Annotated in this window: 46 protein-coding genes; 17 read left to right on the plus strand and 29 right to left on the minus strand. The window is 74.0% G+C overall.

Translation table 11 applies throughout. From position 1 onward, the window contains the following. From ACSMHG_RS14805 to zwf, 3 genes are all read left to right on the plus strand, one after another. On the plus strand, window positions 1-633 hold a 633-nt coding region (locus ACSMHG_RS14805; protein WP_435746446.1), incomplete at its 5' end, for an anthranilate synthase component II. Continuing rightward, window positions 633-2,030 carry an anthranilate synthase component I family protein gene (locus tag ACSMHG_RS14810; protein ID WP_435746448.1) on the plus strand — a complete coding sequence of 466 codons (1,398 nt, stop codon included), beginning with the start codon at window positions 633-635 and terminating at the stop codon, window positions 2,028-2,030. The genes ACSMHG_RS14805 and ACSMHG_RS14810, both read left to right, overlap by 1 nt. Window positions 2,031-2,044: 14 nt before the next feature. Then, window positions 2,045-3,496 carry a glucose-6-phosphate dehydrogenase gene (zwf, locus tag ACSMHG_RS14815; RefSeq protein WP_435746536.1) on the plus strand — a complete coding sequence of 484 codons (1,452 nt, stop codon included), beginning with the start codon at window positions 2,045-2,047 and terminating at the stop codon, window positions 3,494-3,496. Between the two features lie 20 nt (window positions 3,497-3,516). On the opposite strand, the gene ACSMHG_RS14820 is transcribed toward zwf, so the two are convergent. Next, the gene (locus ACSMHG_RS14820; protein ID WP_435746450.1) at window positions 3,517-4,359 is read right to left on the minus strand and encodes a thioesterase family protein; all 843 of its coding nucleotides are present in this window, start codon (window positions 4,357-4,359) and stop codon (window positions 3,517-3,519) included. Between the two features lie 128 nt (window positions 4,360-4,487). On the opposite strand from ACSMHG_RS14820, the gene ACSMHG_RS14825 reads away from it, so the two are divergent. Continuing rightward, window positions 4,488-5,948, plus strand: coding sequence for an HNH endonuclease signature motif containing protein (locus ACSMHG_RS14825; protein ID WP_435746452.1), 1,461 nt, complete (start codon window positions 4,488-4,490; stop codon window positions 5,946-5,948). A 28-nt stretch (window positions 5,949-5,976) separates the two neighbouring features. Here the strand turns inward: ACSMHG_RS14825 and ACSMHG_RS14830 are convergent, their stop codons facing one another. From ACSMHG_RS14830 to ACSMHG_RS14865, 8 genes are all read right to left on the minus strand, one after another. Next, on the minus strand, window positions 5,977-6,879 hold the full coding sequence (locus tag ACSMHG_RS14830; protein WP_435746454.1) for a sulfotransferase domain-containing protein: 903 nt from the start codon (window positions 6,877-6,879) through the stop codon (window positions 5,977-5,979). A gap of 25 nt (window positions 6,880-6,904) precedes the next feature. Next, complete coding sequence (locus tag ACSMHG_RS14835) at window positions 6,905-7,420, minus strand: hypothetical protein (RefSeq protein ID WP_435746456.1); 516 nt, start codon at window positions 7,418-7,420, stop codon at window positions 6,905-6,907. An 11-nt stretch (window positions 7,421-7,431) separates the two neighbouring features. After that, on the minus strand, window positions 7,432-8,838 hold the full coding sequence (locus ACSMHG_RS14840; RefSeq protein WP_435746458.1) for a HAMP domain-containing sensor histidine kinase: 1,407 nt from the start codon (window positions 8,836-8,838) through the stop codon (window positions 7,432-7,434). Continuing rightward, window positions 8,835-9,533, minus strand: a complete 699-nt coding sequence (locus ACSMHG_RS14845) for a response regulator transcription factor (RefSeq protein WP_435746460.1) — start codon at window positions 9,531-9,533, stop codon at window positions 8,835-8,837. Before ACSMHG_RS14845 ends, ACSMHG_RS14840 begins: the two co-directional genes overlap by 4 nt. Window positions 9,534-9,735: 202 nt before the next feature. Next, entirely contained in the window at window positions 9,736-10,608 is an 873-nt protein-coding gene (locus tag ACSMHG_RS14850) for a fructosamine kinase family protein (protein WP_435746462.1), read from the minus strand. Window position 10,609: 1 nt separating this feature from the next. After that, window positions 10,610-11,119 carry a low molecular weight protein-tyrosine-phosphatase gene (locus ACSMHG_RS14855; RefSeq protein ID WP_435746464.1) on the minus strand — a complete coding sequence of 170 codons (510 nt, stop codon included), beginning with the start codon at window positions 11,117-11,119 and terminating at the stop codon, window positions 10,610-10,612. Next, on the minus strand, window positions 11,116-11,508 hold the full coding sequence (locus tag ACSMHG_RS14860; RefSeq protein ID WP_435746466.1) for a phage holin family protein: 393 nt from the start codon (window positions 11,506-11,508) through the stop codon (window positions 11,116-11,118). The genes ACSMHG_RS14855 and ACSMHG_RS14860 overlap by 4 nt, the downstream gene beginning before the upstream one ends. 48 nt (window positions 11,509-11,556) lie before the next feature. Then, a complete protein-coding gene (locus ACSMHG_RS14865; protein WP_435746468.1) occupies window positions 11,557-12,615 on the minus strand; it encodes a GntR family transcriptional regulator in 1,059 nt (352 codons plus the stop codon). 79 nt (window positions 12,616-12,694) lie between these two features. On the opposite strand from ACSMHG_RS14865, the gene ACSMHG_RS14870 reads away from it, so the two are divergent. After that, complete coding sequence (locus ACSMHG_RS14870) at window positions 12,695-13,300, plus strand: hypothetical protein (protein WP_435746470.1); 606 nt, start codon at window positions 12,695-12,697, stop codon at window positions 13,298-13,300. 67 nt (window positions 13,301-13,367) lie between these two features. Here the strand turns inward: ACSMHG_RS14870 and ACSMHG_RS14875 are convergent, their stop codons facing one another. The 3 genes from ACSMHG_RS14875 to ACSMHG_RS14885 are packed head-to-tail and all read right to left on the minus strand — an operon-like array spanning window position 13,368 to window position 15,612. Continuing rightward, on the minus strand, window positions 13,368-14,036 hold the full coding sequence (locus tag ACSMHG_RS14875) for a hypothetical protein (protein ID WP_435746472.1): 669 nt from the start codon (window positions 14,034-14,036) through the stop codon (window positions 13,368-13,370). Window positions 14,037-14,083: 47 nt separating this feature from the next. Beyond that, window positions 14,084-14,710, minus strand: a complete 627-nt coding sequence (locus ACSMHG_RS14880; protein WP_435746474.1) for a DUF4145 domain-containing protein — start codon at window positions 14,708-14,710, stop codon at window positions 14,084-14,086. Window positions 14,711-14,757: 47 nt separating this feature from the next. After that, window positions 14,758-15,612 (minus strand): hypothetical protein, encoded by an 855-nt coding sequence (locus ACSMHG_RS14885; RefSeq protein WP_435746476.1) that lies wholly within the window; start codon window positions 15,610-15,612, stop codon window positions 14,758-14,760. 1,653 nt (window positions 15,613-17,265) lie between these two features. Between ACSMHG_RS14885 and ACSMHG_RS14890 the strand changes: the two genes are divergently transcribed. After that, window positions 17,266-17,571, plus strand: a complete 306-nt coding sequence (locus ACSMHG_RS14890) for a hypothetical protein (protein ID WP_435746478.1) — start codon at window positions 17,266-17,268, stop codon at window positions 17,569-17,571. A 1-nt stretch (window position 17,572) separates the two neighbouring features. Here ACSMHG_RS14890 and ACSMHG_RS14895 read toward each other — a convergent pair whose 3' ends face one another. Then, complete coding sequence (locus ACSMHG_RS14895; RefSeq protein WP_435746480.1) at window positions 17,573-17,785, minus strand: hypothetical protein; 213 nt, start codon at window positions 17,783-17,785, stop codon at window positions 17,573-17,575. A 249-nt stretch (window positions 17,786-18,034) separates the two neighbouring features. Here ACSMHG_RS14895 and ACSMHG_RS14900 point away from each other — a divergent pair, with 249 nt between their 5' ends. After that, complete coding sequence (locus ACSMHG_RS14900) at window positions 18,035-18,586, plus strand: VanZ family protein (protein WP_435746482.1); 552 nt, start codon at window positions 18,035-18,037, stop codon at window positions 18,584-18,586. A 10-nt stretch (window positions 18,587-18,596) separates the two neighbouring features. After that, on the plus strand, window positions 18,597-19,667 hold the full coding sequence (gene hisC, locus ACSMHG_RS14905) for a histidinol-phosphate transaminase (RefSeq protein WP_435746484.1): 1,071 nt from the start codon (window positions 18,597-18,599) through the stop codon (window positions 19,665-19,667). Here hisC and ACSMHG_RS14910 read toward each other — a convergent pair. The 3 genes from ACSMHG_RS14910 to ACSMHG_RS14920 are packed head-to-tail and all read right to left on the minus strand — an operon-like array spanning window position 19,640 to window position 22,447. Beyond that, the gene (locus tag ACSMHG_RS14910; RefSeq protein ID WP_435746486.1) at window positions 19,640-20,911 is read right to left on the minus strand and encodes an MFS transporter; all 1,272 of its coding nucleotides are present in this window, start codon (window positions 20,909-20,911) and stop codon (window positions 19,640-19,642) included. The two genes, hisC and ACSMHG_RS14910, sit on opposite strands and share 28 nt — an antisense overlap. Next, window positions 20,908-21,495, minus strand: coding sequence for an ArsR/SmtB family transcription factor (locus tag ACSMHG_RS14915; protein ID WP_435746488.1), 588 nt, complete (start codon window positions 21,493-21,495; stop codon window positions 20,908-20,910). Before ACSMHG_RS14915 ends, ACSMHG_RS14910 begins: the two co-directional genes overlap by 4 nt. Window positions 21,496-21,550: 55 nt before the next feature. Further along, window positions 21,551-22,447, minus strand: coding sequence for a M15 family metallopeptidase (locus ACSMHG_RS14920; protein WP_435746490.1), 897 nt, complete (start codon window positions 22,445-22,447; stop codon window positions 21,551-21,553). A gap of 52 nt (window positions 22,448-22,499) precedes the next feature. Between ACSMHG_RS14920 and ACSMHG_RS14925 the strand changes: the two genes are divergently transcribed. After that, window positions 22,500-23,528 (plus strand): glutathione S-transferase family protein, encoded by a 1,029-nt coding sequence (locus ACSMHG_RS14925; RefSeq protein ID WP_435746492.1) that lies wholly within the window; start codon window positions 22,500-22,502, stop codon window positions 23,526-23,528. A 31-nt stretch (window positions 23,529-23,559) separates the two neighbouring features. On the opposite strand, the gene ACSMHG_RS14930 is transcribed toward ACSMHG_RS14925, so the two are convergent. Then, window positions 23,560-24,684, minus strand: coding sequence for a family 43 glycosylhydrolase (locus tag ACSMHG_RS14930; protein ID WP_435746494.1), 1,125 nt, complete (start codon window positions 24,682-24,684; stop codon window positions 23,560-23,562). A 103-nt stretch (window positions 24,685-24,787) separates the two neighbouring features. Then, window positions 24,788-25,612 carry an endonuclease/exonuclease/phosphatase family protein gene (locus tag ACSMHG_RS14935; protein ID WP_435746496.1) on the minus strand — a complete coding sequence of 275 codons (825 nt, stop codon included), beginning with the start codon at window positions 25,610-25,612 and terminating at the stop codon, window positions 24,788-24,790. Between the two features lie 165 nt (window positions 25,613-25,777). On the opposite strand from ACSMHG_RS14935, the gene ACSMHG_RS14940 reads away from it, so the two are divergent. The 4 genes from ACSMHG_RS14940 to ACSMHG_RS14955 all read left to right on the plus strand — a co-directional run bounded on the left by ACSMHG_RS14940 (window position 25,778) and on the right by ACSMHG_RS14955 (window position 30,065). Next, entirely contained in the window at window positions 25,778-26,311 is a 534-nt protein-coding gene (locus ACSMHG_RS14940; protein WP_435746498.1) for a DUF1360 domain-containing protein, read from the plus strand. Window positions 26,312-26,459: 148 nt separating this feature from the next. Further along, window positions 26,460-27,623 (plus strand): pyruvate dehydrogenase (acetyl-transferring) E1 component subunit alpha, encoded by a 1,164-nt coding sequence (gene pdhA, locus ACSMHG_RS14945; protein ID WP_435746500.1) that lies wholly within the window; start codon window positions 26,460-26,462, stop codon window positions 27,621-27,623. Window position 27,624: 1 nt separating this feature from the next. Further along, window positions 27,625-28,608, plus strand: coding sequence for an alpha-ketoacid dehydrogenase subunit beta (locus ACSMHG_RS14950; protein WP_435746502.1), 984 nt, complete (start codon window positions 27,625-27,627; stop codon window positions 28,606-28,608). A 17-nt stretch (window positions 28,609-28,625) separates the two neighbouring features. Continuing rightward, window positions 28,626-30,065 (plus strand): dihydrolipoamide acetyltransferase family protein, encoded by a 1,440-nt coding sequence (locus ACSMHG_RS14955; protein ID WP_435746504.1) that lies wholly within the window; start codon window positions 28,626-28,628, stop codon window positions 30,063-30,065. A 58-nt stretch (window positions 30,066-30,123) separates the two neighbouring features. On the opposite strand, the gene ACSMHG_RS14960 is transcribed toward ACSMHG_RS14955, so the two are convergent. Further along, window positions 30,124-31,401 carry an ArgE/DapE family deacylase gene (locus ACSMHG_RS14960; RefSeq protein WP_435746506.1) on the minus strand — a complete coding sequence of 426 codons (1,278 nt, stop codon included), beginning with the start codon at window positions 31,399-31,401 and terminating at the stop codon, window positions 30,124-30,126. A 209-nt stretch (window positions 31,402-31,610) separates the two neighbouring features. Here ACSMHG_RS14960 and ACSMHG_RS14965 point away from each other — a divergent pair, with 209 nt between their 5' ends. Further along, a complete protein-coding gene (locus ACSMHG_RS14965; RefSeq protein ID WP_435746508.1) occupies window positions 31,611-32,987 on the plus strand; it encodes a serine/threonine-protein kinase in 1,377 nt (458 codons plus the stop codon). Here ACSMHG_RS14965 and ACSMHG_RS14970 read toward each other — a convergent pair. From ACSMHG_RS14970 to ACSMHG_RS14980, 3 genes are all read right to left on the minus strand, one after another. Beyond that, window positions 32,974-33,822, minus strand: a complete 849-nt coding sequence (locus tag ACSMHG_RS14970; protein ID WP_435746510.1) for an SDR family oxidoreductase — start codon at window positions 33,820-33,822, stop codon at window positions 32,974-32,976. The two genes, ACSMHG_RS14965 and ACSMHG_RS14970, sit on opposite strands and share 14 nt — an antisense overlap. Before the next feature lie 61 nt (window positions 33,823-33,883). Continuing rightward, the gene (locus tag ACSMHG_RS14975; RefSeq protein WP_435746512.1) at window positions 33,884-35,368 is read right to left on the minus strand and encodes a carboxyl transferase domain-containing protein; all 1,485 of its coding nucleotides are present in this window, start codon (window positions 35,366-35,368) and stop codon (window positions 33,884-33,886) included. A 23-nt stretch (window positions 35,369-35,391) separates the two neighbouring features. Continuing rightward, window positions 35,392-35,622: a hypothetical protein gene (locus tag ACSMHG_RS14980; RefSeq protein WP_435746514.1), complete on the minus strand. Its 231-nt coding sequence runs from the start codon at window positions 35,620-35,622 to the stop codon at window positions 35,392-35,394. 405 nt (window positions 35,623-36,027) lie between these two features. Here ACSMHG_RS14980 and ACSMHG_RS14985 point away from each other — a divergent pair, with 405 nt between their 5' ends. Further along, complete coding sequence (locus ACSMHG_RS14985; protein WP_435746516.1) at window positions 36,028-37,281, plus strand: HNH endonuclease signature motif containing protein; 1,254 nt, start codon at window positions 36,028-36,030, stop codon at window positions 37,279-37,281. Between the two features lie 311 nt (window positions 37,282-37,592). On the opposite strand, the gene ACSMHG_RS14990 is transcribed toward ACSMHG_RS14985, so the two are convergent. From ACSMHG_RS14990 to ACSMHG_RS15005, 4 genes are all read right to left on the minus strand, one after another. Further along, window positions 37,593-38,591, minus strand: a complete 999-nt coding sequence (locus ACSMHG_RS14990) for an NAD-dependent epimerase/dehydratase family protein (protein ID WP_435746518.1) — start codon at window positions 38,589-38,591, stop codon at window positions 37,593-37,595. A gap of 66 nt (window positions 38,592-38,657) precedes the next feature. After that, window positions 38,658-39,992, minus strand: a complete 1,335-nt coding sequence (locus tag ACSMHG_RS14995; RefSeq protein WP_435746520.1) for an erythromycin esterase family protein — start codon at window positions 39,990-39,992, stop codon at window positions 38,658-38,660. Between the two features lie 60 nt (window positions 39,993-40,052). After that, entirely contained in the window at window positions 40,053-41,528 is a 1,476-nt protein-coding gene (locus ACSMHG_RS15000) for a M1 family metallopeptidase (protein ID WP_435746522.1), read from the minus strand. Further along, window positions 41,525-42,088, minus strand: coding sequence for an RNA polymerase sigma factor (locus tag ACSMHG_RS15005; protein WP_435746524.1), 564 nt, complete (start codon window positions 42,086-42,088; stop codon window positions 41,525-41,527). Before ACSMHG_RS15005 ends, ACSMHG_RS15000 begins: the two co-directional genes overlap by 4 nt. Before the next feature lie 43 nt (window positions 42,089-42,131). Here ACSMHG_RS15005 and ACSMHG_RS15010 point away from each other — a divergent pair, with 43 nt between their 5' ends. Further along, the gene (locus ACSMHG_RS15010; protein ID WP_435746526.1) at window positions 42,132-43,613 is read left to right on the plus strand and encodes a serine/threonine-protein kinase; all 1,482 of its coding nucleotides are present in this window, start codon (window positions 42,132-42,134) and stop codon (window positions 43,611-43,613) included. 24 nt (window positions 43,614-43,637) lie between these two features. Here the strand turns inward: ACSMHG_RS15010 and ACSMHG_RS15015 are convergent, their stop codons facing one another. Next, window positions 43,638-44,294, minus strand: coding sequence for a hypothetical protein (locus ACSMHG_RS15015; RefSeq protein ID WP_435746528.1), 657 nt, complete (start codon window positions 44,292-44,294; stop codon window positions 43,638-43,640). A gap of 47 nt (window positions 44,295-44,341) precedes the next feature. On the opposite strand from ACSMHG_RS15015, the gene ACSMHG_RS15020 reads away from it, so the two are divergent. Then, complete coding sequence (locus tag ACSMHG_RS15020; protein WP_435746530.1) at window positions 44,342-45,850, plus strand: amidohydrolase; 1,509 nt, start codon at window positions 44,342-44,344, stop codon at window positions 45,848-45,850. A 48-nt stretch (window positions 45,851-45,898) separates the two neighbouring features. Here the strand turns inward: ACSMHG_RS15020 and ACSMHG_RS15025 are convergent, their stop codons facing one another. After that, window positions 45,899-46,882: an SGNH/GDSL hydrolase family protein gene (locus ACSMHG_RS15025; RefSeq protein ID WP_435746532.1), complete on the minus strand. Its 984-nt coding sequence runs from the start codon at window positions 46,880-46,882 to the stop codon at window positions 45,899-45,901. Window positions 46,883-46,902: 20 nt separating this feature from the next. Next, entirely contained in the window at window positions 46,903-47,277 is a 375-nt protein-coding gene (locus ACSMHG_RS15030; protein ID WP_435746534.1) for a helix-turn-helix domain-containing protein, read from the minus strand. Window positions 47,278-47,423: the final 146 nt, after the last annotated feature.

Below are 47,423 nucleotides of genomic sequence, written 5' to 3' on the forward strand. Positions count from 1 at the left end.
GGGGGGGGGGGGGGCGGTGGGGCTGGGGGGGGGGGGGGGGGGGCGGGGGGGGGGGGGGGGGGGGGGGGGGGGGCGGGGGGGGGCCCCCCCCCCCACGACTCCTACACGTGGAACCTCGTCCACCTCGTCGCCGCCGTCACCGGCACGCTCCCGGCGGTGGTCCAGCACGACGAGGTGAGCGCGTCCGAGGTGCTGTCGCACAGCCATGTCGTCCTCTCACCCGGCCCCGGGAGCCCGGACGACCCGGCCGACTTCGGGGTCGGCCGGGAGGTGCTGGCCGCCGCCACCCGGCCGGTCCTCGGCGTCTGCCTCGGCATGCAGGGGCTCGTGGTGGCGTACGGCGGGAGCGTCGGCCGGGTCGAGCCGGCCCACGGTGAGGTGGCCCGCGTCTCCCACGACGGCCGCGGCGTGCTCGCGGGCCTGCCGCAGGGCTTCTCGGCCGTCCGGTACCACTCGCTCGCCGCCCTCGACGTGCCCGAGCCGCTCGAGGTGACCGCCCGGTCCGAGGACGGGGCCGTCATGGGCGTGCGGCACCGGACGCTCCCGCTCGAGGGCGTCCAGTTCCACCCCGAGTCGGTGCTCTCCGAGCACGGCCTGCGGATCGTGGCCACCTTCCTCGGCAGGTCAGGCTGATGGCGGCCGGCACGGAGCCGGACGGGGCCGGCCCGGGATGGGCCGACCCGGTCGCGGCGTTCCGGGAGGTGGCCGCAGCGCACCCGCGCTGCTTCTGGCTCGACGGCGGCGGCGCACGTGAGTGGTCGGGGCGCCGGTCGGTCCTCGGCTGGCTGGACGACGACGACGTGTCGCTGACCTACGACGCCGGGACCCGGACCGTCACCCGGCACGCCGGCGGGCGCGCCGAGGTGGTCGGCGAGCCGGGCGCCGGCGACGTCTTCGCCGCCCTCGACGCCGAGCTGGCGGCGGGTGGGCCGGGGGACCAGTGGTTCGGCTACCTCGGCTACGCCTGCCGCCCCGACCTGGCTGCGCGGCCGGCGCGCGGCGTACCGGATGCGGTGTGGATGCGGCCCTCGCACGTCCGCCTGTTCACGCACCCCGAGGCCGAGGCCGATCCCCGCACCGAACCCCGCACCGAACCCGGCGCCGAGCCCGGCGGACGTCATGCGGACGGAGCACCCCCCGCCACCGTCCGCATGACGTCCGCTGCGGCCGACCCGCCGGCCGAGTACCAGGCGGCCTTCGACCGGGTCCAGGAGGCGCTGCACGCCGGGCACAGCTACGAGGTCAACCTGACCCACCGCCTGCGGGTGACGAGCGACCTCGACCCCGTCGCGACGTACCTCCGGCTGCGCACGCTCAACCCCGCGCCGTACGCCGGCTTCCTGCAGCACGACGTTCCGGGCGCGCGGGCCTGGCTGCTCTCCAGCAGCCCCGAGCGGTACGCCACCGTCGCTGCGGACCGCACGATCGAGACCAAGCCGATCAAGGGCACCACCCCGCGCGGTGCCACCCCGGCCGAGGACGCCGCCGCCGCACACCGGCTCCGCACCGAGGCGCGCTACCGCGCGGAGAACCTGATGATCGTCGACCTGCTGCGCAACGACCTCGCCACCGTCTGCGAACCCGGCACGGTCGAGGTACCGGTGCTGATGGACGTCGAGTCCTACCCGGGCGTGCACCAGCTGGTCTCCACCGTCCGCGGCCGGCTCCGCGAGGACGTCTCGACGGTGGGGGCGCTGCGCAGCCTCTTCCCGGCCGGCTCGATGACCGGTGCGCCCAAGCGGCGGACCATGGAGGTCGTCGACGCGGTCGAGGCCACGCCGCGCGGGGTGTACGCCGGCGCGTTCGGCTGGGTCTCGGCGGACGGCCGCGCCGACCTCGGGGTCGTCATCCGCAGCCTCGTCACCCCCGGTGACGGCACCTGGGAGGTGGGTACCGGAGGGGGCGTCACCGTCCACTCCGACGCCGCCTCCGAGCACGCCGAGGCACGATGGAAGGCGGCACGGCTGCTGGCCGCCCTGGACGAGCAGCGTGACACCCCGTCCGACACCCCGGGAGGAACCCTCGCGTGACCGCCGTCGAGAGCATGCCCAAGTCCCACGTCATCGTGCTCTTCGGAGCCACCGGCGACCTCGCCCGCCGCAAGCTCCTGCCGGGGCTGCTGCACCTGTCCGAGGCCGGCCTGCTCTGCGACACCCGGATCGTCGGCACGTCGCTGGAGGAGGTCGACACCGAGCACTTCGCCAAGCTCGCCCGTGACGCCTGCGAGGAGTTCGGCGAGGGGACGATCGACGACGCCCGCTGGGCGCCGTTCGCGAAGATGCTGCGCTACGTCAGCACCGCCAACGGACCCGAGGCGCTGGCCGAGGAGGTACGCCGCGCCGAGGCCGAGCTGCCCGGGCCCGACGAGGAGAAGCGGCGGCTGCACTACCTCAGCGTGCCGCCGAAGGCCGCCCTGGACGTGGTCCACCAGCTCGACCAGGCGGGCCTGGTGGAGCGGTCGCGGATCGTGATGGAGAAGCCGTTCGGCACCGACCTGGCCTCGGCGCAGAAGCTCAACGCCCGGCTGCACGAGGTCTTCGACGAGGCCCAGATCTTCCGGATCGACCACTTCCTCGGCAAGGAGGCGGCGCAGAACATCCTCGCCTTCCGCTTCGCCAACGGCCTCTTCGAGCCGATCTGGAATCGCAACTTCATCGACCACGTGCAGATCGACGTGCCGGAGACGCTCGGGCTCGAGGGGCGCACGAAGTTCTACGAGTCGACCGGCGCCTTCCGCGACATGGTGGTCACCCACCTGATGCAGGTGATGGCGTTCATGGCGATGGAGCCGCCCACCTCGCTGGAGCCGGAGCCGATCAGCGACGAGAAGACCAAGGTCTTCCGCTCGATGAAGCACATCGACCCGCACACCGTGGTCCGCGGCCAGTACGCCGGCTACCGGGAGAAGGACGAGGTCGCCGAGGACTCCGACACCGAGACGTTCATCGCGCTCAAGGTGGAGATCGACAACTGGCGGTGGGCCGGCGTGCCGTTCTACCTGCGCACCGGCAAGAAGATGCCCGAGAGCGCGCGGATCATCTCCATCGCGTTCAAGGAGCCGCCGCTGTCGATGTTCCCGGCCGGGTCGAACGCCGGCACGCAGGGGCCCGACCACCTCACCTTCGACCTCGCCGACGAGTCCCGGATGTCGTTGTCGTTCTACGGCAAGCGGCCGGGCCCCGGCATGAAGCTGGAGAAGGTCTCCATGCAGTTCGCCACCCACGAGACGTCGTCGGCGACGGGCGTGCTCGCGGCGTACGAGCGCCTGATCCACGACGCGATGCGTGGTGACCAGACCCTGTTCACCACCGCCGAGGGCATCGAGACGCTGTGGGCGAAGTCCGCCGAACTGGTGGACTCGCCGCCGCCGGTGCGGATCTACCAGCCCGGCACGTGGGGGCCGAACGCCATGCACCAGCTCGTCGCGCCGCACGCCTGGCGGCTGCCGTTCGAGCGCGCCTGGCGGACCCCGTCGGTCGGCGGCGCCGACGCCTGACGCTCCGGCTGTCCGCGGGCTCAGGCGCCCGAGGTCCTCCGCCGGCCGTCGTCCTCCCACTGCTCGCGGCCCAGGTCGACGGTCTTGCGACTGTTGGCGATGGAGGTGAGCACGACCGTCCCGAGGGTCCCCTGCCGGTCGAAGATCGTCGCCGTGCCGACGGCGATGCCGTCCGTCTCGACCCGGTCGGCGGCGGCGAGACCGATCTCGTTGCCGGCGGGTGTCCGCGCCAGGGTCAGGGTGATGTCGGTGTTGATGTACTCCACGCCGAGGGTGCCCCAGTTGGTCACTAGACTCCCGCCGTCGGCGATCGCGGCGGCTGCCTGGAACGGCGTCAGCGCTTCGCCGGCCACCACCGGGACCGCGCTGTTCCACGAGGTCTTCCGTCCTGCGTTCTGGTGCTCGCGGAAGTCCTGGGTCCACTCCGAGCCGCTGTGGAGGAACGGCACGTGCGGGTCCTCGGTCGGCGGCGCCACCGACTCCGGCGGCGGCGAGGGGCGCTCGGTGGGGTGCCAGACCTCGCCGGTCGCGCTGCCCGCCGCCTTGAGGAAGAGGCAGCTCGCCCGCGCGACCGGTGCGCCCTCCTGGTGGGCCACGACGTCGAGGAGCGCCAGCCGGGCGCTGGCGCGGACCAGCTCGGTGGTGAAGGTCAGCGGCTGCGACGTCGCCGGGCGGAAGAGGTCGACGGTGTAGCGCGCCGGCCGCAGCTCGGTGCGCCCCTCCGTGGCCAGCCGCTGCTCGAGCGCCCGGGCCAGCGCCCCGCTGACCGCGACCCCGTGGAGGTGGTCGCCGCCCCAGCTGCTCCTGGCGAGGTCGGTGGCGAGGAGGCGGTCGCCGTCGGCGGTGAAGAAGGCGAGGTCCATGGACGCATCCTGCCGCGGCCGCCTTTACCCGCAGGCTGCCGGTCCCGCCCTCGGGGGGTCCAAGGCTGCCGTTCCAGCTCCTCGACGTGGCCCTTGCCTTCGAACAGGTGTGCGAATATCATAGGTCCATGACCGTTCTCCCCGTTGCTGCGCCGGCCGAGCTGGCTGATGTCGCGGTGACGCCGGCGGCGTTGCTGGACCGGGTGCGGGCGGCGCGGGAGGCTGCGGATGCGGCCGAGGTGGAGCTGTTGGTGCTGGCGGTGGAGTGGGCGCACGCGCACCCGGCGCTGGAGGGACAGCAGGCGTGGGGTGTGCCCGGTGTGCCCGTGCCTGGTGTCGCTCGTGAGGAGCGGCATGCTGACGGTGTGGTGCGGAAGGTCGCGGCGGCGCCGGTGGAGGGGTTCTTGTTCGGCATCGACGCTGCGGGGGATGCGGAGCCGCCCTCGGAGCTGGCCGGTCTGCCTCTGGTGCGGTGGGACGCCCCCGCGGCCTTCGCGGCGGCGAACTCGATGTCGACCGAGGCCGGTCAGGCGCTGATCCGGGACGCGCTCACGTTGCGGCACCGGCTGCCCAAGGTCTGGAGGCGGACCGTCGCCGGTGAGGTGCCGGCGTGGCGGGCCCGGCGGGTGGCCCAGGCGGTCCTGGCCCGCCCCGACGACGTGGCGACCTACGTCGATGACCACGTCGCCCCGGTCGCGGGGTCGGTCGGGGTGACCCGGTTGGACCGGCTGGTGGACGAGGCGATGCTGCGGCTGCACGCCGAGGAGCGCGAGCTGGCGCAGCTCGAGGCGCTCGACGCCCGGTACGTCCGCCTCGACGAACGGACGTTGAACCACACCGGGCTGGCGGAGCTGGTGGTGCGTGGGGACTGGAAGGACCTCCACGACGTCGAGGCCACCATCGGCCGCCTCGCCGGGGTCCTCGGCCGCGAGGGTCAGGCCGGGCACGGGGAGTCCCTCGACGTGCGCCGTTCCATGGCCGTCGGGGTGCTCGCCGACCCCGCCGCCGCGCACGCCCTGCTGCACGGCGAGGAGCCCGGCGGCCGGCCGCGAGGCTGTAGGTCGGGCTGTGGGTCGCGGAGGATCGTGCTCTACCTCCACCTGACCGACGCGGCGGTGTGGGGCTTCGACACCGTGGGCCGCAACCAGACCGCGGCCCGCCCCGAGCTGGAGCAGACCATCCGGTCCTGGTGCGGGCGCACCGACACCCACCTGACGGTCAAGCCGGTCATCGACCTGGCCGAGCACCACCACGTCGAGGCCTACGAGGTCCCCGACCGGCTCCGCGAACAGGTCGCGCTGCGCGACCCCCAGTGCGTCTTCCCCTGGTGCACCCGGCCCGCGAAGGCCTGCGACTGCGACCACATCACCGCCTATGCCACCGACGGCACCGGTGGACCGACGTGCAGCCACAACACCGCGCCGCTGTGCCGCCGACACCACCGGCTCAAGACCCATGCCGGCTGGACCTACCGGCCCGTAGACCCGGTCATCGACCCCGGCGTCTACGCCTGGACCGACCCCCACGGCCACCACTACCTCCGCGGCCCCACCGGCACCCGGATCATCGACGTGGTCAGCGACCCCTGAGCGACTGCGGTGCCCCACCGATCCCGCGTCAACCGACGTTAAGCAGTCTCAGCACGCCGTCCGGATCGTCAGTCCCCTCGGCTGCCACGAGCTCACGCACCCGTCGTTCGTACGCCGCTACCTCGTCCCCGGAGAGGACCTCGCGACCGGCGCCTGGGGTGCCCCGGCGGAAGAACGCGGCCGGGTCCTTGAGCACGCCACGCGGGCCGGGAGCCGCATCGGCGGCTGACGCTCGCATGCTCGCGAGCGTCGCGCCGTCCACCAGCGACGGCCACGCCCGCGGGTCCAGGTCGACGTCGAGCCGGTCGGCGAGCCACCGCATCGTGCCCTCGAGGTCGGCGGCGAGGTCCTCGTAGCGCACGACCAGCACGTGTCTGTCGTCGCATCGCGCCCACGCGTCCGACGCGTGGTGCACGACGCCGGCCAGCGAGTCCATCGACGTCAACGGGTCGGCTTCGCGCGTCGTCCACCGGACGAGCCACTCCGCGAGCGGTGCACGTGGCGAGGGTAGCGGGGCGGGTCGTCCGGTGAGCTCGGCGATCCGCCCGCGGTCGAGGTTGTCGCCCTGGTGGTACAGCGACACCGCCATGTCCAACGGATCGCGCACCACCACGACGTACGTCGCCCTGGGGTCCAGGACCACGCCGTCGAGCGGAGTGTGGGTCTTGAGCACCCGCCGCCCGGGTTGTGCGTCCAGACGCGCGAAGAGGTCACCCTCCGGCTCGAGCAGCCAATCCACCCACGGCGACAGCTCGCCGACCGGGGCAGGCAGCGCCGCCGTGCCGTGGACGAGGGACAGACAGATCTGCTGCATCCACGTCGTGCCGCTCTTCGAGCGGGTGCTCACCACGACGTCGCCTCGGCGGAACCGGAACCGCTGCCACCGGTCGCTGTCCTCCTCGTCGGAGACGTACCGCCGGGGTGCCGTCATCGCGGCGCACCGGAGTCCCCGGCGCTCATCGCGACTCGGGCGCCCGGGCGGAGAGCAACCGGATGACGCCCCGGGCGGCCCGGACCAGGCGGCCGCGGTCGTCCGTGTCCAGCGAGATCCCGTTGACCGACTCGACCAGTCCGCCGGTCTGGACGAAGGCGGTGACGACCACGGCCTCGTCGGTGGTCTGCACGACCATCCGCGCGCCGTCGGCCGTCGGCACCTCGAGGTCCTGCACCCGGCCGGCGACGTCCCCGATGGTGTCCCACGCCTCCTCGAACGGCCCGTCGAACCACAGGTAGTTCAGGTCCAGGGTGGGCCCGCCCTCGGCGACGGGGACGTAGGTGCACCGCTCCACCCCGGTCGCACCGGTCTCCTCGGTGACCTCCTCCCCGAGGAGTGCGGAGACCTCCTCGGGCTCCAGGTCCGAGCACGGGCTCCAGGAGGTCGGCGGCGGGCCCGTCTGCTCGGGCTCCTCCGAGCACGCCCCGAGCAGCGGTACGGCGACCAGCCCGGCGGCCAGCCCGGCCAGCCTGTCCACCCGCCGGCGCGTCATCGCCGGCCCCCGCTCCGGGCGGGCTCGGTGGCGACCGGCTGGCCGGCCGCCGGCAGCGCCAGCACCAGCCGCGCGCCGCCCGCAGGCGAGTCGGCCACCTCCAGTCGCCCGGCGTGCCGGTCCGCCACCTGTCGCACGATCGAGAGGCCCAGCCCGGAGCCGGGCATCCCGCGCGACTCCTCCGAGCGCCAGAACCGGTCGAAAACGTGCGGCCGGTCGGCCTCCGCGATGCCGGGGCCCTCGTCGTCGACGGTGAGGACGCCGTCCACGAGCCGCACCGTGACCGTGCCGCCCGGCGGGCTCCACTTGACCGCGTTGTCGAGCAGGTTGGTGACCGCGCGCTCGAGCGCGGCGGCGTCGCCGACGATCTCGAGCGGCTCGGCGGTCACCTCCAGGACCAGCCCGGGTGCCCGCCGACGGACTCGCGCCACGGCCTGGTCGAGCACCTCGGCAAGGTCGACCGGCGCCACCACGTGGGTCGAGGGGTCGTCACGGGAGAGCTCGACGAGGTCGCCGATGAGCGTGGTGAGCTCCTCGATCTGGGCGCGCACGTCGTCGAGCAGCTCCGCGCGGGCGGCGGCGGGCAGCTCGGCGGCACCGGCCCCGCCACCGTCGGCCTGGGTGAGCAGCTCGATGTTCGTGCGCAACGACGTGAGCGGCGTGCGCAGCTCGTGGCCGGCGTCGGCGACGAGCTGGCGCTGCCGGTCGCGGGAGGCCGCGAGCGCGGTGAGCATGCCGTTGAAGGCCGCCGCGAGCCGGGCGACCTCGTCGTCACCGGCCACCTCGATCGGTGTGAGGTCCTCCGTGCGGGCGATCGCCTCGACCTCCGCGGTCAGCCGGCGCACCGGGCGCAGGCCGTTGCGGGCGACGGCCCAGCCGGCGCCGGCGGCCCCGGCGACACCGAGGAGCCCGAAGAGGAGCATCACCATGCCGAGCTTCGAGAGCACCCGCTGCTGCGGCTCGAGCGACTGGGCGACCACGAGCGCCGTACCGGGGCCGGAGGGCACCGCCACCACCCGGTAGCGGGTGCCGCCGGCGCTGATCGTGCGGATGATCGAGTCGCGCTCGCCGGTGGCCACCTCGATCTCCGGGGCGAGCTTCATCCGGGGCAGCTGGTCGTAGGTGCGGTAGCTGCCGTCGGCGTAGACGAAGGCGATCCGGACGTCCGCCGCGCCCAGCGCCCACGAGGGCAGCTGGTAGTCGCTGGTCAAGTTCGAGAGGGCGGGGTACTTCGCGGCGGCGTGCGCCCGGTCGACGAGGGAGGCGTCCAGGGTCGACTGCATCTGCATCCGCACCGTCGCCCAGGCGCCGGCCGCCACGAACGCCACGGCCAGCGCCACGGCGACGGTGGTGAGGACGGTGACCCGGCTGGCCAGCGAGCGGTGCGGGGCAGGGACCGTCATGCTTCCTTCAGCACGTAGCCGACGCCGCGCACCGTGTGAATGAGTCGCGGCTCGCCCTCCGCCTCGGTCTTGCGGCGCAGGTAGCCGACGTAGACCTCCAGCGAGTTCGCAGTGGTGGGGAAGTCGTAGCCCCAGACCTCCTCGAGGATGAACGAGCGCTCGAGCACCCGCCGCGGGCGGCGCAGGAACATCTCCAGCAGCGTGAACTCCGTGCGGGTCAGCTCGATGCGACGCTCTCCGCGGAACACCTCGCGGGTGGCGACGTCCATGGAGAGGTCGGCGAAGGTCAGCACCTCCTCCGGGACGTCCTCGTGCGGCACCACCCGGCGCAGCAGCGCGCGCAGCCGGGCCAGCAGCTCCTGGAGGGCGAAGGGCTTGGTGAGGTAGTCGTCGGCGCCGGCGTCGAGCCCCTCCACCCGGTCACCGACGGCGTCGCGGGCGGTGAGGACCAGGACCGGTACGTCGTTGCCGGCCGCGCGCAGCGCCCGGGTCGCCTCGATGCCGTCCAGGCGCGGCATCATCACGTCCATCACGACGACGTGCGGGCCGACCTTCGCGATGCCGGCCAGCGCCTCCGCCCCGTCGCCGGCCAGGTGCACGTCGTACCCGTTGAACTCCAGCGACCGGCGCAGCGACTCGCGCACGGCCTTGTCGTCGTCGACGACGAGGACGCGGGGTTTCGCAGGGGCCGGCACGACCACATGGTGCCAGCAGCCCCTGAGCGAGCGCTGAGAACCGATCGGTGGTCGAGCCTGCTGTCGGTGGTCGAGCTTGTCGAGACCACGGGGGCCGTCGGTGGTCGAGCTTGTCGAGACCACGGGGGCCGTCGGTGGTCGAGCTTGTCGAGACCACGGGTCCATCGGTGGTCGAGCTTGTCGAGACCACGGGGCCGGCGGGTCAGACGTACCGGGCCGCGACCGTGGCGGCGCGTGCGCCGTAGCTGCCACCGAAGAGGCAGGCGTGCACCAGCAGCGGGAAGAGCTGGTGCAGGCCGACCCGGTCCTCCCAGCCGTCGGCGAGCGGGGTGACCTCGTGGTAGGCCTCGATGACCTTGGGCAGGTGCGGCAGGCCGAAGAGGGCGAGCATGGCGAGGTCGACCTCGCGGTGGCCGCCGTACGCCGCGGGGTCGACGAGGAAGACGCCGTCGGCGCCCCAGACGACGTTGCCGTTCCAGAGGTCGCCGTGCAGCCGGGCCGGGCCCTCCTCGGGGACCAGGCCGGTGAGGCGGCCGATCACCGACTCGACGGTGGCGGCCTGGTCGGGCGTCACCGCGCCGCGGTCGCGGGCCAGCTTGAGGTAGGGCAGCACCCGCCGGACGGCGTAGAACTCCGCCCAGGTCGGCGCCGTCCGGTTGGGCAGGGGCAGGCGAGCGATGTAGCCGTCGCCCTGCGAGGGGCCGGGCGGGGCGCCGTACGCCGGTGCCCCGGCGGCGTGCGTGGCGGCCAGGCCCCGGCCGAGGTCGGCGGCGGCCTCGGCGGTCTGCCGACCGGGCTCCACCCAGCGCAGCACCAGGCACTCGTCGTCGACGGCGAGCACCTCGGGTGTCGGTGCGCCGCCGGGGACCTCCGCCAGCCAGCGCAGCCCGCGCGCCTCGGTGTGGAAGAAGTCCGCGGGCGCGTGGGGGAGGGTCTTCATCAGGGCGGTCGTGCCGTCGCTGAGGCGCAGCTTGGTCGCCGTGGCGGTGTCGCCGCCCGCGACCGGGGCGGTCGCGACGACGGCGGAGCCGAGGAGCTTCTCGGCCCGGCCGGCGACCAGCGGCTGCCGGGCCATGTCAGGCGCGGCCCAGCAGGTGCTGCAGTGCGCCGGCGAGCGCGGTCGACGTCCGCTCCACCATGGCCAGTACCTCCTCGAAGCCGTCGTCCCCACCGTAGTACGGGTCCGGGACCTCCCCACCCGTCCCGACGGGGTCGAAGGAGCGGAAGAGCCGCACCCGCTCCGAGGCGCCGCCGAGCTCGGCCAGGTTGGTCTCGTCCATGGCGAGGAGGAGGTCGCGGTCCTCGAGCCAGTCGGGGGTGAGCTGGCGGGCGCGGTGGCGGGTGGCGTCGTAGCCGGCGGCGGTGAGGGTCGCGGCGGCGCGGTCGTCCATCGGCCCGCCGACGTGCCAGCCGCCGGTGCCGCAGCTGGTCACCTCGACGGCGTCGGCGAGCCCGGCCTCGGCGACCCGCTGTTCGAGCACGACGTGGGCCATGGGGGAGCGGCAGATGTTGCCGAGGCAGACGACCGCCAGCCGGTAGCGACCCGGCGTGCGAGGAGGAGGCAGCGGCGCCGATGCGCTGGTCATCGGTCCCCGCCGCCGATGACGCCGTCGACGACCCACGTCATCACGGTGATGACGATCGCGCCGAGGACGGCCGGCCAGAAGCCGTCGACGCGGAAGTCGATGCCGACCTCCTCGGCGAGCCACCCGGTGAGCAGCAGCATCGCCGCGTTGATGACCAGGAGGAAGAGCCCGAGGGTGAGCAGGATGAAGGGGAACGACAGCACCTTCAGCACCGGCTTCACCACCGCGGTGACGACGCCCAGGATGAGCGCCACGAGCAGCAGCGGCACGGCCTTCTCCTGCAGCTCGGCCGTGCCGGAGTCCGGGCCGGTGAACCAGATGCCGTCGACGAGCCAGGCGGCGGTCGCCAGCGCGACCGCGGTGGTGAGGAGCCAGGTGACGAACCGCATGCCGGGGAGTGTGGCAGCCGAGCCCAACGCCGTGGGCAACCGTGCGGGTCAGCCGTCGAGGCCCAGGGCGTCGATGATGGCGTCCTCCGCGTCGGCGAGGTGCCGGTCGAGGAAGGCGGACGCCCCCGCGAGGTCCCCGCGCTCCAGCAGGTCGAGCAGCGCCCGGTGGGAGTCGGCCTGGTCGTGGGCGTTGCGGCGGATCCGGTCGACCTGCGCGAGCGCCAGCTTCAGCTCGGTCACCAGGTGCTCGGCCATCTGCACCAGACGAGGGGAGCCGGTGAGGCCGACGAGCGAGACGTGGAACGCCAGGTGCCGCTCGTTGAGCACCTGGTACGACGCTCCGTCGGCCACCGCGGTCGTGTACGCCGTGAGTGTCGCGCGGACCCGGTCGCGCAGGGCGTCGCCGGCCTCTGTCCAGCGGCGCACACCGGCGCCCTCGAGCACCGCACGGGCTCGACACACGTCGCGCACGGAGTCGGGGTCGGGGCTGCTGACGCTCACCCCGCGGTGCGGCTCGCGGGTGGCCAGCCCCTCGGCGACGAGCACCGTCAGCGCCTCCCGGACGGTCGGCCGGGAGACGCCGAGGGAGGAGGCGAGCGCGACCTCGCGCAGCGGCGTACCGCTCTCCAGCTCGCCCTCGAAGACCGCCCGGCGCAGCTCCTGGGCGACCCGGTCGACGGTGGAGGAGTGGTCGAGGCTCAGCGTGCCGAACGGCTCGGGCATGCCTCGATCGTCCCAGACGGCGGCCGCGACGGGTGGCGGCGCGGGAGGCGCGCCGTCCCGTGGCTCGCCGACGCTCGATCCGGGAGCCGTCGGGGCGTTCGAGCCGCAGCGGCTGGGCGTAGCGCTGCCACCAGTCGCGTTTGAGGACGCGCCCTCGACCGGCGCGGACCGGCCCTGGTACATCGCGTCCCAGACACGGGAGCCGACCTCGTGGATCTTCTTGAGCCAGTCGCGGGCGGTGCGGCCGCGGGCGGACTCCATGAACTCGCCGGGTTCGCAGCCGAGGGGGTCGTGCTTGTCGTAGTCGGCGTCGTCCTCGGGGAGGGTGGTGGTATCGGTGGCCTGGGCGGCGAGGTTGAGCACGTCCCACTCGTCGGGGTGCACTTCCTGGAGCCAGCCGGAGAGGTCGTCGCGGCGCCACCTGGTCTGGACGATCGCGACAGGGGCGCCGGGGGCGAGGCGGGTGAGGGCGACGGACTGCCAGAAGTTCCCGACGGTCTGGCGCCAGGCCTTTGGAGTCGGCCTGCTTCTCGTCCTTGTACGGGTCGTCGATGATCAGGAGGTCGACGGGCTTGCCGGTGGGGGAGCCTTCGATGCCGACGCAGACGACGCCGCCCTCGTAGCCGAGGGGCTTGAACTCGTGCTTCTTCGTGGGGAACTTCGACACGGTCAGGCCGAGCTCGGGGTGGGCCTTGACCTTGTCGCGGATGGCCTCGCCGAAGGTCTGGGCGAGCTCGAAGCCGTTGGAGACGATCGCGATGCGCAGGTTGGGGTTGCGGTGGAGCAGCCACAGCGGGAACCAGATGCTGGTGCGGAGGCTCTTGCCCTCCTGCGGGGGCATGGAGATCTGCTGGCGCTCGACTTCGCCGCGGGCGACGGCGGCGAGGCGTTCGTCGATGAGGCGGAGTGCGGGGGTCTGGACGGTGGTGCGGTCGAGGGCGGCGGCCATCTCGCCGGGGGTGGCGTAGGGCTGGGCGCGGAGCTCGGGGGCGAGGCGAGTGCGGATCTTGTCGACCATGAGGTCGTAGGCGGTGGCGGTCACCGCTCACCTGCCTCTAGACGCGACTGAACCCCCTGACACCGTGTTCCGGGTAGGGGGTTCTTGAGGAGATAAGACACCAGCGATGGTCGGCAAGTCAATACCGCCACGAGAGGTCGCCCAGTTCTCGCAGCCTGCCGTCATCGTTACGTCGCCAAAGGACGCCAGCAGCGTCGATGAAGGAGAGCCCGACGCGCAGAGTGACCACCACGTCTTCGAACGACACGTCCGGGTCGTTGAAGGTCAGCACCTCGTCCGCGTGCACAACCACGTCCTCGGTGACTGCGGGTCCGAGGACCGGGAGTGCGTGGGTGCCCAGTGAGACTCGGCGCATCGGCTCGGCTCCTTCAGCCGACAGGTCCACCGAGACGTCGACCGTGACTCGCGCGACCGGGATGTCTGATGCATTCCGGACCCGCACTCTCGCCCCGTCGATGCCAGACCGGACGGAGAGTCCGTCGATGAGCGCCGCCCGGTCATGGTGATACGACGGTCCGCTCGCCCAGGCAGCGACGAGGGCGGCTTGAGCTCGACGTTGGTCCGCCTGCCATCGGTCCTCGCGTGCCCGCTCCAAGCCGAATGCTCGGGCGGCATAGAGTGCCGCAACGGCGGCCGCCACCACTGCGAGTCCCGTGGCGACCGCCTCGAGCCACTGCGGGAACGAAGCCCACGACGCCGGGGCAGTACGCATCGCCGCGAAGCTGAGGCCGAACGTGATCGCGGCTGCGCTAAGCGCGACGGCCGATACCTCGAGGATACGTCTCACGATGCTCATGATGCCCGGGACCACCGGCGCTCGCCGCGGAACTAGAGTCAGCGACCGGCTTCGCGCGCCGACTTCTTCGCCTCCCGACGATTCCGCGCCTTCTGCACACGGGCCGGCGACTGGAACACCTCCTGCAGAACCTCGCTCATCAGGGCGAGGGCCTCTTCAGCTTCCTCTGCCTCGATCGGCTCGACGAAGTCGCCGTGAGCGACGTCGTTGCCGAGGTGGCGCACCTCGTGCGCTGCCTCGCGGACGTAGGGCCGGATGTGCTGGTCCTTCTCCATTTGCTCGATCTTGTCGAAGAGCCGTCCCTTCACGATGCCCTTCTCCTTCGCGCTCGCCTCGATGACTGCCCGGGCCATGGCGCCAGCTGCGCGGTATGCCTCGATGCTGAAGCAGCGGTACGCCTCTGTGGCGGCATCAGCGATGTGGGGCGGCACGTCCTCGATCACGGGCGCGCTCCCCACGGCGGGGATCCACTCGATCTCAGCTTCCTTCTCGAACCATCGTTGCAAGCGGGTTTCATCCCAGGAGTGGCCGGGAGCAGGCTGACTTGGCCGCACGGCGGAGCCGATCTGTAGCCAGTTGCACTCGTCGCACTTGAACAGCGCCTGTATCAGGAACGTGTTGTTGACGCGAGGCTCGACGTCGTAAGGACCACGCAGTCGTGTCATGTGGGTAGTCACGTCACAGTGCCAGCATCGCCTGTTCGCCATGGCTGTCATGATGCCCGGGCCCGCCGACGTTCGCTCGCGGTCGCCGCATCCGCCACGTCCGGCCAGAAGACCAACCGCAGACCCCAGTCGGTGCCTGAGGTCCACCGGCAGCACGACGCCACCCGCCCGCGGTCCATCCACTTCCGCACCGTCGACGCCGGGATCAGCCGGCCCGTCATCGTCGTCGCGGCCTCCGCGGCCATCGTGAGGTGCGTCCACCCGTCACCGTCCGGACCGCGGTCAGCAGATCCGAGCGCACCGCGTTGGCGTACTCGCCGGGCGTGTAGATCTTCCGGCAGCCGACGCACTCCCACGACTGCCCGGCGCTGGATCCGCGATGCCGCCCTGGTCGCAGCGGCCACACGGGCGCTGTGCCAGCCGCCGCTCAAGCGCGTTCGGCTCCAGCTCCGAGTAGCCGCGGCCGGCCAGCCGGTCCCTTCCCCGCACCCGCTGCCGTTTTGGGGTCGTGTGCCGGCACGGGCGGGCCGGGCGAACTTCCGGACCAGGCGCCGGTCGCCGCACTCGAAGCACGCCACGCCCTGCTCGGGGTCCTGTTCGTCGTGGAGCACCCGCTCAAGCTGGCGGGGTACGGCGGCCATGTCGGTGGTGAACCGCTGCCAGTCGAACCCGCCGGTGGTGTCTTGGGCGAGGTCGGTGAGGCGGTCGGCGAGGTAGTGCGTCGTGCCGGTGACCGTGGGAGCGGCCGGCCGGGCGTGGCCGTAGTAGGCACGGATGGTCTGGTTCCAAACGGTGAGAGGAAGGAGGACGGGGACGACGTCGTCGGCGCGGTGGTCGTCGTCGAGGTGAGGGGACCAGGTGAGGTCGCCGCGGTCGGCGCCGGCGCGGGCCATGAGGACCATGGCGTCGCCGCCGGGGATGGGGGCAGCGGCGATGAGCCGTCCGTCGCGGCGCCGCGAACGGCCTGGTAGCGGAGGTGGCGGGGGAGTCAGCGGATCTCGTCGAGGTCTTCGCGGACGACGGCGATGAAGTCGGTGCAGGTGAGGGGATGATCGTTGTCGAGGTGGCGGTAGCTGCAGAGGACGCAATGGTGGGCGGTGCAGGGCGCGCAGCCGTCGGCGCCCGGGCAGGGGCCGCCACCGTTCTCGGCGTGGGTGGGGCAGTCGTCGCGGTGGCCGCGGGTGACGCGCTCGCGGAGGTGGTGGGTGGTCGTGATGGCACGGCTTGGGGCGGCGGTCGGTCACGCGTTCTCCAGCGGGTGTCGGTGGCGGCGACTACAGTCCGGGACTGTGCAGGACGTGCTGAAGGCGCTCGGAACAGGCGTGGTGACGCTGCTGGTCAGCTGACTGCTGTTCCTACTCCAACAGGGCGGACGTCGAGGCCGTCTGCGCAAGGAGTCGGGGAGGGACTCGACCTCATCGGCAAGCTCGAGACCCGCCCCGAGGCGGCCGCGCGGTTGGAGAGTCGCGTCGCGGCCCTGCTGGAGCGGTACGCGCCAGAGGAGGGTTCGCGACACGCTGCGGACTCCGGTGTGCTGCTCAGAACCAGGGAGGTCGCGGGTTTGGCCGTAGGGGCGATGGCGGTCGCACTGGCGTTCTCCAGGTGCTGCCGAAGGGGTCCTGGCCGACAGGAGTGGCCGTTGGCGGTGTGCTGGGCGATCACGGGCAGCATCGCGCTGGCGATGCAGTTTCGGCGTGAGCGGTCGGTCGACGACGCTGGGTGGACGTGCTGACCCGGGCGTTTCTGCGTACGGTCCGAGGGGGCGAGCGGAGTAGCGCGCCACGATGCGCCGACCGGGATCTCGCCCGATTCCTCGGATGCGCCACCACACGGAGCGGGCCGTGACAGCATCAAGCGCTGTGGCTACGACCCTCGACGAAGTGAAGACCGCACGCGAGGAGGCGGTCGCGGCCGAACTTGCTGTACGAGACTTGGAGTTCGCTCTCGACCAGGAGTCGCAGTCCGTAACCCGGATCCTGGCCATGAACGCCATCTTGATTTCGGTGCTCGTAACTCTGCAGTGGCGAGACGTCACCGCGACCATCGCGGTTGGCTTAGCCGTCGTGGTGATATTGACCGCCGTGGCGATTGCCCTTCCGCACCGGCGCCAGAGAGCGCTGACTTCAGCGCGCCAAAGGCTCGAGACGGCACAGGCGGCAGTCGTGGCGAAGGAGTGTGAGGACGAGAAGCAGTTGCGCTCACGGCCGGCTTGCCCTGGCCACCCTCCGATAGAGGGAAGTTGGACACGGGTGAGCCTTACCGCCGCGATGGTCGGCGTTGTGGCGGGGGCCGTAGCACGCTCGGCCGGTCGCTGGGCGCCGTAAGGCGTTGGCCGCTCGAGGCGGCCGCAGTCGGTCTGGTTGCACTGGCAGGCGCAGGGCGGTTGGCAGGTCATCGGCGCTCCTGGAGGTCGAGCAGCGGGTCGACGTCTTCGGGGCGCCTTTTCGAATGATCGATGTGTGCGGAAGAGCAACTCTCTCAAGAAGGCGATATGACTTTTCGCGATCTTTCCGTTATGTATTCCGGAATCGAAAAGCGTCCTGCATGATCCCGGCATGGATAAGCGAATCGACACCCTCGTCAGCCGAGCAATCACCACCGCCGAGATCTTCAACAACGGGCGTCCCGAGGACCTCCAGGTCTTCTTCGATGTCGACGCACTCAAGCGGCTCACCACGGCGGTCACGACGCCCGAGAAGTTGCTCCTCGCATGCGACTCAGCCCAGGAGCAGGCGTACGCAGCCATCCGTGACCGCGACCTGTCGCGTGCCCAGGCCGGGCTCGTGCTCCGGGACCGGATCGGTGGGTCCGGCGGTCGGCGGTACGGCAACGGCCCCGACGGGCTGCGTCCGCTCGACTGAGTCACGACGGCACCACTTCGCCCGCCACTGCCGGCCCAGCCACCGACAGCCGGTCCAGGAACACCCCGATCGCCCACGACCGCTCCCCTGGCACGAACCCCAGCGCATCGATCGCGGCTAGGAACGCACCCGTCACCAACTCAGCCCGCTGCTGCTCCAGTTCGATCACCCGCTCGGCGATCCCCATGTCGTGCGCCGCCTTCGCGAACCGCACTACCCAATCCCGCCTTCAACGCAGCCAGACCACGCACCCGCTCACCCCTCTCCACCCGAGTCCCCTCACGACCCACGGCGTACGTCGCGCCCACGAGCCCGTTTACGTGCTCCGCCGACACCTGGATCCGCAGCAGCTCCCCGTACATGTCCGCGCGCAGCACCGCCACCCGCAGCTGGTCCATCACCACCTGACCCGGACCCGCTGACCCGGACGCGGCGGCTGGGGCGCCTCGCTAACGTCGGCCGGGTGTTTCCGGTCGGTGGGGTGGGCGTGATGCTGCTGGGCATCGCGCTGTCGGCGGCTGTCCTGCTGCTGGTCCACCTCGGCCTCCGGCGGGTGCTCGGCGACCTCACCTCGGCCTCCTTCGTGGTGCTCCTCTGGTCGCTGACCGTGATCGGGTTCATCACGCTGCTGCCGGCCCAGGGCGCGCCCGGGGTCGTGCCGGCGGATGGGCGGATGGAGACCTGCTCCTGGGACATCGGCGGCCCGGCGCCCGACGGGTTCTGGATCTTCTCCGGCGGGCAGCGGCTGCTCAACACGCTGGTCTTCGTGCCCTCCGGGGCGCTCCTGGTGCTGGCGGCCGCGCGCTGGCCGCGGGCCGCCGTGCTCACCGTGCCCGTCGGGCTGGCGCTGCTGGCGGCGTACTCCGTCGGCATCGAGCTGACCCAGCTCGCCCTCGCCCGCCTCGACCGCGCCTGCGACGTCACCGACATCGTCGACAACGTCACCGGCGCCGCCCTCGGCGTCGGCCTCGGCCTCCTGCTGGCCCTGCTCCTGCGCCCCTGGCGGAGGGCCTAGCCTGGCCCGGGTGAGCACCCCCCGGCCCCGCCCGAACGTCGCCGACATCCCGCCGTACGTCGCGGGGCGGCCGCCGACGCCCCGGCCCGGGCTGGTGTCGTACAAGCTCTCCAGCAACGAGAACCCCTACCCGCCGCTGCCCGGGGTGCTCGAGGTGGTGCGCGAGGCCGCCGAGCGGCTCAACCGCTACCCCGACATGGGGTCGGCCGCGCTCTACGAGAAGCTCGCCGAGACCCTCGCGGTGCCGACCGAGCACCTGTCGGTGGCCACCGGCTCGGTCGGGCTGATCTACCAGCTCGTCCAGGCGTTCTGCGAGCCCGGTGACGAGGTGGTCTTCGCCTGGCGCTCCTTCGAGGCCTACCCGATCGCGGTCACCGCGGCGGCGGCCACGGCCGTCCGGGTGCCGGTCCTGCCCGACGGGCGCCACGACTTCGAGGCGATGGCGGACGCGATCACCGACCGCACCCGCGTGGTGCTGGTCTGCACGCCGAACAACCCCACCGGGCCGGCGGTCACCCAGGCCGAGCTAGACGCCTTCCTCGCCCGGGTGCCGAGCCGGGTGCTGGTCGTGGTCGACGAGGCGTACGTCGAGTTCGTCCGCATGGACGACCCGGTCGACGGCCTCGCGACGTACCGCCGGCGCGACAACGTCGTCCTCACCCGCACCTTCTCCAAGGCCTACGGCCTCGCCGGCCTGCGGGTCGGGTACGCCGTGGGGCCGGAGCCGATCGCCGCGGCGCTGCGGGCGGTGTCCCTGCCGTTCGGGGTCTCGGCCCTCGCGCAGGCCGCGGCCTGCGCCTCCCTCGACCGCCGGGCCGAGCTGCTGGAGCGGGTCGACGCGCTCGTCGCCGAGCGGACCCGGGTGCTGAGCGGGCTGCGGGACCGTGGCTGGGACGTCCCCGACGCCCAGGGGAACTTCGTGTGGCTGGGCCTCGGTGAGCGCACCACGGAGCTGGCCGCGGCGGCCGAGGAGCTCGGCATCGTCGTCCGCCCGTTCGCAGGCGAGGGCGCGCGGGTCTCCATCGGCGAGGAGGAGGCCAACGACCGGCTGCTTCAGCTGGCGGCGACGTTCTCCCGCTGACCACCCACGGGCTGGTCGGGGCCGCGCCGCTCGTCCATCTCCCGCCAGCGTGGGTCGAGGGCCGGGACCATCGTCACCGCGAGGTAGGCCACGCCGGCGACGAGCATGGTCGTGCCGAGCCCGACCTGGCTGACCAGCACGCCGCCGAGCAGCCCGCCGAGCGGCATCAGCGCGAAGCAGCACGCGGTGGTCAGCGACGAGACCCGCCCCACCAGCGGGGCGGGGATCCGCTCGAAGATCACCGCCCCGAGCACCGGGTTGATGAAGCCCGCGGCGAACCCGCCGATGCCGATGACCACGAGCACCGCCGTGAGCGGTGAGTCGAAGGCGACCACGAAGAACCGGGGGGCGCCGCAGAGCAGGAACGCCCCGACGTACGTCGCGTAGCGCGGCAGGCGGGCGGCCCACGTCGCGGCGCAGACGGCGCCGAGCGCGGACGTCCCGCTGAAGACCGCGAAGAGCAGGCCGACCCGCGCCGCGCCGCCCTCGATGCCGGCCGTCTCGGTGCCCCACACCGGGACGAGCACGCTCGACCAGGCCACGTCGATGAGGTTGGTGAGCGCCACCATGACGGTGATGCCGACGAGCACCCGGTCGCCGCGGAGGAAGTCCCAGCCCTCCCGCAGCTGGCGCAGGTAGGGCTCGCGCGGGGCGTCACCGCTCTCGGTGGCCGCCGGGCGCATCGACGTGGTCGCCCACGCGAGCACGAGCGCGGCGGCGCCGAAGCTCAGCGCGTCGACGAGCAGCGCCGTCGTCGGGCCCACCGCGGCGACCAGCAGGCCGCCGAGCCCGGCGCCGAGCATGCCGCTGGTCCGCTCGACCGTGGAGTGCAGGCCGGTCGCGCGCTCCATCGGCACGCCGGCCTGGGCGACGAGCGCCGGCACCATGGCGTGCTTCGCGGCGTCGCTCGGCCCGCGCAGGCCGCCGGCCACGGCGACGAGCGCCAGGAACGCCGGGAACGACAGCACCCCCGCTTCGTGCAGCAGCGGGATGGCGCCGATGACGAGCACGGAGAGGGTGTCGCAGGTGAGGGCGACCCGGCGCGCGCCGACCTGGTCGATGATCGGGCCGCCGAGGACCTTGAGCAGCACCAGCGGCAGCATCTCGGCCAGCGCGACCAGGCCGGTGCGCAGCGCGCTCCCGCTCTCGGCGAGCACGAAGAGCGGCAGCGCGACCATGGAGACGCGGGTGCCGGTCAGCGAGATGGCCTCCGCGGTGAGCCAGCCGTAGAGCGGCCGTCTCATGTCGGGTCCCCGGCCTCGTGGCCGGCCACGGTGCCGGGGCGCGGGAAGACGTGCAGCTGCACGACGACCTCCTCGGCGTCGGGCTCGTCGAGGTCTTCCTCGACGTCCCCGAGCACGCCGGCGATGGCCTCGATCAGCGCCTCGGCCCGGGCGGCGGTCAGGCGGACGTGCCAGTCGCTGGACGTCGTGGCCCGTCGCCACCGGTCGGGGAGGAGCCCCCGCTCCTCGACCGCCTGCTGCAGCTGCTCGGTGTGGACCACGACCACCGACTGGAGGAACGCGTCGAGCGAGTCGCGGGCGGCGTCGTCGCCCGGGGGCGCGGGCTCGGTCGTGGTCGCCTGCGTGGTCGCGCGCCACCACCGCTCGCGGCCCGTGCCGCGCTCGGGGTCGTCCTCGACGAAGCCGTGCTGGGCGAGCTGGCGCAGGTGGTACGACGTGGCGCCGGTGTTGAGCCGGAGCCGCTGCGCGAGCGTGGTCGCCGTGGCCGGACCGTCCGAGCGCAGCAGGCCGAGCATCCGGAGCCGGGCGGGGTGGCTGAGCGCCCGCAGGCCGGCGACGTCGGGGGTGATCGAGGAGAGCTCCACGAGCCCAGCGTGCCACTGCAAAGAGTTCTGTGCAAACGTTTCTTTGCAGAGCGGGTCAGCCGCCGGTCGCGCTGAAGTGCTGCCAGTCCTTGAGCGTCCGGTAGTCGCCGCCCCACTCCCACCCGATCCGCTGGAACGCGCGGACCACCGGGCCGTCCTCGAGCACCATGCCGGGCCGGCGGTGCGTGCGGTCGAGGTACGCCGAGGCCAGCTCCGGCAGGACCACGCGGCCGGCGGGCGTCTCGCGCAGGTAGGGGTTCTGGAACGGGTTGACGTCGACCGCCAGGCCGTAGGCGTGCTGGGAGTACGACGTGCCGCCGGTGATCGGCCGGCAGACGAACGCGCCGGTGTTGTTGCCGTCGCCGGTCGGGGGCAGGTCGAGCTCCTCGGGGCGGGTGATCCGCAGCTCCTCGAGCGGGAAGCCGGCTCGCCACAGGTCACGGAAGACCTGCACCAGGTCGTCGGCCACCGTCCGGTGCGCCAGCAGCTCGCCGGTGTGCCGCTCGCCGTCGAACCCCCGGAAGGACACCCGCAGCCAGGCCAGGTCGTCGGCGGCCACGGGGCAGGCCGGCTCCCAGGTCGACCGCTCGAGCACCCGGGCCGGCGCGGGGGAGACCACTCGTGAGGCGAACCCGCTCCCGGGCAGTGGTGCCACCGAGTCGGGCAGGGTGAACCGGCGCTCGCGCAGCCCCGGCGGGGTGGGCCGCACCTCGCCGTACCCGGTCGCCGCCTCGGGGAGCACGCGGGTCCCGAGCCACCGGGGCGGGACGGTCCCCGGCTCCGGCGGCGCCTCCGGTGGCGGGGCGGGTGCCGACGACGATGCCGGGTCCTGCGGTGGGACGGGCGCCGGCGCGTCGGAGGAGCACCCTGCCAGCGCTGCCGGGACGGCGAGGGCCAGCGAGACCAGCAGCGCAGTCGGCAGCGCAGGCGGCAGGGAGCGGGCGGGGCGCACGTCCCGACCGTACGTCGGGGGCCGCGTTGACGCCGGACCTACGCTGGCGGGCATGAGCACTGGCACCGCGGGCGACGGGAACGACGACGCCAAGCCGACGTACACGGAGAAGGGCAAGGCCTTCGACCGGGACATGAGCTACATCCCGGACCGGATCACCAAGGTCGTCGACGGGGCGCCGCGCCGGCCCGAGCACGGCCCGGTCGCGGGCGAGCTGTGGCCCGTCGAGCCCGGTCGCTACCGCCTCGTCGCCGCGAAGGCCTGCCCGTGGGCGAACCGCTCGATCATCGTCCGCAGGCTGCTCGGCCTCGAGGACGTCATCTCCCTCGGCATGCCGGGGCCCACCCACGACAAGCGCAGCTGGACCTTCGACCTCGACCCGGGCGGCAAGGACCCTGTGCTCGGCATCGAGCGGCTGCAGCAGGCCTACCTCGCCCGCTTCCCCGACTACCCGAAGGGCATCACCGTCCCGGCGGTCGTCGACGTGGCGAGCGGCAAGGTCGTCACGAACGACTTCCCGTGGATCACCCACGACCTCTCCTTCGAGTGGCGCGACCACCACCGCCCCGGTGCGCCGGACCTGTGGCCCGACGACTGCCGCGAGGAGATGGAGGAGGTCATGCAGCGGGTCTTCACCGAGGTCAACAACGGCGTCTACCGCTGCGGGTTCGCCGGCTCGCAGGAGGCGTACGACGACGCCTACGAGCGGCTGTGGACCGCGATGGACTGGCTGGAGGAGCGGCTGACCGACCGCCGGTTCCTCATGGGCGACCGGGTGACCGAGGCCGACGTCCGGCTCTTCACGACCCTGGCCCGGTTCGACCCCGTCTACCACGGCCACTTCAAGTGCAACCGGAACAAGCTGACCGAGATGCCGGCGCTGTGGGGCTACGCGCGCGACCTGTTCCAGATGCCCGGCTTCGGCGAGACCATCGACTTCGACCAGATCAAGGCGCACTACTACGTCGTGCACACCGACATCAACCCGACCGGGATCGTGCCGCAGGGGCCCGACACCGACGTCTGGCTGACGCCGCACGGCCGGGAGCGGCTCGGCGGGGAGCCGATCCAGCCCTGGTGACGATCCTGCTGGCCGCACTCTGGCCGGGCGGTCAGTCGCGGCGCAGCAGCCGGATCGTCGGGCGGCCCTTGCGCCAGTGCACCTCGCCGGCGAACAGCGACCGCTGGGGGCGCATGTCGGGCCGCCGCTCGAGGTCCCGGCCGGCCGGGCAGGCGCGCTCGGTGCGCCAGCAGGTCCAGCCGTGGAAGTACGCGATGTTCGGAGCGCCCTCCCGCTCGACCAGGTCGAGCCCGCCGGGACCGCAGACGCCGTGGCGTGAGCGGCTCAGCAGCGCCCGACGGCGGGACCGGTCCCAGCGCCACAGGCTCGTCGAGCGGCGCCAGGTGGTGCGGTAGCCGCAGTCGCCGAAGTAGCCCTCGGAGGTGTAGAGCACCAGGTGCCGCCCGCGCCGGACCAGCTCCGGGTTCTCGGTCACCCCACGCTGCCGGAGCAGCTCGCGGCTGCGGGCGCCGCGGACCACGCCGGTGCCGTCGGCGGTCAGCCGCACCAGCCGGATCGTCGACGGAGCGCTCTGGGTCTTGTAGAGCAGGTACTGCCGGCCGTCGCGGTCGTGGAAGGCCGACGGGTCGATGACCCCGCGCTCGTGGCGCAGGCGGGGAGTCCGCGGCACGACGTCCTGGGCCCGGGGCGCGCGCGCCCGGCGGGGGCACACCAGCGGCCGGTCGCCGATCGGCCGGAACCCGCTGAGCACCCCCGGCGCCGACGCCACCCCGATGCAGCGCGCGTCGCGTCCGAGCCCACGGACGGGCGCGGAGTAGTACAGCAGCCAGCGCGGACCGACCTGGACCAGGTCGGCGGCCCACACCGCCGGGGAGGCGACCCACCGCGGCAGCCGGGCCAACGCCGGCTCGGTCGGCACCCACGGCCCGGTCGGGGACGGAGCGGTCGCCCGGGGCGCATGGCGCCCGGTCGAGATCGCGACATACCCCTGCGCGTGCCGCACCACCGCGGGATCGGCGAAGCCGCGCGCCACGGCGACCGGCTGCGGCTGGCGGTGGGACTGGGCCTGGGACTGGGACTGAGGCTTGGGGCGCGGCTCGCCGGCGGCCGGGCCGGGCCCCGCAGCGACGACGGCCAGGGTGGCGGCGACCGAGGCCACCAGCGCCCCCACCAGGGCGCGCGTGCGCCGTCGTCCTCTCGAGCGTGCCTGCACCATCCGACGTCCCTCCCCTGGCGTGGCCACAGGATGGCGCGGCTCCTACGTCGGTGCAGGCGCCGTGACGAAACCGTGACCCTCGCCGGGGGGAGGGACCGTCGGGTCAGTGGCGGGTGCGCGACCCCGGGTGCACGTCGAAGCGGGCCACCACGACGTCGTGGTCGGTGTAGGTGGCCGGCTCCAGCTCGAGCGAGGGCCGGGTGAGCCGGCGCTCGCCGTAGACGTGCTGGATGCCGGGCGCCTGGGTCGCGGCCGCGTCGGTCAGCGTCCACGCCCGGGACGGGGCGCAGGAGCCCTGGCGGTTGACGTCGCCGGCGGCGACCACCGGCTGCAGCCGGCCCAGGTCGAGGATCAGCTCGCGGAGCTCCTCGCACTGGGCGTCGTTGGCCGCCTCCGCCTCCGCCTCGGCGCTGCCGCGGACGCTGAGGTGGGTGCCGCAGGCGGTGAGGCCGTCGGTCACCACGCAGGCCACCCGGCGCTCCTCGCGGCCGTGCTGGCCGTCGTAGGCCCGGTCGATCACCGCGAGCGGCTCGGCGCGGGTGAGCACCGCGTTGCCGAAGACGCCACGGCCCTCGGGTCGGCGGCAGTCCAGCTCGGTGCCGCCGTAGATGACGGTGGAGAAGGTCAGGTGCATGCCGGTCTCGCGGGCGACGCGCTCGGCGTCGCCGCTGCAGGACTCGTTGAGGACGACGACGTCCGCGTCGTTCTCCTCGATCCGCTCGATCGTCTCGTCGACGACCGCGGGGTACGCGGTGCGGCCGAAGCAGCCGGCGTACCCGGAGAGGCACTGGTTCATCTGGAGCAGGGTGACCCGGTCGGGGCGGCCGGGGCCGTCGGGCGCGGCCGAGGCGGGGCCGCCGAGGGCGGCGAGCGGGAGGACCGCGGTGACGACCGCGGCAGCGAGCGAGCTGAGACGGGGACGGCGCATGAGGGAGCCTTTCGCAGGAGCCGAGACTGCTGGGACGCCCCGACCCCACCGGCCGCCGGTGACGCGGGGGCGGAAGGCCGTGGGCCGGCCCGTGAACGTCGCGTGACGAGCCCAGATCACCCTCTCGGGTCGTCTGACGCAGGGTCGAGGTGGTCACGGGAGGGCATGACGCACACCCACGGGCACACCCACGCGCACTCCACCGCCCAGGAGGCGGCCGCCCAGCTCGTCGACGGCTACGACCCCGACGGCGAGGTCGCGCTCGGCGGGTACGCCGGCAGCATGGGCACCTACGCGCTGGTGATCGCCGGCATCGCCGCGGCCGGGCGCTCGGGCGGCTACGAGCTGGCGGAGCGCTACGACCTGGCCGACATCGCCCTCGGCGGGCTCGCGGTCCACAAGTTCACGCGCATCCTCTCCAAGTCGTCGGTCACCGCGCCCGTGCGTGCGCCGTTCACCCAGTTCGAGGAGGCCGCCGGCTCCGGCGAGCACGTCGAGTCGGCGCGCGGCGACGGCGTCCGCGGCACGATCGGCAAGCTGCTCACCTGCCCCTTCTGCCTCGGGGTCTGGATCGGCACCGCCTACATCGCCGCGCTCAACGTCTCACCCCGCCGCGCGCGCGCCTGGGCCGCGCTCTTCGCCGTCACCGCGGTGTCGGACTCGATGCAGCACGTCTACGCGCGACTGCGGGGGGACTGAGCCCGGCTGGCGGCCGCCGCGGGCTCGCCGGTACCTTGGTCGCACCACGCATGTGGTCCCGGTCACAGCGCACCACCCTCGCGCCTGGACCGGGGACCCCATCCGGCCCGGCGACCCCGGTAGCCGGTGACCACGAAGGAGTGCGCCCGTGAGCCAGACGTCCGGATTCGGCCCCGACCTGGCGGAGGTCTTCGGACCTGCCCAGCGTGACGGCGGGCCCGAGCTCGTCCAGCTGTTGACCCCGGAGGGCGAGCGCGTCCATCACGCGGAGTTCGACCTCGACTTCTCCGCCGACCAGGTGCGCGGCTTCTACCGCGACATGGTGCTGACCCGCCGGATCGACACCGAGGCCACGGCGCTGCAGCGCCACGGCGAGCTCGGGATCTGGGCGCAGCTGCTCGGCCAGGAGGCCGCCCAGATCGGCGCGGGCCGCGCCCTGCGGCCGCAGGACCACGTCTTCCCGACCTACCGTGAGCACGGCGTCGCCTGGTGCCGCGGCCTGGACCCGCTCCGCCTGCTCGGCCTCTTCCGCGGGGTCGACCACGGTGCGTGGGACCCCGAGGAGTTCCACTTCGGGCTCTACACGATCGTCATCGGCGCCCAGACCCTGCACGCGACCGGCTACGCCATGGGGATGCAGCGCGACGGCGTCGTCGGCACCGGCGACCCGGACCGCGACGCCGCGGTGGTCGCCCACTTCGGCGACGGGGCGAGCAGCCAGGGCGACGTCAACGAGGCGTTCATCTTCGCCGCCTCCTACAACGCGCCCGTCGTCTTCTTCTGCCAGAACAACCAGTGGGCGATCTCCGAGCCGATCGAGCGGCAGACCCGCATCCCGCTCTACCAACGCGCCCTCGGCTTCGGCTTCCCCGGCATCCGCGTCGACGGCAACGACGTCCTCGCGACGTACGCCGTGATGCAGGCGGCGCTGCAGCGCGCGCGGGAGGGGCAGGGGCCGACGCTCGTGGAGGCCTACACGTATCGGATGGGCGCCCACACGACCACCGACGACCCGACCCGCTACCGGCTCTCCGACGACGTGGAGCACTGGAAGCTCAAGGACCCGATCGAGCGGGTCCGGGTCTACCTGCGCCGCAACGGGCTCGCCGACGCCGACTTCCTGGACGCGGTCCAGGAGGAGGCCGACCAGCTGGGCGCCACGCTCCGCGAGGGCTGCAAGGCGATGCCGGACCCACAGCCTCTCGCCATCTTCGACCACGTCTACGCGGAGATGACCGAGGAGCTCGCCGCCCAGCGCGACGGCTTCGCGGCGTACCTCTCCAGCTTCGACGACGCCCGCCAGGAGGCTTGAGATGACGACCACGAAGGTGACGCTCGCCAAGGCGCTCAACATGGGCCTGCGCCGGGCGATGGAGGACGACCCGAAGGTCCTGGTGATGGGGGAGGACGTCGGCAAGCTCGGCGGGGTCTTCCGGATCACCGACGGCCTGCAGAAGGACTTCGGCGAGGACCGGGTGATCGACAGCCCGCTGGCGGAGTCCGGCATCGTCGGCACCGCGGTGGGCATGGCCCTGCGCGGCTACCGGCCCGTCGTCGAGATCCAGTTCGACGGCTTCGTCTACCCCGCCTACGACCAGATCGTGTGCCAGGTCGCGAAGATGCACTTCCGCAGCCAGGGCCGATCGCCGATGCCGATGGTCATCCGCATCCCGTTCGGCGGCGGCATCGGCGCGGTGGAGCACCACAGCGAGTCCCCGGAGGCGCAGTTCGCGCACACGCCCGGCCTCAAGGTCGTGGCCTGCTCGAACCCGGTGGACGGCTACTGGATGCTGCAGCAGGCCATCGCCTGCGACGACCCGGTGGTCTTCCTGGAGCCCAAGCGGCAGTACCACGCCGACAAGGCCGAGCTCGACGACGGGGCCACGCCCGACCCGCTCTTCTCCTCGCGGGTGGTCCGGCGCGGCGGCGACGTCACCGTGCTCGCCTACGGGCCCACGGTGAAGACCGCGCTCCGGGCGGCCGAGGCCGCCTCCGGTGACGGCACCTCGCTCGAGGTCATCGACCTGCGCACGCTCTCGCCGCTCGACATGGGCCCGGTCCACGAGTCCGTGCGGCGCACCGGCCGGGCGGTGGTCTGCCACGAGGCGCACGCCAACCTCGGGATGGGTGCGGAGCTGGCGGCACGGATCACCGAGGAGTGCTTCTACTCCCTCGAGGCGCCGGTGCTCCGGGTCGGCGGGTTCGACACGCCGTACCCGCCGTCGCGGATCGAGGAGGACTTCCTCCCCGACCTCGACCGCCTGCTGGACGCCGTCGACCGCTCGCTCGAGTTCTGAGGACAGGAGCACCAGAGATGCCCGAGTACCTCCTCCCCGACGTCGGTGAGGGCCTCACCGAGGCCGAGATCGTCTCCTGGAAGGTGAAGGTCGGCGACGTCATCGACGTCAACGACATCGTCGTCGAGATCGAGACCGCCAAGTCCCTGGTCGAGCTGCCCTCGCCGTACGCCGGCACGGTCACCGCCCTGCTGGTCGCCGAGGGCGAGACGGTCGAGGTCGGCACCGCGATCATCGCGGTCGGCGACCCCGCCGACGCCTCGTCGGTCGAGCCTGTCGAGACCCCCGAGATGGAGATCGACCTGTCCAACCCCGCCGCGAGCGGTGGCGGCGAGGGCGAGAGCCTCGTGGGACGCAACAAGGCCGACCGCGGGCCCACCCGCCGGCCGCGCCGCGGCTCGGCGTCGCCCCGGCAGGAGTCGGCGGCGGCCACGCAGATGCAGGTGCAGGGTGCGTTCGCCCCCGGCGGCGCGCAGTCCGACCCGGTCGTCGAGACCGACGAGCCGGCGGTGCCGGCCCGCGCCGACGAGGGTGAGCCGGCCGCCGACGTACGGGTCCGGGCCAAGCCGCCGGTCCGCAAGCTCGCCAAGGACCTCGGCGTCGACCTCGTCTCGCTCACCCCGACCGGGCCGCACGGCACCGTCACCCGCGGCGACGTCCTTGATGCTCGCAACGCGTCCTCGAGCAGCGGGCCGGACGCCGAGGCGATGTCCTCGGACCTGCGGATGTCGTTCGACTCCGGCGACGGCCGCGAGAGCCGCGAGCCGATCAAGGGCGTCCGGAAGATGATGGGCCAGGCGATGGTCGAGTCGGCCTTCACCATCCCGCACGTGACCGAGTGGGTCACCGTCGACGTCACGCGAACGATGGAGCTCGTCGAGCGGCTCAAGGAGCACCGCGAGCTGCGCGACGTCAAGGTCTCGCCGCTGCTGGTGCTGGCCCGGGCAGTGCTGCTGGCCATGCGGCGTACGCCGGAGATCAACTCGGTGTGGGACGACGCGTCCGGCGAGGTCGTCTACAAGCACTACGTCAACCTCGGCATCGCCGCCGCGACCCCGCGGGGACTGGTCGTCCCGAACGTCAAGGACGCCCAGGACCTCTCGCTGCGCGACCTGGCCGAGGCGCTGGCCGGGCTGACCGCGACCGCACGGGAGGGCCGCACGCAGCCGGCCGAGATGGCCGGCGGCACGTTCACGATCACCAACGTGGGCGTCTTCGGCGTCGACGCCGGCACCCCCATCATCAACCCCGGCGAGTCGGCGATCCTCTGCTTCGGTGCGGTCAACAAGCGGCCGTGGGTGGTGACGAGGGACGGCGTCGACGAGATCGTCGTCCGGCAGGTGACGACGCTGGCGCTCTCCTTCGACCACCGCCACGTCGACGGCGAGAAGGGCTCGCGCTTCCTCGCCGACGTCGCCTCGATCCTCGAGGACCCGGCCTCGGCGCTGCTCTTCTGACGCCTCGTGCTGCCCAGCGTGCGCCCAGGCGCACGCTGGGCAGCACGAGGCGGGGTGGTCAGCCGCAGGCGCGGAGCAGGGTGAGCACCAGCGTCTCGGTGACGGCCACGACCTCGGCCACGTCGACCGCCTCGAGCGGGCTGTGGGCGAGGCGCACGTCGCCGGGGCCGTAGTGGAGCGTCGGCACGCCGGCCGCGGCGTACTGCCTCAGGTCCGAGCCGTACGGCGCGCCGCGCTCGCGTGGCCGCGGGCCGCCGGTGATGTCGACGTGCGCGGCGGCGACCAGGTCGTGCAGCGCGCCGGCGTCACCGTCGTACTGGCCGGCACCGAACTGCCCGCCGGTCCACGCCACCACCGGCGGGTGGTCGCGCAGCCACGGGTCCCGGGCGGCGGCCTCGGCGATCGCCTCCTCCAGAGCGGCCCGTGCGTCGGCGGCGTCCTCGCCCAGGGCGACGCCGAGGCGGCCCTCGGCGACGAGCAGGTCGGGCACCGTGCTGGCCCAGTCGCCGGCGCGCAGGGTGCCGACCGAGATCGGGTAGGCCACGGGGTACTCCGCCATCAGCGGGTGCACTTCGGCGTTGCGCCGGCGCTCGAGGCCGGCCAGGGCCGCGTGGAGCGGGAGGTAGGCGTCGATGGCGCTGTGGCCGGCGTACGCGGTGCTGCCGTGGGTGGCGGCGCCCGCCACTCGCAGCTCGAAGGTGAGCGCGCCGGCGTTGGCGGTGGTGATGGTCCCGCTGGTCGGCTCGGTGATGACGCACGCCTTGCCGCGGTGGCCGCGGGCGAGGGTGCCGAAGGCGCCGAGGCCCCCGTCCTCCTCGCCGACCACGAGCTGGAGGGCGTAGGGCCGGGGGAGAGCGATCCCGGCGGCCCGGACGGCTCGGACCGCGGCGATGTTGGCCACGACGCCGGCCTTCATGTCGCAGGTGCCACGGCCGTGCACCCGGCCGGCTCCGTCGACGTACGGCTGGAAGGGCGCGGTCCGCCACTGCAGCGGGTCGCCCTCGGGCACCACGTCGACGTGTCCCTGGAGCACCAGCTCCGGCTCGCCGGCGGACAGGTCGCTCGCCGCGACCAGGCCCCACGCCTCGCTGCGCGGGACCTCCATGCCGGGGAAGTCGGGGTCGGCGGTGAGGGTCGGAAGGTCCAGCTGCCAGAGGTCGACGTCGAGGTCCAGCTCGCGCAGCTCCTTGGCCAGCAGGTGCTGCACGTCGCACTCGGCGTCGCTGCCCACCACGCTCGGCACGGCGACGAGCTCGAGGAGGTCGCGCGCGAGCTCACGCTCGTCGACGAACGCGAGGGCGCGGAGCTCGCGGTCGCTCAGGTCACGGTGTGCCACGAGGAGAAGGTAGGGACGGCGGGGGCCCTGCGGTGGCCGATTCACACACTTGTAACCGGCGGTGCCTCGGGTCGGCCCGGGTGGGTCAGGCGGACGGTTCCGGGTGGGTCAGCCGGGGGTGGTCCGGCTGGGCCAGGCGGCCGGGACGTGGCCGGCCCGGCTCCTGCGGAGGACGAGTAGAACGTCGCCCGGAGGGGTAGACGGAGCAGGTGGTCCGTCATGACGCGAGCGGCGAGGACGAGCGCGACGCGCTCGGGTATCCCGCTGTCGGCGAGGTCCTCGACCACTACAGCATCGGCCGGTGCCTGGGCGTCGGCGGCATGGGCTGGGTCTTCGAGGCGCTGGACTCCCGGCTGCAGCGGCAGGTCGCGGTCAAGGTGGTCGCGCCGCACCTCGCCGCCGACCCGGAGTTCCGCCGGCGGTTCACGCGCGAGGCCGCGGCCCAGGCCTCCCTGGACTCCCCGCACGTCGTCCAGGTCCACGACCACGGCGAGGTCGACGGCCGGTTCTACCTGGTCACCCAGCTGGTGCCGGGCGGCGACCTGGCCGCGATGCTCGAGGCGCACGGCCCGCCGGAGCGTCGCACCGCCATCGACGTGGTCGGGCAGGTGGCGGCCGGCCTGGCCGACGTCCACGACGCGGGCCTGGTCCACCGGGACGTGAAGCCCGCCAACGTCCTCCTCCGCCACCGCGACGACGGCCTGACGGCGTACCTCGGGGACTTCGGCGTCGCCCGGCGCGCCGACGCGGACGAGACCGCGCCGGGAGTGGGGAGCGCGGGCACACCGCGGTACATGGCGCCCGAGCTCCACGCCGGTGCGAGCGCCGGGCCGCGCAGCGACGTCTACTCCCTCGGTTGCCTGCTCTGGACGGTGCTCACCGGCTCTCCGCCGTACGACGGCAGCTCGGAGTGGGAGCTGGTCACCGCCCACCGCGAGCAGCCGGTCCGGCAGCTGCCGGGCGACGGCCCGCTCGTGGAAGGCCTGAACCGGGTGCTGGCCCGGACGATGGCCAAGGACCCCGCCGAGCGGTACGCCGACGCGGGCGCCGTGCGCGACGAGCTGCGGGCGCTGCTGACCCTGCCCGAGGAGGAGGAGCACGTCGTGCCGGTCACCGCCGTCGACCCGCCGCCGCGCCGGCCGCTCCCGCCGCCGGCCGGGTCGCGGGCCAAGGTCGTGGCGCTCGTCGTGGCGCTGCTGGTGGTCGTGGCCGGCGCCGTCGCGGCGTGGGCGCTCACCTGGGGCGGCCGCGACCGCGTGGCGACACCGGCCGGCCTGCCGACCCCGGCCGGGCTGCCGGGGCCGGCGTCGTCAGCGCCGTCAGCGCCGTCGGAGCCGTCGGAGCGGACGGCCGTCACCAGCCTGGCCCGCGCCCTCGTCGACCAGGGCGTGGTGAGCGGGCCGACCGCGACCTGTGCGGCCGAGCGGTGGATCGCCGAGGCCGGGCTGGAGGAGATGGTGGCGGCAGGGTTCTTCGACGAGGAGCTCCGCTACGTCGACCAGCCCGGGTCCGCGCTCTCGAGGGAGATGCGGGCCGCCATCCGGGCAGCGGTGGCCGCCTGCGCGGGGGCCGCTACCGAGCGCTGACCGCGCTCGCGCCGCCGTCGCCGAGGTGCACCTGGCCCACCTGGACGCCCTCGGGGCTCAGGGGCCGCAGCATCGCGTCGGTCCCGCCGTCGACGAAGAGGACCGAGCCCACGACCAGGCTGGCCGCGTCGGAGAGCAGGAAGGCGATGGTGGCCGCCACCTCCTCGGGTCGCCCCGGCCGACCCAGCGCGGTGGGGTAGGCGTCGGCGAAGACGCCCAGCTCCGGGTCCGCCCGCAGCCGGTCGGTCATCGGCGTGGCGATCAGCCCGGGCGCGACCGCGTTGAGGCGGACGCCTGCGCCGGCCCAGCGGGGCGTCACGCCCTCGCGGCGGGCCCAGTAGGCCAGCGCCCCCTTGGTGGCCGGGTAGACGTGCACCGCCTCGAGCGGGGCGGCCGCCCGGCGAGCGGCCTCCTCGTCGCCCGCGAGGCAGCCGCTCGCGACGTCGGCGCTCCAGCCCGGCTGGGCGGTCACGGAGTTGCTGGCCAGGAGGACCGCCGCGCCGGGACCACCGGTCGCGAGCTGGGCGTGCAGGCCGTCGACGAGGGCGACCGCGCCGAAGTAGTTGACCGACACGACCAGCTCCGGGTCCACGCCGGTCAGCCCGGCGATCCCGGCGGCCGGCACGACGCCGGCGAGGCCGTCGTCGCCCACGAGGTCGGCAGCGCCGGCGACGGCCGTGCGGCGTCCGTCGGGGGTCGACAGGTCGGCGACGACGTCGGCGTCGTGCAGGTCGATCGTGACGACCCGGTGCCCCTGGGACCGCAGCAGCCCCGTGGTCGCGGCCCCGATGCCGGAGGCGGCCCCGCTGACGACGTACGTGCGCTGGCTGGTCACCGGCGCACGCTAGCCAGCGGGCGCGCCCGCCCGCAGCCGTGGTCCCACTGGTGCGGCGGGCTCAGGCGTACCGGCGGGCGCGGTCGGCGGGGGAGCCGGGGCCGCGGTCGAGCATCGCGGCCAGCTCGTGCTCCAGCACCGCGCCGACCCGCCGGCAGAAGGCCTCCGGCTCGTCGGCGGCGTCGGGCCGCTCGGCGACCACGCGGTCGACGATGCCGAGGTCGTGGAGGTCGAGGGCTCGCACCCGCTGCTGCCGGGCCATCTCGGGGGCGTGGTCGAGGTCGCGGTGGACGATCGCGCTGGCGCCCTCGGGCGGCAGCGGGGAGAGCCAGGCGTGCTGGGCCGCCACCACCCGGTCGGCGGGCAGCAGGGCCAGCGCGCCGCCGCCGTTCCCCTCCCCGAGCATCAGGCAGAGCGTGGGGGCGTCGAGGGTGACCAGGTCGGCGAGGCAGCGGGCGATCTCGCCGGCGAGCCCGCCGTTCTCGGCGTCGGGGGAGAGCGCGGCGCCCTGGGTGTCGATGACCGTCACCAGCGGCAGTCCGAGCTCGGAGGCCAGTCGCATCCCGCGGCGGGCCTCGCGCAGCGCCTCCGGCCCCATCGGGTGGTCCGGGGTCTGGCCGCGCCGGTCCTGGCCCAGGAAGACGCACGGCGCCTGGCCGAACCGCACCAGCGCGATGAAGAGCCCGGGGTCCCGCTCGCCCTGGCCGGTGCCGTTGAGCGGCACGACGTCGGAGGCGGCGTACTTGAGCAGGCGGCGTACGCCGGGCCGGTCGGGGCGGCGGGACCGGGTGACGGCGTCCCAGGTCTCGACGTCGGGGAGCGTGCCGTCGGCGGAGTCGTCGGGCGCGGCGGGCACCGGGTCGATGCCGTGCCGGGGCGCGAGCAGGATGGTGAGGGCGCGGTCGAGGATGGCGGCGATCTCGTCGGGGGCGACGACGGCGTCGATGATGCCGTGGGCGTAGAGGTTCTCGCTCGTCTGCACGCCCTCGGGGAAGGGCTTGCCGTAGAGCGCCTCGTAGACCCGCGGGCCGAGGAAGCCGACGAGCGCGCCGGGCTCGGCGACGGTCACGTGGCCGAGCGACCCCCACGACGCCATCACGCCGCCGGTGGTCGGGTGGCGCAGGTAGACGAGGTACGGCAGGCCGGTCGCCTTGTGCGCGGCCACCGCCTGGCTGATCCGGATCATCTGCACGAAGGCGGGCGTGCCCTCCTGCATCCGGGTGCCGCCGCTGACCGGGGCGGCCAGCAGCGGGAGGTTCTCCCGGGTGGCGCGCTCGATCGCCGTCACGAGGCGGTTGGCGGCCGCGCGGCCGATCGAGCCGGCGAGGAAGCCGAACTCGCCGACGACCACCGCCACCCGCCGGCCCTTCATCAGCCCCTCGCCGGTCAGCACCGACTCGTCGACGCCCGACTTCTCCTGCGCACGGCGCAGCTCCTCGGCGTACTCCTCGCTGATCCCGGCGCGCTCGGGCGGGGTGTCCCACGAGCGCCACGAGCCCCCGTCGAGGACCAGGTCGATCAGCGCTGCGGCGTCCAGGCGGGCCATGGGGGTGGAACCTAGTCGGTGCTCTATCCCGTGAGCGAGCCGGACGTCGCGATGTCGACCACGAGCCCGACGACGATGGCGACCAGGGAGACGGCGACGCCCAGAGCGGCGCCGGGGATGACTCCCGGGCGGCGGTGCAGGAAGGCCGAGACCAGCGCGACCACCGCGAGCGCGACGCCGACCGTCGCCGCCCACGTTGCGAGCTGCGACCCCAGCAACGTGTCCTCGCCACCCTCGAGGACTTGCCAGGTCACCCAGGCGGTGCCCCCGATCGTGGCGAACGTCAGCGACGCCGCAGCCGCGACCTGCCGGTGGCGGCCTGTCGGCGCGGTCCGCGAGGTGGTGTCCAGGGTCCCAGCATCGGCCCGGTGGTCGAGCCTGTCGAGACCACGCCCCCCTTTCGGTGGTCGAGCCGGCTGATCGGTGGTCGAGCTTGTCGAGACCACGGCGGCCCGGTGGTCGAGCAGAACTTCGGTGGTCGAGCTTGTCGAGACCACGGCGGCCCGGTGGTCGAGCTTGTCGAGACCACGGCCCGGAGGTCGAGCACGTTCGCCTGTGCAGATCGCGGTCGGGACGCGCCCTGTGGACAATTCGCGGACCGGCCCTGACGTGCGGAAACAGTATCTGGGACTGTCGGTGGCGGGTGCTTGAGTGGGGTCATGGCCAAGGACCTGCGACCCGGCGGAGATCACCCGGTCTCGCGTGCGGTCGCGCGGCTGCGTGAGGAGCTGGACGGGCTGGCGGAGGTGCCGTTGTTCGGCCTGGGGCCTGGGGAGACCGGCGCGACGCTGGTGGAGCTGACGCGCTTGGCGGCGCAGGTCGCGGAGCTGGAGCTGCGGGTGGCCGCGCACGCTGGTGAGGTCGGTGTTGAGCAGCAGACCGGTGCGACGTCGACGGCGAGCTGGTGGGCCCACGCCACCAAGCAGGACCGGCGTGCCGCCGCCGGCCGGGTGCGGCTCGCGGAGGCGTTGGGGCGGTTCCCCCTCGTGCGGGAGGCACTCGCTGCTGGTGGGGTGAACGCCGAGCAGGCCCGCGTCATCACCACCGCCCTCGACGCACTTCCGGAGGGGTTGGAGCCCGACCTCTACGCCAAGGCTGAGCGGCACCTCGTGGCCGAAGCGGCCCATCACGACCCGTCCGCGTTGCGGGTGATCGGCAAGCACCTGCTCACCGTCATCGCACCCGAGATCGGTGAGGCGCACGACGCCCGTGCGTTGGAGCGCGAGGAGCGGGCCGCTGCGGCGCGTGCGTTCCTGACGATGTGTCCCGACGGTCGCGGGAGCATGGTCGGGAAGTTCAGCGTCCCCGAAGCCCACGGGCAGATGCTCCACAAGGCGCTGCTGGCGCTCTCGGCGCCCAAGCACGTCGCCGCCACCGACGGCGCCGGCTCCTACGAACGCCGCCCCTCACCCGAACGCCTCGGCACGGCATTGGTCGAGCTGATCGAGCGGTTCCCCGCCGACCGGCTCCCCGACCTCGGCGGCACCAACGCCACCGTCGTGGTCACCATGGACCTCCACACCCTCCTCGGCGGCCTGCGCCACGCACAGCTCGACACCGGCGGCGTCGTCTCCGCCGCCCACGCCCGCCGCATCGCCTGCGAAGCAGGCATCATCCCCGCCGTTCTCGGCAGCAGCAGCGAGGTCCTCGACCTCGGCCGCACCACCCGCCTCTTCACCAAAGCCCAACGCACCGCACTCAACCAGTCACAGCCCACCTGCACCACCGTCGGCTGCGACTGGCCCGCCTACCTCTGCCACGCCCACCACGACACCCCCTGGCACTCAGGCGGGGCTACCGACCTGGCCAACGCCCGCAACCTCTGTCCCCACCACCACGCCCGGATCCACGACCCCACCTACGACACCCAGCGACATCCCGACGGCAGCGTCACCTTCCACCGACGGACCTAGGCCGACGGCACTACACGCGTGGTCTCGACAAGTTCGACCACCGAAACAGGGCGTGGTCTCGACAAGCTCGACCACCGACGTGGTCTCGACAAGCTCGACCACCGAAGCAGGGCCGTGGTCTCGACAAGCTCGACCACCGAGTAGGCCGTGGTCTCGACAAGCTCGACCACCGAGTAGGGCGTGGTCTCGACAAGCTCGACCACCGAGTAGGCCGTGGTCTCGACAAGCTCGACCACCGAGTAGGGCGTGGTCTCGACAAGCTCGACCACCGAAGCAGGGCCGTGGTCTCGACAAGCTCGACCACCGGGTGGCTAGGGGCGTCCGGCCACCGCGGCGAGGACCTCGGCCTCCTCCGCCCGGGTCAGGCCGGTCACCGCGGCCGACGGGGTGGCGTGGAGCCAGGCCAGGGTGTCGCTGGCGGTCTCCTCGACGGGCCGGGTGCCGAGCCCCGCGGCGGCGGGTGGGCCGGCGTCATGGGCGAGCAGGCCGTCGTACTGCGGCCGCGGTAGCCAGAGCGGCACCGAGCGAGGGCCCGACCACGGCTCGACGCCCTGGCCGGCCAGCGCCTCCTGCGGCACCCAGGTCAGCGCGGCACCGTCGCCGCCGCAGCCCCGCGCCACCGCGGCCAACAGGTCACGGATCGGGGTGGCCGGTCCCACGGCGTCGTGCACCCCGGGCGCCCGGTCCTCCGCCAGGTCGACGACCCACGCCGCGAGGTCTCGGACGTCGAGGGCCTGCACCACGTCCTCGGGATCGCCCGGGGCCAGGACGCGGGGGCGCGCCGCGGCGTCGGCGAACCGCGACACCCAGTAGGTGAACCGCCCCGACGGGTCACCCGGCCCCGCGATCAAGCCCGGACGCACCACCGTCGACGACCGGGCGCCCGCCCGCACGAGCGACTCGCAGGCGACCTTCATCGGTCCGTACGCCTCCGGGTCGACCGACACGTCCGCGTCCTCCCAGCGCGGCTCCCGCAGGGGGAGCGAGCCCGGCGTGCCGCCCGGCGTCGACTCGTCGGCGTAGACGTTGACCGTGGAGACGAAGACCCAGTGGCTCTCGCCGAGCCGCTCCACCGCCCGCCGTACCCACGAGGGCTGGCGAGCCACGTCGACCACGGCGTCGTACGACGAGCCCGTTCCGATCGCCTCCGGCAGTGCCTCCGCGCGGTCGACCGGCACGTGCCGCGCGCCCTCCGGCACCGACCCGGACGCGCCGCGGCAGGCGCAGGTGACGTCGTGACCCCGCTCGACGGCCAGCTCGGCCACGGCCCGCGAGAGGAACACCGAGCCGCCCAGCACGAGGAGTCGCATGCCGTCACGGTGCCCGGGCGGCCGCCGCAGCGGAAGGCCGGTTCGCCGAGGGCGGAACGGCTCGGCTCAGGCCCCCGTCGGCCAGGACTCCAGCTCGCCGGCCGGGCCGTCGGTCCCGTGACCACCGCGGGGCAGGGGCCGCAGGGCGGACGTCTCGTCGATCCACAGGAAGGCGTCGTACCGGCGCCCGAGGACGGTGGGCACGTAGTTGCCCCAGCGCTCGGCCTCGGGCCGGTAGACCACACCGATGGCCCGGTGCGGTCGCTCCTCGGCCGCCCACTGCGGGAGGTCGGGCGGGAAGACGAAGAGCGCGGAGCGTCCGGGCAGCGAGTCGTGCAGCAGCGCCTCGGTGCTGCCGGCGCGGGCCGCCGGCACGCGCATCACCTCGCGTGGCAGCCCCCACTCGCGGCCGGCCACCACGGTGCCCCGGTGGCTGCCGAAGCCGACCAGGACGCACTCCTCCTCGCCGTACCTCTCCCGGACCAGCTGGCCGAGGTTGACCAGGCCGGCGTCGGACATGTCGGTGAAGCGGGCGTCACCGACATGGGTGTTGTGCGCCCACACCACGACCTTCGCCGGGCGCCCGCGCCTCGACCCGTGGTGCTCGAGGAGGTGGTCCAAGGTCTCGACCATGTGCGTGTCGCGGATGTTCCACGACTCCGGCCCGCCGCGGACCATCGAGCGGTAGTAGGCCTCCGCGCCCACGGCCGCCTCGGCGTTCCGCTCGGCCGCGAACGTCGCGTCACGCTCGGCAGGCGCTCGGCCGGTGGCGTCCAGGTCGTCGGCGTGGCGGCGGAGCAGGTCCCGGAGCAGCCCGACGACCTCGGTCTCGCAGCCGGTGGGCACGAAGCGGGTGGACCGGGCATAGGCCTGCGGGTCCTCGGCGTACGGCTCGAGGCACCGGCACGCCGCGAGCGCCGCCTCGAGCTCCGCGGGATCGTGCTCGCGGGCGTGGTCGACCACGGCGCGCAGCGACTCCCACAGGGAGTAGACGTCGAGCCCGTAGAACCCGACCCGCTCGCCGGCCGGCCTCCGGTCGTTGTGGCCACGCAGCCAGCCGAGGAAGCCGGCGACCTCCTCGTTGGCCCACATCCAGGTCGGCCACCGGACGTAGCCGGCCAACGCCTCGCGCGGGTCCGTCGGGGCTCCCGGCGCGCCGGTCACGCTGCAGCTCACCCGCCAGCAGTCCGGCCAGTCGCCCTCGACCGCCACCGCGTCGAAGCCGCGCTCCTCGACGAGCCGCCGGGTGAGGAGCTCGCGCCACCGGTAGTACTCGTGGGTGCCGTGCGAGGCCTCGCCCAGGCAGACGACCCGCGCGTCCCCGATCCGGTCGAGGAGCGGGTCGAGGTCCGCGGGATCGGCGAGCGGTTGCGCGAGGGCGGCGGGGTCCGTGGCCGTCACGGTCCCGGAGTACCCGGGGCCGACGGCCCCATCCCCCGACCGACCGACGGCGGCGCGAGGTCAGGAGCGGGGCGGCGTCGTCTCGTCGAGCAGCCAGGCGTCGAAGAACGCCGAGAGCTCCTCGCCGGTGTGCTCCTCGACCCACGCGACGTGCTCCTCGCGGTCGGCGCTGCCGTCGGCCTGCGACGCGGGCCACTCGCGCACCAGGCTCCAGAAGACCTCGTCGCCCAGGCGCTCGCGCAGCTCGTGCCACATCAGCGCGGGTCCGTAGTAGACGTTCGACTCGCCGAAGGCGTCCGGGTCGTAGTCGCCCGGCGGTCCGTGGTCGGCACGCTCGGCCGCCTCCCGCTCGGCGTACCCGCCGAGGAGCGCCTCGAGCGGCACGTCGTCGTGCTGCGCCTGCCAGACCAGCTGCAGGTACATCACCATGCCCTCGTTCAGCCACAGGTCCCGCCAGTCCGTCGGCGTGACGAGGTCGCCGTACCAGTGGTGCGCCATCTCGTGGACCAGGACCGGGGCCGAGGTCGCGTAGTCGGTCGTGCCGACCGTGATCATCGTCTGGGTCTCCATGGCGCTGCTGGAGTCGACCACGACGACGCCGAGGGTGTCGTACGGGTAGCGGCCCAGCCGCTCCTCGAGCCAGGGCAGCTCCCGTGCGGTCGCCCGCAGCCGCGTCACGAGCTCCGGCCGGCCACGCGGCACCCAGTAGCTGATCGGCACGCCCGTCGCGGACTCCTCGCGGGTGACGACGTAGTCGCCGATGGCGACGGTCACCAGGTACGACGCCGCCGGCTCCGCGAGCCGCCAGTGGGTGACCGTGCGGTCCCCGGCGTCGCGCCGCGACAGCAGCTCGCCGTTGGCCACGCCGACCCACGGGGAGGGCACCGAGACGGTGATGTCGTAGAGCGCCTTGTCGGAGGGGTGGTCGTTCGCGGCGTACCAGGTGAACGCGCCGTACGGCTCCTGCATCGTCCACACCTCGCCGCCGGTGGTCGTCGTCCAACCGGTCTCGCTGACGTCCGTCCGTGTGGTGGGAGAGGTGACCGGCTGCGGCGTGCCGGTGTACGTGAGGACCAGCCGGTACCGCTCGTCGGCCACGACGTCGTGGCGGACGACGAGGTCCTTGCCGCGGTGGCCGAACCGGACCGGCTCCCCGTCGACCCGCACCGAGCGCACCTGGAGCTCGGGTGCGAGGTCGAGCTGGACCTGGTCGTCGTCCTCGGTCGAGCGGAAGACCAGTCGCTCCCGCCCCTCGAGGACGCGCGCGGCGGGGTCCCAGTCCAGCGCGAGGTCGTAGTGGAGGGCGTCGACGCCCGGGTCGCCCACGTGCGGGTAGACCGAGTCCTCCCGCGGCTCGCTGAGCGCCGCGTCGAGGGCGTCCGCAGGCCGGGTGGTCCCCGGCGACCGCTCGGGAGCCGCCGAGGAGGTGCTCGACGAGGGGGCCGCCTCACGTGGCTGGGCCTCGCCGGAGCCGCCGGAGCAGCCCGCGAGCGCCAGGCCGACGAGGAGCGCCAGCGGACCCGCGCCCCGGTTCACTCCTCGGGCCGCAGCATCGGCCGGACCAGCTTGCGGGCGTGGTGCACCTGCGCCTTGACGGTGCCGACGGGGATGCCGAGGTGGGCGCCGATCTCGGCGTAGGACATCCCGTAGACGTCGCGCAGCATCAGCGGCTCGACCATCTGCGGGCGGTCGCGCTCGAGCACCTCGACGGCCTCGAGCAGGTCGAGCCGGGTGCCCGCGATGACGGAGGTGGTGCGCGGGTCGGCGTGCTCGGGCAGCAGGTCGCTGGCGACCGCCTGGTTGCGCATCCGCCGGTACGTCGTCCGCGCGCTGTTGAGCGCCACCACGTGCAGCCAGGTGGTGAACCGGCCCCGGCCACCCCAGGAGCCGATCTTCCCGGCGACGTTGAGCAGCGCCTCCTGGCAGGCGTCCTCCGCGTCGGCCGAGTGCGGCAGCACGCCCCGGCAGACGGCCAGCGCGCGCGGCCGGACGGCGGTCAGCAGCTCCTCGAGCGCGTCCCGGTCGCCCTCGCGGGCCCGCCGGGCGAGCTCGTCGAGCTCGTCCGGTGTGTGCGCGTGCGCCGTGCTGCCCGTCATCCGCCGTCCTCCCCGTCCGCTGCACGATAATGCCCCTGTGTCCATGCCCCACCGACTCGGTCGCTACGTCGTGCGCCGGCGGATCGGTGCGGGCGGCTTCGCCACCGTGTGGCTGGCCTACGACGAGCAGCTCGACAGCCCCGTCGCGGTCAAGGTGCTGGCCGACAACTGGACCGAGGACCAGCACGTCCGCCAGCGGTTCCAGGAGGAGGGCCGCTTCCTGCGGCGCGTGGAGAGTCCGCACGTCGTGAGCGTCTACGACGCCGGTGAGCTCGACGACGGGCGCCCGTACCTGGTGATGGCTTACGCCGACCAGGGCACCCTCGCCGACCGCCTGGAGGCGGGAGTGCTGCCGGTGCCGGAGGCCCTCGAGGTGGTCCGGCAGGTCGGCGCCGGCCTGGCCGCGCTCCACGAGCGCGACGTGCTGCACCGCGACGTCAAGCCCGCCAACGTGCTGTTCCGGACGGTCCGCGGCGAGGTCCGCGCGATGGTGGGCGACCTCGGGCTCGGCAAGGCGCTGGACATGTCGTCGCGGCTGACGATGGTCGCCGGTACGCCGACCTTCGTCGCGCCCGAGCAGGCGCAGGCCGAGCCGCTGGACGCCCGGGCCGACCAATACTCCCTCGGCGCGCTGGCCTACCTGCTGCTCGCCGGCCGGGCGCCGTACACCCACGCGACGCTGGGCGCCGCCGCCCACCCGGCGCCGGCGCCGCCGCTGGGGACGCCCGAGCGGCCGTTCCCTGCCGCCACCGACGCGGTGGTGCGCCGGGCGCTCGCCGTCGACCGGGAGGACCGCTTCCCGGACGTCACGGCGTTCGTCGACGCCCTCGCGGCGACCCTGCACGACGCGGACCTCCCGGACGGAGTGGTGCCGGGCGGCGGGCCGGCGGCGCTGCCGGCGATGGACCCGGACCTCACCCAGCCCGGGGCCCGCCCGACCGCGCGCCCGGAGCCGCCCGAGACGTCGGGCGAGGGCCCCGCCGGAGCGCCTCGGCCACACCGTCGCCGGCTCGTCGTGCCCGCTGCCGTCACCGTCGCGGCCGTGGCCGTCGGTGCGGCCGTGGGCTACGGGTGGCAGTCGACCCGCGCGGAGGACGTGCGGGTCGTCGACGACCAGGGCAGCCTCAGCGTCGAGGTGCCGCGCGACTGGGAGCGTGCGGTCGCGGCGGACGGCTGGACCCCGCCGAACGACGACGTGACCTACCCCGCCCTCTCGGTCGGCACCACCGAGCGGTGGAGGGAGCCGACCACGCGCGCGGAGGGCGTCTTCCTCGGCCTCTTCCCCGGCAACCAGCTGCCGACCGCGATGCCGCAGCACCCGGAGTGCGACGTGGCCCAGGAGCCGGTCACCGAGACCACCGGCGATCCCTCGCGGACCGTCGTCCACACCGGCTGCCCGCACGGCGTCACCGTCGAGCGCGTGGTCCAGGTCGCGGGGAACCGGCTGCTGTGGGTGCAGGTCCGCAGTGCCGACCGGGCCACGGCCAACGAGGTGCTCGACAGCGTCGACACCCACGGCATCTGAGCCGCCGGCACCCGGGCCGGGGCCTCAGGACGTCGTGGCGCCCCGCACGATCCGCTCCACCAGATCGGCCATGCCCCGCCGGTCGCGCTCGCGTCCGATGAGCGCGATGGCGGCGTACGCCGTGGACCCGTCGACGGAGAGGAACCGCTCCATCGCCACGCGGCGGTACCCCGACAGGACGTACGTCGCGGTGAAGCCCTTCTCGTCCCGCGACTCCACGACGAGGTCCTCGACCTCGGAGGCGCCGCCGAGCGCGTCGAGCCGCTGCTGCAGCACGGCCGCCCGGGTCTGGACCCCGCCGATGAGCCGGACGCGGAGGAAGAAGGAGTTGTCGCCGGGCTGGTCCGGCGGGAGCCACTTCCACTCGCCGAGGCTCGAGTCGCTGCGCAACCAGCCGACCGGCACCGGGAGCCGGAGCCGGTAGGGGTGGACCTCGATCTCCGCCGGGCGGGTGGGCACGCCGGGAGCGAGCGCGGGGGTGTCCGGGTCCGGGACGACCTCCGGCTCCGGGTCCACCGGGTAGGACGGCGACACGGCCGCGACCGGGACGGCGGTCCCGGCGGCCGTGGGCTCGGGGCGCGCGAGCCCCGCCGCGAGGACGCCCCCGGCGGCGCCCAGCACGAGACCGAGCACCGCGCCGGCGGCCGCCAGCGTGCCGGTCCCGCTAAGCCCCGTCCTCATGGCGCCCGAGGGTAGACGGGTTCCGGGCCGCGGCTACGTTCTGGCCCATGACGAGCCTGCTGCTGCGCCGTGCCCGACCGGTCCCGCTCCACCCCGGCGACGCGGTGCCGGAGCGCCCGGTCGACGTCCTCGTCGAGGGCGGCCGGGTCTCCGCACTCGGCGTCGACCTCGCCCGCCCGGCGGGGGTCGAGGAGGTCGACGCGGACGGGCGGTGGCTGCTCCCCGGCCTGTGGGACCAGCACGTGCACATGGCGCAGTGGACCCTGGCCTCCCAGCGGCTGGACCTCGCCGGGGCCCGGACGCCGGAGGACGTGACCGGTGCCGTGGCGGAGCGGGTGGCCGAGCAGCCCGAGCTCCCGGTGATCGGGTGGGGGCACCGCTCGGGTGCGTGGGACCGCGAGGTCACCGTCTCCGAGCTGGACGCCGTCTCGGGGCAGACCCCCGTGGTGCTGATCAGCGGCGACGGCCACCACGCCTGGCTCAACACCACCGCGCTGCTGCACCTGGCCATGCCCGTCCGCGACTCGGTCGTGCGGGAGGCGGAGTGGTTCGCGGTGTACCCGCGGCTGGTCACCCTCGTCGGCAACGACGGGACCTCGCCCGAGGCCTACCGCCGCTCGCTCGAGGCCGCCGCGGCGCTGGGGATCGTCGGCATCGCCGACTACGAGTTCGGCCACGGCCCGCTGGACTGGGTGGAGCGCTGGGGCGCCGGCGCGGACCTGCTCCACGTGCGCGCGGCGACGTACGCCGAGCACCTCGACGACGTCATCGCGCTGGGCCTGCGCACCGGCCAGACGCTGCCCGGCTGCGACTCGCGGCTGACCATGGGGTCGCTGAAGATCATCAGCGACGGCTCCCTCAACACCCGCACCGCCTGGTGCTGCGAGCCGTACGCCGACGCGCACCGCCTGGAGTACCCCGCCGGGCAGCCCAACCTGTCCGGCGCCGAGCTCCGCGAGCACCTCTCGCGTGCGCACGGGGCCGGTTTGGAGGTCGCCACCCACGCGATCGGCGACGCCGCCGTGGCCGAGGCCCTCGCGGCGTACGGCGACACCGGCGCGCGCGGGTCGATCGAGCACGCCCAGCTGGTCGGCCGGGGGGACGTGCGCCGGATGGCCGAGCTCGGCATCCGGGCCAGCGTGCAGCCCGCGCACCTGCTCGACGACCGCGACGTGAGCGAGCGGATCTGGGGTGAGCGGTCCGAGCGGTGCTACGCGTTCCGGTGGATGCTCGAGGACGGCGTCGAGCTGGTCCTGGGCTCCGACGCGCCGGTCTCCCCGCTCGACCCGTGGCTGGCCCTCGCCGCGGCCGTCCACCGGAGCGCCGACGAGCGCGAGCCGTGGCACCCCGAGCAGGCGCTCACGGTGCAGGAGGCGCTGGCGGCCTCCGTCGACGGCCAGCCGACGGTCGCGGAGGGCTCCCGCGGCGACCTGGTCCTGGTCGACCGCGACCCGCTCGCCGACCACGCCTCGACCGCGGAGACCGCCGCGGCGCTGCGCGCCACCACCGTCGGGCTCACCGTCGTCGACGGCACCGTCGTCCACCGCGACCTCTGACCCGTCGAGGTGGCAGGCCTGCACGGTCGAGGTGGCAGGCCCGCACGGTCAGCCGGCCAGGGCGTCCAGCACCAGGCCGGCGGTGACCTGCTGCCCCGCGGCGAGCGGGTGGTAGGCGAGCGCCACGCCGTCCCGGGTGATCCGGCCGTTGACCCACGGGTCGTCGGAGCAGACGTCGTGGCCGTCGCTGGCGGCGTACAGGTCGACGTAGCGGGCGCCGACGCGCCGCGCGGCACGTTCCTGGGTGTCGGCGAGCAGCCGGTTCATCCGGGCGGCGAAGGGCTGGTCGCCCTCGGCCAGCGGCAGCACGTCGCTGCACGTGGCGTCCGCCGGGACGATCTCCGGGTAGCCGACGACGACCACCTCGGCCTCCGGTGCGCGGTCCCGGATCCCGCGGACGGCGGCCACCAGCCGGTCGCCGACGGTGTCGATGTTGGCGCGCAGTTCCGCGACGCCGTCGGGGCCGAGCTGCTCCCGGCACGGCGCGCCGTCCGGGTCCTCCTGCCGCGCGCGGACGCAGGCGCCGACCAGCGTGCTGTAGATCCCGAAGTCGTTGCCGCCGATGCCGATCGTCACGAGGCTGGTGTCCGGCTCGAGCGCCTCGAGCTGGGCCGGCACCGCGCCGTCGAGGGTCGGCTGGGCGCCGACGAGGGAGGTGGTGTCGGCGCCGGCGCAGCTGACGTCGGTCAGCTCGGCGCCGAGGGCGTCGGCGACCAGCCGCGGGTAGTTCTGCGTCGAGCGCAGGCAGCCGTCGGCGCGGTCGGTCTCGCCCACGAGCGGCGCCGAGGTGAAGGAGTCGCCCAGGGCGACGTACGTCGGGAAGCGCCCGGCGTCCGGCGTGGCCAGCGGTGTCGTGCCGCCCGCGGTCACGTCGCCGGTGCGCGGCGCGGCGGAGGAGGCGTCGGGGCCGGTCGACGTGCTGGTCGACGGGCCGACCGGGTCGCCGGGGGAGTCGCTGCAGCCGGCCGTCGCGGCGAGCACCGCGAGCAGGACCGAGCCGGCAGCCCGGCGACGGGTGGAGGTGGCGCGCATGCCCGCCACGGTACGGACCGTCAGCCAGCGGGCGGCGTCCCGGCGCCCGCGCCGACGGCGAGGGTCAGGCGCAGCACCAGGGCGGGGTCGTCGAGGCGGTCGCCGTACAGCTCGCGGAGCTGGCCCATGCGGTAGCGGACCGTCTGCGGGTGCACGAACAGCGCGGCCGCGACGTCCTCGCGTCGCCCCTGGTGCAGCAGCCAGGCGCGCAGCGTCTCCTCGAGCTTCTCCGCGGTGGCCGGGCGGAGACCGGCGAGCGGCGCGAGCGCGGCGGCGCGGAGGTCGGCGAGCGCGTCGGGGTCCGCGGTGAGCACCAGCTGCGGCAGGTGCGCCTCGGTGTCGTCGCGCAGCCCGAGCGCGTGCGCCCGGCGGGCGCGCAGGTAGGAGGCCCGCACCTCGCTCCACGGACGGGCCGGCCCCGCGACGGCGTCGCGGGGGCGGCCCCGGCGCCGCCCCCCCCCCCCCGGGCGGGCGGGGGGGGGCGGGGCGTGGAGGCCAACGCCCTCGTAGCCCGCCGCCCGCCCGCCCCCCCCCCACGAGT

Origin of the sequence: Nocardioides ureilyticus (genome assembly GCF_051280745.1) — a bacterium.
GTDB lineage: Bacteria > Actinomycetota > Actinomycetes > Propionibacteriales > Nocardioidaceae > Nocardioides.

Bases quoted from the DNA above. Each gene is read 5' to 3' on its own strand.
- ACSMHG_RS14810 (WP_435746448.1), top strand. From the start codon at position 633: ATGGCGGCCGGCACGGAGCCGGACGGGGCCGGCCCGGGATGGGCCGAC.
- zwf (WP_435746536.1), top strand. From the start codon at position 2,045: ATGCCCAAGTCCCACGTCATCGTGCTCTTCGGAGCCACCGGCGACCTC.
- ACSMHG_RS14820 (WP_435746450.1), bottom strand. From the start codon at position 4,359: ATGGACCTCGCCTTCTTCACCGCCGACGGCGACCGCCTCCTCGCCACC.
- ACSMHG_RS14825 (WP_435746452.1), top strand. From the start codon at position 4,488: ATGACCGTTCTCCCCGTTGCTGCGCCGGCCGAGCTGGCTGATGTCGCG.
- ACSMHG_RS14830 (WP_435746454.1), bottom strand. From the start codon at position 6,879: ATGACGGCACCCCGGCGGTACGTCTCCGACGAGGAGGACAGCGACCGG.
- ACSMHG_RS14840 (WP_435746458.1), bottom strand. From the start codon at position 8,838: ATGACGGTCCCTGCCCCGCACCGCTCGCTGGCCAGCCGGGTCACCGTC.
- ACSMHG_RS14850 (WP_435746462.1), bottom strand. From the start codon at position 10,608: ATGGCCCGGCAGCCGCTGGTCGCCGGCCGGGCCGAGAAGCTCCTCGGC.
- ACSMHG_RS14855 (WP_435746464.1), bottom strand. From the start codon at position 11,119: ATGACCAGCGCATCGGCGCCGCTGCCTCCTCCTCGCACGCCGGGTCGC.
- ACSMHG_RS14860 (WP_435746466.1), bottom strand. From the start codon at position 11,508: ATGCGGTTCGTCACCTGGCTCCTCACCACCGCGGTCGCGCTGGCGACC.
- ACSMHG_RS14880 (WP_435746474.1), bottom strand. From the start codon at position 14,710: ATGACACGACTGCGTGGTCCTTACGACGTCGAGCCTCGCGTCAACAAC.
- ACSMHG_RS14885 (WP_435746476.1), bottom strand. From the start codon at position 15,612: ATGGTCCTCATGGCCCGCGCCGGCGCCGACCGCGGCGACCTCACCTGG.
- ACSMHG_RS14890 (WP_435746478.1), top strand. From the start codon at position 17,266: ATGGATAAGCGAATCGACACCCTCGTCAGCCGAGCAATCACCACCGCC.
- ACSMHG_RS14910 (WP_435746486.1), bottom strand. From the start codon at position 20,911: ATGAGACGGCCGCTCTACGGCTGGCTCACCGCGGAGGCCATCTCGCTG.
- ACSMHG_RS14925 (WP_435746492.1), top strand. From the start codon at position 22,500: ATGAGCACTGGCACCGCGGGCGACGGGAACGACGACGCCAAGCCGACG.
- ACSMHG_RS14930 (WP_435746494.1), bottom strand. From the start codon at position 24,684: ATGGTGCAGGCACGCTCGAGAGGACGACGGCGCACGCGCGCCCTGGTG.
- ACSMHG_RS14935 (WP_435746496.1), bottom strand. From the start codon at position 25,612: ATGCGCCGTCCCCGTCTCAGCTCGCTCGCTGCCGCGGTCGTCACCGCG.
- ACSMHG_RS14940 (WP_435746498.1), top strand. From the start codon at position 25,778: ATGACGCACACCCACGGGCACACCCACGCGCACTCCACCGCCCAGGAG.
- ACSMHG_RS14950 (WP_435746502.1), top strand. From the start codon at position 27,625: ATGACGACCACGAAGGTGACGCTCGCCAAGGCGCTCAACATGGGCCTG.
- ACSMHG_RS14955 (WP_435746504.1), top strand. From the start codon at position 28,626: ATGCCCGAGTACCTCCTCCCCGACGTCGGTGAGGGCCTCACCGAGGCC.
- ACSMHG_RS14975 (WP_435746512.1), bottom strand. From the start codon at position 35,368: ATGGCCCGCCTGGACGCCGCAGCGCTGATCGACCTGGTCCTCGACGGG.
- ACSMHG_RS14985 (WP_435746516.1), top strand. From the start codon at position 36,028: ATGGCCAAGGACCTGCGACCCGGCGGAGATCACCCGGTCTCGCGTGCG.
- ACSMHG_RS14990 (WP_435746518.1), bottom strand. From the start codon at position 38,591: ATGCGACTCCTCGTGCTGGGCGGCTCGGTGTTCCTCTCGCGGGCCGTG.
- ACSMHG_RS15005 (WP_435746524.1), bottom strand. From the start codon at position 42,088: ATGACGGGCAGCACGGCGCACGCGCACACACCGGACGAGCTCGACGAG.
- ACSMHG_RS15010 (WP_435746526.1), top strand. From the start codon at position 42,132: ATGCCCCACCGACTCGGTCGCTACGTCGTGCGCCGGCGGATCGGTGCG.
- ACSMHG_RS15015 (WP_435746528.1), bottom strand. From the start codon at position 44,294: ATGAGGACGGGGCTTAGCGGGACCGGCACGCTGGCGGCCGCCGGCGCG.
- ACSMHG_RS15020 (WP_435746530.1), top strand. From the start codon at position 44,342: ATGACGAGCCTGCTGCTGCGCCGTGCCCGACCGGTCCCGCTCCACCCC.
- ACSMHG_RS15025 (WP_435746532.1), bottom strand. From the start codon at position 46,882: ATGCGCGCCACCTCCACCCGTCGCCGGGCTGCCGGCTCGGTCCTGCTC.